Below are 54,315 nucleotides of genomic sequence, written 5' to 3' on the forward strand. Positions count from 1 at the left end.
TGCTGTCGAGGCCGAGGTCGAGCCGGTTGCCGAGCCGGTTGCCGTCGAGGTCGAGCCGGAGGCTGTCGAGCCTGAGGTCGAGGCCGAGCCGGTTGCTGTCGAGGCCGAGGTCGAGCCGGTTGCCGAGCCGGTTGCCGTCGAGGTCGAGCCGGAGGCTGTCGAGCCTGAGGTCGAGGCCGAGCCGGTTGCCGTTGAGCCTGAGGTCGAGGCCGAGCCGGTTGTCGAGCCGGTTGCCGTCGAGGTCGAGCCGGAGGCTGTCGAGCCCGAGGTCGAGGCCGAGGTCGAGCCGGTTGTCGAGCCTGAGGCTGAGCTGGCTGTCGAGCCGGTTGCCGAGGTCGAGGCTGAGCCGATCGTCGAGCCGGTTGCTGTCGAGGTCGAGGTCGAGGCCGAGCCGGAGGCCGTTGCGCCCGAGGTCGAGCCGGTCGTCGAGCCCGTTGCCGTCGAGGAGGCCGCCGCTCCGGTCGAGGTCGAGGCCGAGGTCGAGGCCGAGGCGCCCAAGAAGGCCCGTCGTCCGAAGAAGCCGGACCTCACCCCCGGTCGTCCCGTCACCGCCTACTCGGCCGCCGAGCTGACCGCGCTGGTGCGGTGGATCGACGGCGACGGTGCGGAGCGTACCGAGGACGAGCTGCTGCGGGCCGCGATGAAGGAGCTGGGCTTCGCCCGGCTCGGTCCCCGGATCAAGGAGGCGCTCGGCGGCGCCGTCGCCGAGGCCCGTAGCTGACCCTGGGCCGTGCCCGACCGTGCCCGTCCGAGCGACTCCCGCCCGGGCGGGCACGGTGCTGTCCGGGGCCGTCCGGGAGCGCGGCCGGCTACTCGCCGATGTCCTCGAACCACAACTCCGGCCGGGCCGCGACGAACCCGGTCATCAGCCGGACGCAGGCGGGGTCGTCCAGCACCGTGATCCCCACGCCGTGCTCGGCGAGCCACTCGTGGCCCCCGCGGAACGTCCTGGCCTCGCCGATCACCACCCGGCCGATCCCGAACTGCCGTACCAGCCCCGAGCAGTACCAGCAGGGCGAGAGCGTGGTCACCATCGTGGTCCGCCCGTAGCCGCGCAGCCGGCCGGCCGCGCGGAACGCGGCGGTCTCGGCGTGCATCGACGGGTCGCCGTCCTGGACCCGCCGGTTGTGGCCGCGCCCGAGCAGTTCGCCGTCCGCCCCGAACAGCGCGGCCCCGATCGGGATCCCGCCCTCGGCCAATCCGGCCCTGGCCTCCTCGACCGCCACCGCCAGCATCCGTTCGACATCCATCTGGGCCACCACCCTCTCCGCCCGGCCCCCGCACCTCATCATCGGCCACCGCGCCGGATCCGTAACCCCCGCCGCACCGTCCGTGAGACCGCCCGGGAAGGGCCGCGGCGGCCCCCGTAGGCTGCTGCTATGCGAGATTTTGCGGCGGGGGTCGGCTATCTGTTCCAGGGGCAGCGCTGGGTGGCGCGGCACGGCCGGTGGTGGGGGTTCGGGATGATTCCCGCGCTGATCACGCTGGTCGGGTACGTGGCGGCGCTGGCCGCGCTGGTGGTGTGGTCGGACGACGTGGCCGACTGGGCGACGCCGTTCGCGGACCACTGGAGCTCGCCGTGGCAGGGCGTGCTGCGCGGGCTGGTGGTGGCGGTGGTGCTGGCCGGGGGCGGGCTGCTGGCGCTGGTGACGTTCACCGCCGTCACGCTGCTGGTCGGGCAGCCGTTCTACGAGTCGCTCTGCGAGAAGGTGGACGACACCGAGGGCGGCGCCCCACCCGCGCCGCGCCTCGGGCTCTGGCGCGAGCTGGTGGTCTCCGCCCGGGACAGTCTCCAGGTGCTGCTCCGGGTGGTCGGCTTCGGCCTGCTGCTGTTCGTGGGCGGATTCATCCCGCTGGTGGGCCAGACCGTGGTGCCGGTGCTCGGGGTGTGCGTTTCCGGCTATTACCTGACCGCGGAACTCTCGGCGGTGGCGCTGCAGCGCCGGGGGATCGCCCAGCGGGAGCGGCTGCGGCTGCTGCGCGGGCGGCTGCCGCTCACCCTGGGCTTCGGCGTGGGCGTGACGCTGCTCTTCCTGGTGCCGTTCGTGACGGTGCTGGCGATGCCCGGGGCGGTGGCCGGCGCCACCCTGCTGGGGCGGGACCTGGCCCCGGTCACCGAGGAGCCGGAGCCTGAGCGGGAGCCGCAGGAACCGATCGACCTGTTCAAGGAATAGCACAGGGAATTCGAATGCATTCAGGTATTCGAATGGCCGGGTAATTTGACAGTGCGTCCGCCGGTGCACCATAAATTCATTCATGAGTGCACCGGCGCGCGCCGACGTCCAGTCCGGGACCGATCCGGGCGACCCGGAGTTCTGGCGGCTGCCGGCCGCCGACCGGGCCGCCGCCTTCGCCCGGCTGCGGGCACTCGACCGCCCGGCGGTCCTCACCGACCGCACCACCGGCAGGTCCTTCCACGCGCTCGTGCGGCACGCCGACGTGGTGGCGGCGAGCCGCACCCCGGAGGTGTTCCTCAGCGGCCCCGGCGTCACCACCCCGGAGCCGGCCCGCTGGGTGCGGGCCCTGTTCGGCGACTCGATGGTGAACCTGGACGACCCGCACCACGCCGACCTGCGCCGGATCGTCTCCCGGGCCTTCACCCCCCGGCTGATCACCCGGGTCGAGGAGGACATCCGGGCGGTGGCCGAGCGGATCGTGGACCAGGTGGTCGAGCGGCGCCCGGCGGACTTCGTCACCGCGGTCGCCGCCGAGCTGCCCTACCAGGTGATCTGCAACATGATGGGCATCCCCGGGCCGCAGCGCCGGGAGATCCTGGCCCAGATCAACCACGCCTCCGAGCACACCGGGGTGGCCCGCAGCCGGCTCCGGATCCCCGGGCGCGGCCTGCGCGCGCTGGCCAGGATGCAGGGTGTGATCGCCGCGCTCGGCCGCGAGCGCCGCCGCCGCCCGACCGACGACCTGATCTCCGCGCTGGTCACCGCGGACGTGGACGGCCGGCACCTCAACTCCCGCGAGCTGGGCGCCTTCTTCTCGCTGCTGCTGGTGGCCGGGGTGGAGACCACCCGCAACGCGCTCGCCCACGGCCTGCACCTGCTGACCCGGCACCCCGGGCAACGCGCCCTGCTGACCGAGGACTTCGACGCCCGGATCGGCGGTGCGGTCGAGGAGATCGTCCGTCACAGCACGCCGATCATCCAGTTCCGCCGCACGCTCGCCACCGACCACGAGCTGAACGGCGCCCCGCTCGCCCGGGGCGACAAGGTGGTGCTGTTCTTCGGCTCGGCCAACCGGGACGAGGCGGTCTTCACCGACCCGGACGCCTTCGACATCACCCGCTCGCCCAACCCGCACCTAGGCTTCGGCGGCGGCGGCCCGCACTTCTGCCTCGGCGCCTACCTGGCCCGGCAGGAGATGAAGGTGCTCTACCGGGAGCTGTTCACCCGCCTGCCCGACCTCCGCGCGGTCGGCGAGCCCGAGCTGATCCCGTCCAGCTTCGACCACCGGGTCAGGTCGCTGGGCTTCGCCTTCACACCGCCCGCCTGAGCGGCCACCCCCGCTTCGTACGGTTCGGCCGCGTCCCCTTGTCCGAACCGGTGCGCGCCGTCGCCCCGCGCCTCGTCCTACCGTTCCGGGACCACGTACGAGGAGAGGCGGCCCTGGTGCACCGTTCCGTTCACGACTGGCTCGTTCACGACTACCGCGAGGACGACCTGGCGGCGGTCGTCCACCTGATCGACACCACCGCCGGGCTCGGCCAGGAGTCGGTCTTCTCGCTGGCCGAGTGCATCACCGCGCTCACCTCCCGGCAGCCCGCCGTGGTCGCGGTCAGCCGGGGGGTGCCGATCGGCGCCGCGCTGGCCCACCTGGCCGGCGACCGAGCCTGGGTGATGCGGATCGCGATCGCCCCGGCCTGGCGCGGCCGCGGCCTGGCCAGCGCCCTGCTGCGCGAGCTGGAACGCCGGCTGGTGGCGCAGCACGTGCGCCGGATCGCGTACGTGCTGCCGGAGGAGGAGCTGCTCGGCGAGGGGCTGCGCAACGCCGGCTACAGCCGCCGCCCGGCGGTCGCCTACTTCGAGAAGTCCGAGCCGGCCGCCGGACCGGCCGCCAACCTGCTGGAGGAGCTCGGCGGGCGGGTGCTCCCGGGCGACCTCTGGGGGAAGGTCGCCGGAATGGAGGCGGAGAAGAACCTGATCGAGCGGCGGGTGGTGCTGCCGCTGGCCGAGCCCGAGCGGGCCGCCCGGCACGGGGTCCGGCCGCCGCGCGCGATCGCTCTGTTCGGGCCGCCCGGCACCGGCAAGACCACCTTCGCCCGGGCCGTCGCCTCCCGGCTCGGCTGGCCGTTCGTCGAGCTGCTGCCGTCCCGGCTGGCGGACGGGGGCAACCTCGCCGCCGCGCTGCGGGCGGCGTTCGCCCGGATCGCGCAGCTGGAGCGGGTGCTGGTGTTCATCGACGAGGTGGAGGAGATCGCCCCGGTCCGCACCGAGGGCGCCGCCGGCGGCATGCACGGGGTCACCAACGAGCTGCTCAAGCTGATCCCGGGCTTCCGCGAGGGCGAGGAGCGGCTGCTGGTCTGCGCGACCAACTCGATCCGCTCGCTCGACCCGGCCTTCCTGCGCCCGGGCCGTTTCGACTACCTGATCCCGATCGGTACCCCGGACGCCGCCGCCCGGGCCGCCATCTGGTCCCGCCACGCCGCGACCAGGGACGACGTCGACCTGTCCGCCCTGGTCCCGGCGAGCGAGCTGTTCACCCCGGCCGACATCGAGCACGCCGCCCGGATCGCCGCCCAGGCGGCCTTCGAACGCGACCTCGGCGACGGCGGTCCCGCCACGGACGGGGCCGGCACCGAGGACTACCTGGCCGCCGTCGCCCAGTGCCGGCCGACGGTCACCCCCGCCATGATTGAGGAGTTCACCGCCGACATCGGCTCGCACGCCCGGGTCTGAGCCGCGGCGTCACGCCCCCGGGTGGACCCCCACCGCGTCCCGGATCTGCTCGCCCAGCCCGCCGTCCCGCCGGGCGCAGTTCGCGCAGCAGAAGAACCGGCCGGAGACCTCGACCCCGTGCCCGACGATCCGCACCTGGCAGTACTCGCAGCGCGGCGCGAGCTTCTCCATCGCGCACTCGAAGCTGTCGAAGGTGTAGGTGTCCCCGCTCACCGTCTTGATCTCGAAGGACAGCCAGTAGTCGTTCTTGCACACCACACAGACGGCCATACCGCGATTCCTCTCCCGCGTTCCGGGCCCGGCCGCAGGCCGGCCGGCACCTTCCGAGTCTTCGGCCGCCGGCCGGACCCGGCAAATCGACCCGCCGCCGAACGGATACTGGAACACGAGGGGATCTACGGCCGAGGAGGCCCCGATGATCGTCCGAATCTGGGAGGCGCACGTCGCGCCCCGACACGCCGCCGGCTTCCGCGCGCAGCTCGCCGAGGAGGTGCTGCCGCAGATCCTGCGGACCGACGGCTGCGTGGGCGGTGAGCTGATGACGGCGGTGGTCGAGGGCGACCACCGGGTCCTGATGATCACCCGCTGGACCGACGAGGAGTCGCTGCTCGCCTACGCGGGGCCGATGTGGCGGATCCGCCCGGTGTGGGCCGAGGGCGAGCTGAACTACCTGGAGCACCCGCCCAAGGTGGCCCACTACCAGCCGTTCGGCGCCTGAGCGCGCGGCCGGGGCACCCGGCGGTCAGGGCCGGATCTGCGGGAACCCCTGATCGGCCTTCACCTGCTTCATGGTCAGGTGCGAGTTGACCTGCGCGATCCCCGGCAGCCCGGAGAGCATATCGGTGATGAACCGCTCGTACGCCGCGATGTCCGCGACCGCGATCCGCAACAGGTAGTCCGGGTCGCCGAACAGCCGGTGGGCCTCCACCACCTCGGGCAGCGCCGCGACCCGCTGCTCGAACTCGGCCACGGTCGCCCGGTCCTCGTGCCGCATCACGATCGACACGAAGGGCTGGAAGCCGCGCCCCAGCGCCGCGCCGTCCAGCAGCGCACGGTAGCCGCGGATCACCCCGTCCTGCTCCAGCTGCCGCACCCGCCGCAGGCACGGCGAGGGGGTGAGATCCACCCGGGAGGCCAGCTCGGCGTTGCTCAGCCGCCCGTCCTGCTGGAGCTCGTGGAGGATTCTGCGGTCGATTCGGTCCATGGCGCAATATTCTGCCGCAGTCGTGGCTCGGCACGCCCGAACCGGTCATCGGCTGCCAGCCCGATCCGGATACGTTCGGTCACCGAGGACGACCGTCACCAGGACGCGTCCGCGGACTCGGGGTGTCATGAACGCGCACGCGCTGCTGCTCTTCCTGGGGGTCGACCTGCTGCTGGTCTGCACCCCCGGCCCGGACTGGCTCTACATCGCCGCCAGAGGGCTCGGCCAGGGCCGCCGGGCGGCGCTGACCGCCGTCCTCGGCGTCTGCGCCGGGTACGCGGTGCACACCCTGCTCTCCACGGCCGGCCTGGCCGCCGCCCTGCGCGCGGTGCCGGCGGTGCTGCCGACGCTGCGCTGGGCCGGCGCCGCGTACCTGGCGATCCTCGCCGTCACCATGCTGCTCTCGCTGCGCCGCACCGACGGCGAGCTGCCCGCGGCCCGCCCCCAGCCGACCGCCACCGTGCTGCGGCAGTCCCTCACCACCGCGCTGCTCAACCCCAAGGGCCTGCTGCTCTACCTCTCCCTGGTGCCGCAGTTCGTGGAGCCCTCGGCCGGCCTGCCGATCGGCACCCAGGTGCTCGCCCTGGGCACCGTCAACGTGCTGTGCTGCGCGGTGGTCTACGGCCTGCTGGCGATCGCCGCCGGCCGGCTCGGCTCCTCGGTCGGCGGCACCCCGACGGCGGCCCGGCGGCTGTCCGCCGTCTCGGCGGTGCTGCTCCTGCTGGTCGCCGGGGTCACCGCGAGCGCCTGACCCGCGGCTCAGACCCCGGCCGGTAGGTCCTTGGCCAGCCCGCGGATCCGGAACGCGGTGACGACCTCCACCACACCCAGCACCACCAGGCCGCAGCCGGCCAGTAGGGCCAGCGCGGTGACGGAGTGGACCGGCCAGACCATCAGCAGGACGCCGGCCAGCACGTTCAGCAGACCGACGAAGATCTGCCAGCCGCGGGCCTGCATCCCCGGGTCGGAGCCGGCCGCGGCCACCAGGGTGATGCCGCGGAACAGCCAGCCGATCCCGATCCAGATGCCCAGTAGGGCGATCGACTGCACCGCGCTGCGGAAGCACAGCAGCCCGAGCAGCACGCACAGCGCGCCGCTGATGAAGGCCAGCACCCGCAGCGCGGTCTGGCCGTGCGTCCCGAAGGCGGCGAGCAGCTGGAACACGCCGATCACCACCAGGTAGATCCCGAACAGCACCCCCACCACCCACAGGGTCTGCTTCGGCCAGACGAAGATGATCACCCCGAGCGCGAGCGAGGCCAGGCCGGCCGCCAGCACCACCTGCCAGGCGGCCCGGGCCAGCCGCTGGAACGGACCGTCGATCGGGGGGTACGGCTCGGCCATCGTGCGACTCCTGACGGGCGGAGGTGAGGGGCCCTCCCACTCTCCCGGCCCGCCCGGGAGCCCGCGCGCGCCGTTCCGCCGTTCGGATGATCCGTCAGGACAGCTGATGATGGTCCGTCAGTCACCCGCCGGACAGCCGTTGATCCGTTCGGGCGACATAGGATCGGACGTTATGACGGATGAAGGGCAGGGGGACCCTCAGACCGAGCCGCCGGCGGGCCACTACATCGTCTGCGGCGGCAACGCACTGGCCCACCGGCTGATCGTGGAGCTGATCGAGCACTACGAGGTGCCGGTGGTCGCGCTGGTGCCGGACCGGACCAGGGACCACGGCCCGCGGATCGAGCAGCTGGCCGTGGTCGCCGAGGTGCTGGAGTACAGCACGGTCTCCGAGGAGGCGTTGCGCGCCGCCGGGGTGGACGTCGCGCGCGGGGTCGCCCTGATGGACGGCACCGACCAGGAGAACATCCACGCCGCGCTGACCGCCCGGGGCCGCAACCCCGGGATCCGGATCGTGCTGCGGATGTTCAACCTGCGCCTCGGCGAGCACATCGAGAAGCTGCTGCCCAACTGCGCGGCGCTGTCCGGTTCGGCCACCGCCGCGCCGGCCTTCGCCAACGGCGCGCTGGGGCGGCCCAACTCGGTCCAGGTCGGCGACCGCTACCTCTACGTGGCGTACGGCGAGGAGATCGAGGGCAACCAGATCTGCCTGGTCGCCGACCGGATCGACCGGCAGGACCTCGGCCGGCTCCGGCTGCTGCCGGACACCGGCGGCCGCGCGGCCGAGTTCATCGCGCTGGCCCGGCGGCTCGGCTCCGAGGGGCCGATCGAGCTCGGCCGGGCGGCCGCCCCGGAGGCGGCCGGGGCGGACCGCGGCGAGGTCGCCGTGCTGCAGGCGCTGACCAGCGAGCCGCCGGTCCGGATCCCGTGGTGGAAGCGGGCCCGCTGGTGGCTCCAGGACGTGCTGCGCTACTTCACCAGTGTCCGGCTCCGGCTGGTGCTGACCACCGCGCTGGTGGCGGTGCTGGTCGGCGGCTGGGTGATCTGGCACGACAACGGCAGCCTCGGCTGGGCGGCCTACCTGACGCTGCTCGACCTGGCCGGCGCGGCCCAGCCGGACCAGCCGGGCGCCGGCGCCCCGGGCGGGCCGTGGACGCGCCTGGCCCAGGTGGTGGTGACCTTCTGCGGGATCACCTTCGTGCCGGTGGCCACCGCCATCGTGGTGGACATGCTGGCCACCGGGCGGCGCGGGCTACCCAGGGCGCCGGGCTCCCGGACCAGGGACCACGTGGTGGTGGTCGGGCTCGGCAACGTCGGCACCCGGGTGGCCACGCTGGTGCACGCGACCGGGGTCCCGGTGGTCTGCATCGAGCGTGACCCGCAGGCCCGTGGCATCGCGGCCGTCCGGGCGCTCGGCCTGCCGGTCCTGGTCGGCGACGCCCCGCTGGAGAGCCAGCTGCGGCGGGCCCGGGTCCGGTACAGCCGGGCGCTGGTGGCCGTCACCACCGATGACGCGGCCAACCTGGAGGCCGCCCTGGAGGCCCGCGCGGTCCGCCCCGAGGTCCGCATCGTCGTTCGGCTGTTCGACGACGACTTCGCCCATCACGTCTACGCCACCCTGGGCAACGTGGCCTCCCGCTCGGTCTCCTACCTGTCCGCACCGGCCTTCGCGGCCGCGCTGATGGGCCGTGAGGTGCTGGGCACGCTCTCGGTCTACCGGCACGTGCTGCTGATCGCCGAGCTGACGGCGGCACCGGGCAGCGGACTGCTCGGCCGGGACACCCACGAGATCGAGGGTGCGGGCGGGGTCCGGGTGATCGCCGTCCGGCTGGCCCGGCGCCCGCAGGAGTACCAGTGGAACTTCGCCGACCGGGCCCGCCGGCTCGGACCGGGGGACCGGATCGTGGTGGCGGCCACCCGGAGCGGGCTGGCCCGGCTCAACACCCTCGAACCCGAGGGGAGTTGAGCCGGGCCGGCGGCGCCGGCCGGTTCAGCGGTGCTTGAAGGCGGGCGGGCGCTTCTCGGCGAAGGCCGCCATCCCCTCCTTCTGGTCGGCGGTGGCGAACGCGGCGTGGAACAGCCGGCGTTCGAACCGCACGCCCTCGGCGAGGGTGGTCTCGAAGGCGCGGTTGACGCTCTCCTTCATCATCACCGCGGCCGGGGTGGACATCGCGGCGACCGTCCCGGCCACCGCCAGCGCCTCGTCCAGCAGGTCGTTCGCCGGGACGATCCGGGACACCAGGCCGGCCCGCTCGGCCTCCTCGGCATCCATCATCCGGCCGGTCAGACACAGCTCCATCGCCTTGGCCTTGCCGATCGCCCTGGTCAGGCGCTGCGAGCCGCCGATGCCGGGGATCACCCCGAGCTTGATCTCCGGCTGCCCGAACTTCGCGGTGTCGGCGGCCAGCAGGATGTCGCAGAGCATCGCCAACTCGCAGCCGCCGCCCAGCGCGTAGCCCGCCACCGCGGCGATCACCGGCTTGCGCACCCGGCCCAGCTCGTCCCAGGGGCCCAGCCAGTCGTCCAGGTAGACCTCGGGGAAGTGGTTGTCCTGCATCTCCTTGATGTCGGCGCCGGCCGCGAAGGCCTTCTCCGAACCGGTGATCACCATGGCGCCGATCTCCGGATCCCGGTCGAACGCGCGGGCGGCGGCCACCACCTCGTTCATCAGCCGGGTGTTGAGCGCGTTGAGCGCCTTCGGCCGGTTGAGCGTGATCAGCCCGACCCGGTCCTTGCGCTCCACCAGGATCGTCTCGTACTCGGTCATCGTCGTTGACTCCCTCTGCGATGTGACGGTGGCTGTGACGGCACTCCACCCGCCCTGACCGTCCATACCTTCGCGGACACAGCGGGTGACGCGCCAGTCTCGACTGCTGAGACGGTGGTCACCCGATCCCGAGCGCTCCGGTCGGGGCCGGGGCGAAGAACCGGGCCACGTCGGCGGCGGTGACCTCGGCCAGCCGGGCCGGCCGCCAGTGCGGGTCGCGGTCCTTGTCCACCACCTGCGCCCGGATGCCCTCGACCAGGTCGTGGCCGTCCAGCGCGGCGCAGGAGATCCGGTACTCCTGCTCCAGGGTCTCGGCCAGCGCCCGATGGCCGCGGGCCCGGCGCAGCGCCGCCAGGGTCACCTTCAGCGCGGTCGGCGACTTGGACCGGATCTGCTCGGCGGCCTCCTTGGCCTCCGGCACCCCGCTGTCCTCCAGCCGGTCCAGGATCTGCGCCACCTCGTCGGCGGCGTAGCAGTGGTCGATCCACCCGCGCTGCGCCGCCAGCTCCGAGGCCGGTGCGGCGACGGCCCGGGCGGCGACCGCCTCGGCGGCGGGGCGGTGGGCCAGCTCGGCCAGCAGCGCGGGCAGCTCGGCGCTCGGCAGGTAGTGGTCGGCGAAGCCGCAGTGCAGCGCGTCCGCGGCGGTCATCGAGCCGGCCGTGAGCGCGAGGTGGGTGCCCAGCTCGCCCGGTGCGTGGGCCAGCAGGTGGCTGCCGCCGACGTCCGGGACCAGGCCGATCCTGGTCTCCGGCAGGGCGACGGCGGAGCGTTCGGTGACGATCCGCAGGCTGCCGTGCGCGGACACCCCGACGCCGCCGCCCATGGTGATGCCGTCCATCACCGCGACATAGGGCTTGGGGTAGCGGGAGATCAGCTCGTTCAGCAGGTACTCGTCCCGGAAGAACACCCGGAAGCCGTGGCCGCCCGCCTTGGCGTCGTCGTGCATCGCCCGGATGTCGGCCCCCGCGCACAGCCCGCGCTCCCCGGCGCCGGTCAGCACCACGGTGGCCACCGATCCGTCCTCGGCCCAGTCGTCCAGCGCCGCGCGCAGGGTGCGGAGCATCTCGTGGGTGAGCGAGTTGAGCGCCTTGGGCCGGTTCAGGGTGAGGCGGCCGGCCAGGCCGTCCCGCTCGACGAGCACATCCATGCCAGGTCCTCCGGGTCACGAGGGTCGGTGCCCCGGACAGCCTAGAGCGGGTTCGGACCCGAGCCGTGCACCCCCTGCCGGGGCTGCCCCGGTGCCCCCGGGAGTGCACGGCTCGGCGGTGACGTGCGCGCTACGGGATGATCCGGCCGTAGACCTCGCCGAAGCCGATCCGGGCGCCGTCGGGGCCCGGTGCGGTCGCGGTGATGGTGACCTGGTCGCCGTCCTCCAGGAAGGTGCGGGTGGTGCCGTCGGGGAGCTTGACCGGGTCCTCGCCGTTCCAGGTGAGCTCGATCAGGGCGCCGCGGCTCTCCTTCTCGGGGCCGCTGACGGTGCCGGAGGCGTAGAGGTCGCCGGTGCGCAGCGAGGCGCCGTTGACCGTCAGGTGGGCGAGCTGCTGGGCGGCCGTCCAGTACATCGAGGCGAACGGCGGCCGGGAGACCGGGTGGCCGTTGAGCGAGACCTCCAGGTCGAGGTCCAGTCCCCAGGGCTCGGCCGCGCGGTCGTCCAGGTACGCCAGCGGCTCCACGTCGCGGGCCGGCGGGGCGACCCGGGCGTGCTCCAGGGCGGCCAGCGGGACCACCCAGGGGGAGACCGAGGTGGCGAAGGACTTGCCGAGGAACGGGCCGAGCGGCACGTACTCCCAGGCCTGGATGTCCCGGGCGGACCAGTCGTTGAGCAGCAGCACGCCGAAGACGTGCTCCGCGAAGTCGGCCAGGGCCACCCGGCTGCCCAGCTCGGTCGGGGTGCCGACGACGAAGCCGACCTCGGCCTCGATGTCCAGCCGGCGGGACGGGCCGAAGGAGGGCAGCGGGTCGGCGGGCGCCTTGCGCTGGCCGTGCGGTCGGACCACCGGCGTGCCGGAGACGACCACCGTGCCGGCCCGGCCGTGGTAGCCGATCGGCAGGTGCTTCCAGTTGGGGGTGAGCGGCTCGGTGCCCGGGCGGAACAGCCGGCCCAGGTTGGTCGCGTGGTGCTCGGAGGCGTAGAAGTCGACGTAGTCGGCGACCTCGAACGGCAGGTGCAGCTCGACCTCGTCCAGCTGCACCAGGTTGGGGCTGACGGCCGGGCGGTGGGCCTCGTCCGTGAGCCACTCGGTGATCGAGGCCCGCACCGAGGTCCAGGTGGCGCGCCCGGCCGCCATCAGCGGGTTGAGGGTGTCCGCGTCCAGCAGGACGGAGGGCGCGCCGGCCGCCCGGGCGGTCGCGCCGAGGTCCAGGACCTGCTCGCCGATCCGGACGCCGATCCGCCGCCGGCCCGGCCGGTCGGGTGCGGTGAAGACGCCGTACGGCAGGTTGTGGACGCCGAACGGGGAGTCGGCCGGCACGGCGAGCCAGGTGGCGGGGGTCAACGGTCCTCCAGTGGTGCGGGTGGGGCGAGCAGGCCGAGCGCGGCCAGGTCGTCGAGCGGCTCGGCGACGCTGCAGGTGCCGAAGGCGGTGAACCGGCCGCGGACCAGTGTGACCTGGTCCTCCGTCAGGGCGCGAGCGGCCCGCGCCAGCACCTCGCCGGAGCGCTCGGCCAGCACCTCGGCGGCCGCCGCGGCGTCCTCGCCGGCCGCCGCGGCCAGCAGGACGTTCAGGAAGCCGTGGTGCTCGAAGCCGGTGGCCGGGTCGGTGTGCCGGACGGCGTGGTGCAGGCCGGCCGTGCATTTGTAGGGCAGCGAGCGCTCGGCGCAGGCGGCCTGGAAGGCCGCGAGTTCGGCCTCGGTGGGGAAGGCCCCGGCGGCCAGTCCGCCGGTCCGGAACTTGGCCCGGTACGGCGTGCCGGCCAGCAGGTCGAGCCCGGCCTCCAGCCCTTCGCCGCGCGGGAGTTCGACCGCGGCGGGGGCACCGGGGGGCAGCTGCGCATCGAGTGCGGCCAGCGCGGCGGGCAGGTCGGGGTCGGCGAGCTCCACGCCGGCCACGGTCAGCCCCTCGGCGGCCGCCAGCGCGGGTGCCAGCTGGGTGCTGCCGCCCGGCAGCACCAGGGCGACCCGCAGCGGCCCGGCCACCGCGGCCCGCAGCTCGGCCAGCCGGCCCGCCCCGCACAGGAACGGGCCGACCGCCTCGGCGTACCAGGCCGTGCGGTGCGCCGCGTGGGCGGGCACCGCCTCGGGCAGCGGCAGCTCTCCCGGCGGGAAGAGCGCGGCGTCGTCGAACAGCCCCCGGTAGAGGGCGGGGACGCTCACCGGCCCGGCCCGCGGCCGGACCAGGTCCAGGCGTAGCCCGGGTCCTCGCTCGCGGTGCCGGCCTCGCCCAGCTCCAGCGGGCGGAAGGTGTCCACCATCACCGCCAGCTCGTCGAAGAACTCGGCGCCGATCGAGCGCTCGTAGGCACCGGGCTGCGGCCCGTGGGTGTGCCCGCCGGGGTGCAGCGAGATCGAGCCCTGGGCGATGCCGGAGCCCTTGCGGGCCTCGTAGTCGCCGCCGCAGTAGAACATCACCTCGTCGCTGTCCACGTTGGCGTGGTAGTACGGCACCGGGATGGACAGCGGGTGGTAGTCCACCTTGCGCGGCACGAAGTTGCAGATCACGAAGTTGTGGCCCTCGAAGACCTGGTGGGCCGGCGGCGGCTGGTGGATCCGCCCGGTGATCGGTTCGAAGTCGGCGATGTTGAAGACGTACGGGTACAGGCAGCCGTCCCAGCCGACCACGTCGAACGGGTGGTGCGGCACGGTGTACCGGGTGCCCACCACGCCGTTGCTGCCGCGGTGCTTGACCAGCACGTCCACGTCCGTGCCCTCGACCAGCAGCGGCCCGACCGGCCCGCGCAGGTCCCGCTCGCAGTACGGCGCGTGCTCCAGCAGCTGGCCGAACCGGGAGAGGTAGCGCTTGGGCGGGGTGATGTGGCTGTTGGCCTCGATGCAGTACGCGCGCAGCGGCGCGTCCGGTGCCGGCACCCAGCGGTGGGTGGTGGCCCGGGGGATGATCACGTAGTCCCCCTGGCCGACCTCCAGGGTGCCGAACACCGTCTCCACGGTGGCCGAGCCGGACTCCACGTAGACGCACTCGTCGCCCAGCCCGTTGCGGTACAGCTCGCTGGGGGCGCCCGCCACCACGTAGCTGATCCGCACGTCGCCGTTGCCGAGCACCAGCCGGCGCCCGGCCACCGCGTCGGTGTCCTTCCACTCCTCGCCCTCGAACAGCGAGTGCAGCTTGAGGTGGCGGGGCACCAGCGGGAGGTTCGGGCTGGTGGACTGGTCCGGCAGCTCCCACGGGCGGGCGTCCACGATCGCCGAGGGGATGCCCCGGTGGTAGAGCAGCGAGGAGTCGGAGGAGAAGCCCTCCTCACCCATCAGCTCCTCGTAGTAGAGGCCCCCCTCGGGAGTGCGGTGCTGGGTGTGCCGCTTGGGCGGGATGCTGCCCAGCTGCCGGTAGTGCGCCATCGTGGAGTCTCCTCAGGGGCTCAGAGGTTGCCGCGCTTGTCCTGCTCGCGCTCGATGGACTCGAAGAGCGCCTTGAAGTTGCCCTTGCCGAAGCCCAGCGAACCATGCCGCTCGATGAACTCGAAGAACACCGTCGGCCGGTCGCCCTGCGGCTTGGTGAAGATCTGCAGCAGGTAGCCGTCCTCGTCGCGGTCGACCAGGATGCCGCGCTTCTTGAGCTCCTCGACCGGCACCCGGACCTTGCCGATCCGCTCGCGCAGCTCGGGGTCGTCGTAGTACGAGTCGGGGGTGGAGAGGAACTCCACGCCGCGCGAGCGCAGCACGTCCACGGTGGTCAGGATGTCGTTGGTGGCGAGCGCGAGGTGCTGGCAGCCGGGGCCGCCGTAGAACTCCAGGTACTCGTCGATCTGCGACTTCTTCTTGGCGATGGCGGGCTCGTTAAGCGGGAACTTCACCCGGTGGTTGCCGCTGGCGACCACCTTGCTCATCAGCGCGGAGTACTCGGTGGCGATGTCGTCGCCGACGAACTCCGCCATGTTCACGAAGCCCATGACCTTGTTGTAGAAGCCGACCCACTCGTTCATGTGGCCGAGCTCGACGTTGCCGACCGCGTGGTCGAGCGCCTGGAACAGGCGGCGGGGTGCGCCCTCGGGGCGCTCCACCTTGGTCTCGGCGACCACGTAGCCCGGCAGGTACGGGCCGGCGTAGCGGGAACGGTCGACCAGGGTGTGCCGGGTCTCGCCGTAGGTGGCGATGGCGGCGCGGCGCACGGTGCCGTTCTCGTCCGAGACGTCGTTGGGCTCCTCCAGGATCCGGGCGCCCTGGGCCCGGGCGTGCGCGATGCACTTGTCGACGTCCGGGACCTCGATCGCCAGGTCGACCACGCCGTCGCCGTGCCGGCGGTGGTGCTCCAGCAGCGGGCTGTCCGGGGCCACCCCGCCCTTGATCACGAACCGGCAGGAGCCGGAGCGCAGCACGTACGCCTTGCGGTCCCGGCGGCCGGTCTCGGGGCCGGAGTAGGCGACCAGGTCCATCCCGAAGACGACCTGGTAGAGCTGGGCCGTCAGGGTGGCGTTGCCGACGACGAAGACCACCGCGTCCTGGGCGATCACCGGGAAGGGGTCGTTGGCCGGGTTGTGCTCGACCAGGCCCACCAGGCGGCGCAGCTGCTCCGCGTCGAGGCCGGCCTCCAGCTCCTCGGGGGTGAGTTCAACGGCGTTGGCGGTCATCGGTGCTTCCTCCACGTCGAGGGGTCCGCGGCGCAGGGGTCGGCGCCATCGGTTGCGCTGAGCTTGCTCCTGGAGGGCTGGTTGGGCAACAGGTCGGGTTTTCACTGATCAATGTGTACAAGGTGAGCAGCGCCGGACCGCTTCTTCTGCTCAGATTGACCAGTCCTTCGGGGGGTCGGTCGGTGCTGGTGGGGCTCCCGGATCAATCCTCGAACGTGAAGTGCCGGGTGAACCACTCGGTGGCCAGCCGGGCCACGGCGGCCAGCGCGCCGGGCTCCTCGAACAGGTGGCCCGACCCGGGCACGACCAGCAGCGAGCTCTCGGCGCGCAGCTCGGCCCGGGCCAGCCGGTTGAGCTCCAGCACCCCGGTGTCCGCGCCGCCGACGATCAGCAGGGTGGGAGCGGTGACCTCGGCCAGCCGGGGTCCGGTCAGATCGGGCCGCCCGCCCCGGGAGACGATCGCGGCCGGTTCGGTGCCCGGCTCGGTCGAGGCCCAGAGCGCGGCGGCGGCGCCGGTGCTGGCACCGAAGTAGCCGACCGGCAGGCCGGTGCAGGCCGGGTCCGCCCGCAGCCGCCTGGTCACCTCGGCCAGCCGGGCGCCCAGCAGCGGCGGATCGAAGACCTTGTCCCGGTCCGGTTCCTCGGCCGTGGTGAGCAGGTCGAGCAGCAGGGTGCCGAGGCCGGCCCGGTTGAGCGAGGCGGCGACCGCGCGGTTGCGCGGGCTGTGCCGGCTGCTGCCGCTGCCGTGCGCGAACAGCACCACGCCGAGCGGGTGGTGAGGCACCAGCAGGTCGCCGGCCAGCCGGGCGTCCGGGAGGGTGTAGAGGACCTCCCGGACGGCGGGTTCGGCCGCGTGCCGCTCGCCGGCCTCGGCCAGGCAGTCCAGCACCTCGTCGTCGGTGGTCTGCTCGAAGTCCTGGTAGAACTGCCCGATCGCCCAGAACCGGGCCGGGGTGAAGGGGCAGACCAGCTCGTCGGCGGCCTCCTCCAGCCGCTCGGCCCAGTCCTGCGGCGCGACCGGCACCGCCAGCACCACCCGGGCGGCGCCCCGGGCCCGGACGATCCGGCAGGCGGCCAGCGCGGTCGAGCCGGTCGCCACCCCGTCGTCCACCACCACCACGGTGCGGCCGCGCAGCTGCACGCCCGGGCGGCCGCGCCGGTAGCGCCGGGCCCGGCGGGCCAGCTCGGTCCGCTCCTGCTGCTCGACCTCGGCGAGCTGCGCGGGGGAGACGCCCGCGCCGCGCATCACCCGTTCGTTCACCACCCGGGCACCGTCCTCGCCGATGGCGCCCATCCCCAGCTCCGGCTGGTCGGGCACGCCCAGCTTGCGGATCACGCAGATGTCCAGCGGGGCGCCGAGCGCCCTGGCCACCTCGGCGGCCACCGGCACCCCGCCCCGGGGCAGCGCCACGACCACCGGGTCGTCGGCGAGCAGGTGGGTGAGCTCGGCCGCCAGGCGGCGGCCGGCGTCCCTGCGGTCGGTGAAGTTCATGAAGCCGCCTCCTCCTCCACCGTACGACCCTCCCGCGGGTGCCTCCCGGCCGAGGCCGCCGGGCCGGGGGCCTCGGCCGGGGGCCGGGGGCCGCCGGCGCACGGTGGGTGGGTGCCGGGGCGCGGGCGGTGATCTTCGTCTGGCAGGCTACGAACCCCCTGGAGCATCGGAGGTAACCCCATGGCCGCGCTGTCCGTCCCCGGGCCCCTGGTCACCGTCGGCTGGCTCGCCGAGCACCTGGACCACCCGGGTCTGGTGGTGCTGGACGCGAGCGTGGGCGCCGCCGCGGGCGACGACCCGGGGATCCCCGGCGCCCGACGGTTCGACGTGGACGGCCCGCTGTCCGACCCGTCGAGCCCGCTGCCGCACACCATGCCGGGAGCCGAGCGGTTCACCCGGGAGCTGCGGGCGCTCGGGGTCGGCGGGCACAGCACCGTCGTGGCCTACGACCGCCTCGGGATCTACTCCGCCGCCCGCGCCTGGTGGATGCTGCGCGCGATGGGCTTCGACCGCGCCGCGGTGCTCGACGGGGGCCTGCCGGCCTGGACCGCCGCCGGGCTGCCGCCGGGCCGGGCCGCGGCCGGGCCGCCGCCCGCCGGCGACTTCACGGCCAGGCCGCGTCCTGGGCTGATCGTCGACAGTGCGGCGGTGGTGCGGGCACTCGCCGAGGACGGCACCGCGGTGCTCGACGCCCGCACCCGGGAGCGGTTCGCCGGGGAGGTCGAGGAGCCGAGGCCCGGGCTGCGGCGCGGCCACATGCCCGGCGCGCTCAACCTCCCGTTCGGCGACCTCCAGGACGCCGGCCGGATGCGCCCGGCCGCCGAGCTGCGGGCCCTGTTCGCCGACCTGGTCGGCGGGCGCGAGCGGCTGGTGGTCAGCTGCGGATCCGGGGTGACCGCCTGCGTCCTGGCGCTCGGCGCCGACCTGGCCGGCTACCGCGACCTGGCGGTGTACGACGGCTCCTGGAGCGAGTGGGGCCTGCCCTCCGCCCTGCCGGTTCAGACCGGCCCGGCGTCCCGGGGGTAGCTCCCCGACGCCCCCGGTGGTGGGTGGCCAGGGCCTCAGTGCGGGCCTTCGGCCGGGACGGCCCGGGGGCCCTCCACCAGCCGGACCGGGACCTCGCCGGCCGCCGCCCGGACCTGCCGGGCGAATGCGGGCGACTTCAGCGTCTCGGCCGTGGCGTGCACCAGGATCCCGGTGCCGTCCGCCGCCGGGGTGGCACCCAGCACCTCCAGGTGGATCCGGCCGTCCCCCTGGGCGGCCATCACCCGCTGCGCCGCCGCGAGTTCGTCCCTGGCGCTGTACCCGCACACGGTGACGTCCACCGGCACCCGGGCCGTCTCCGGGTGGGCCCGGCGGGCGGCCGCGACCAGCTGGCGGGCCCGGTCGGCGTCGGTCGCGTACAGCAGCACCCGGTTGCGGCCGCCGTCCAGGGACAGCGCCGACCAGGTGTCGGCGAACTCGCCGCGGCCCTGGTCCCCGAGCGCGGAGGCGGCGCCCCACAGGTCGGCCGGCGGTGCGGCGGTGTCGGCCGCGGGCGCGACGGCGGTGAGGGTGACGGCCCCGTGGTCGGGGGACGCACAGGCGGCTGTCACGGCGACGGCGGCGAGGGCCAGGGCGAGGGCGGCGGCGCGACGCTTCACGGCGGTGTCCTTCCGGAGCTGACGGGGTGACGGCCCTTGGACGGGCGCCGCGCGGTTCCGGTTCCGCGACCGGACCCCGGGGCCGCACCGCTCACAGGTCGACCCGCACCCCGATGCCCTGCTCCCGCGCGCGGTCGTGCACCACCCGGGCGGCCGCCACGTCGAGCGCGGCGTGGCCGGTGGACTTGAACACGGTCAGCTCGCCCGCCGAGCCGCGCCCGGAATGGTCCCCGGCGAGGACCGCCCCCAGCAGCGCGACCCGATCGCCCGGCACCCCCTGGACCTCGCCCGCCCCCGCCGGCATGTGGGCGAGCGAGGCGCTGGCCCCGGCCGAGCCGGACGCGGTGCGGCGGGCCCGGCCGGGCAGCTGAACCGGAGCAGCGCCCAACTGGCCGTCGACGCGCGCGCCCTGGCCGACGCCCGGGCCTCCGGCCTGACCGCCGTCACCATCACGCTCGGCTGCACCATGGGTGACCTGCCGCCGTACGAGCACACCCTGGACGAGATCGCGGTGTGGGACGGCATCATCCGCGACAACGCCGCGGACCTGGTCAAGGTCCGGACCGTCGAGGACGTCCACCGGGCCCGGCGGGACGGCCGGATCGGGATCGTCTACGGCTTCCAGAACGCCGTCGCCCTGGGCACGGACCTCGACCGGATCAGTACCTTCGCCGAATTGGGGGTACGCGTCGTCCAGCTCACCGACAACCAGGCCAACCATCTCGGCGACGGCTCGACGGCCCCGGAGAACCGCGGCCTGACCGCCTTCGGGCGCGAGGTGGTGGCGGGCCTGAACGAGCGCCGGGTGATCGTCGACCTCTCGCACAGCGGCGAGCGCACCTGCCGGGAGGCCACCGAGGCCGCCCGGCAGCCGGTCTCGATCAACCACACCGGCTGCCGGGCGCTGGCCGACCTGCCGCGCAACAAGACGGATGAGGAACTGCGCCTGGTCGCCTCCCGCGGCGGTTTCGTCGGCATCTACTTCATGCCGTTCCTGACCCTCTCCGGGCCACGCCCGCGCGGCGGAGGCGGTCGAGCTGCGCCGCAGCAGCGGCGTGGCGGCGGCGGGGGCGCGCGCCGACACCCTCCCGTTCGTCGAGGACCTGCGGGAGGTGGACCGGTTCCGGGAGCTGGTCCGGTTGTTGGAGCGGCGCGGCTTCGGATCGGAGCGGATCGAGAAGATCCTCGGCCGCAACGTCCTGGACCACGCCGCCCGGGTCTGGGCCGGCTAGCCGAGGTCTCCCGCGGGCGTGTCCGGGCAGTCGGTCGGGCCGTGCGAGGACACCCGGTAGAGCCCGCGCCGGTGCACGGTGGCATGCCAGGAGCAGTCCGAGCGGATGTCGCGCACGGCGACGAAGCCGCACGGCTGGTAGGAGCAGCGGCAGCCGGCGGGCCGCTCGTCGCTCTGCTCCTCCTCGTCGCGGCGCCGGTGCTCGTCGTCCCGGGTGAAGCAGTGGCCGTTGCCCTCGTGCCAGGCCAGCAGGTCCGCCTCGGCCCGGTCCGCGCCCGACCACCTGCCGGTCAGCTCGGGGACGTCCCGGCCCGGGCCGGGCAGCCACCGCCGGACCGCGGTGGCGACGTCGGCGGGGTCGGCGAACAGCTCGGACAGCCCCAGGCGGTAGGAGAAGTGCGGGATGATCAGCAGGCCGCTGTCCTCCTCCATCAGGTGCCAGCCCCGGTGGTGCTCCCAGCCGAGTTGGACCCAGTCGTGGTCGCTCCACCCCGACTCCTGGAAGTGGCCGGGCTCGAACGTGAAGCCGCAGTCCGAGTCCTCCGGCTCCGCGACGTCGAGGTTCCAGGCGCGGTGGGTGAGCTCCGTGCTCCAGCTGCGGCGCACCCCGAGGCCCTCGGCGGTCAGTGCGGCGTGCACGGCGGCCAGGTAGTGCGCGTGCGGCAGGTCGGACATGGTCGTTCCCCTCCCCGGTGCTCACCCGGATCTCCCGGGTGCTCGCCTCCACCGTAGCCCTGCCCGAGGGCCGGATGATCACGGGGGCGGCCCGCCCGCCGGCTACCCGTGCCGGGCGAAGTCCTCCAGCGAGACGGCGTAGGACCGGCGCTCGGCCAGGTACCGGACGCAGTAGGCGCGCGGGTACCAGCCGGGCTGCTGCCAGGCCTGCGGCTGCTTGACCGGGGCGCAGGCGGACGCCTGGTCCGCGTCCCGGGCGTCGCGCAGGGCGGCCAGCGAGACCATCGGCTCCAGGAAGCTGATCCGGGCGTCGTACGAGCCGTAGACGAAGGTCTTGGTGAACGGTGCGCCGTGCCACTCGGCCGAGGACGGGTCGGCCAGGTGGTTGCCCATGGCCGCCTCGGTGAGGTTCCGGTTCTGGTACCCCTGCGGGAGGTACTCGGGCGGGACGGCGCGGGTGGCGGTGGCGGCGTCCGCGCAGTTGATGACGCCCCGGCAGGGGCCGGGGCGGATGGCGTCCCGCTCGGCCTTCGACTGGAGGTAGAAGTGGTTGTCGAAGTGCGGTCGGTCGTAGGCGCCGGCGGGCGGGTGCCCCATCGGGTTCCAGTTCAGCAGGGCCCACTTCAGCGGCATCCCGGGGAGGTCCAGCACCGCGCGCGGCAGCGGCAGCACGTACTCGTGGTTGGCCACGCACTCGGTCATCGGGTCGATCGTGCCGTCCCCGTCGATGTCGAAGCAGTGGTGGCCGTCGGTCATCGCGGTCGGCAGGCCGTCCAGGGCGTGTTCGGAGTAGAGGATCCCGACGGCCAGCGGCCGGCCGCCGTCCAGCTGTCCGTACGTCCGCACCAGCCCCCGGCCCAGCCGCTGCGGCGTGCCGAGGGCGAGGCACGGGCGGTGCGCGGCGGCGCCGGCCCGGCAGCTGCCGAAGTCGGCGGGCGGGGCGGGCACCACCGGTGCGGCCGCGGCGGCCGGCAGCGTGCCGGCGGCCAGCGCGCCGACCGCCAGCGCCAGCCGGGCGGAGGCCAGGCGGAGTCTCGATGCCATGGGGGGTGCCTTTCGGGACGGTCCGGTCCGATCTGCCGTCGAGGGATCCCCCGAACACGGCCGGCGGGCTGCGCGTGTCCCCAAGAGTCACCCGGATGGCAGTGCCGGCCGGGTGCGGGCCGCCGGGGTGCCGGCGGGCCCGGGGTGCCAGGATCGGTGTCAGGAATTCGTCGATCGGCCGGGAGTGCTGCGCTGTGGGTGGACTGCGGGTTGTCGTCTTCGGGGCTTCGGGCATGGTCGGTCAGGGGGTGCTGCGCGAGTGCCTGCTGGACGAGCGGGTGGCGAGCGTGCTCGCGGTGGTGCGCTCGCCGCTCGGGCGCTCGCACCCCAAGCTGACCGAGCTGGCGGTCGGTGACTTCGCCGACCTGGCGCCGGTCGGTGACCGGTTCGACGGGCTGGACGCCTGCTTCTACTGCCTGGGCGTCTCCTCGGTGGGGCTGGACGAGCCGGCCTACACCCGGATCTCCTACGACTTCCCGCTGGCCGCGGCCCGCGAGCTGCTGGGCCGCAACCCCGGCCTGGTCTTCACCTACGTCACGGGTGAGGGCACCGACCGCACCGGGCGTTCGCGGGCGATGTGGGCCAGGGTCAAGGGCCGGGCCGAGAACGACCTGCTGGCGCTCGGCGGGGGCACCTACGTGTTCCGCCCCGGCTTCATCCAGCCGCTGCACGGTGCCAGCTCCCGCACCGGCTGGTACCGGGCCGGGTACGCGCTGACCAGGCCGATGCTGCCGGTGCTGCGGCGGTGCTTCCCGCGCTGGGTGACCACCACCGAGGCGGTGGGCCGGGCGATGCTCGCGGTGGCGCTGCACGGGGACGAGCAGCACGTGCTGCCCACCCGGGAGATCAACCGGCTCGCCGAGCGCTGAGCGACGGTCCGGGTGGGCGGGCCTCTTGACGAGTGCTTTGCTTTCACCCAATCATCATGGTCGCGTCAAGTTTTTCCCGGCGCCGCGCTCGCACCCCAACCGCGCGCGGCGGTCCGGCCCTGCGCTGTTCCGTCCTGCCCTGTTCCCGTTCTGCCCCACCGGAATCTGGAGCCCCCATGCCCGAGCCCGCTGTGCGGCGCGCGATACGGCGATCCCGTGTCCGCCGCTCCGCCGTGGCGGCCGCCGCCGTCACCGCCGCCGCCGTCGCCACCTTCCTCGTCCCGGGCGGTGCCTCCGCCAGCTCCACGGCCCGTCAGGCCGCGCTCGCCGCACCGGACATCCCGGTCGCGAACGTCAAGGCGCACCTCGCCCAGCTGCAGTCCATAGCGACCGCCAACGGCGGCAACCGGGCGCACGGCCGGGCCGGCTACAAGGCCTCCGCCGACTACGTGAAGGGCAAGCTGGACGCGGCGGGCTTCACCACCGTGCTGCAGTCCTACACCTACAACGGCGCCACCAGCTGGAACGTGATCGCGGACTGGCCGGGCGGCGACACCGCCCACACGGTCATGGTCGGCGCCCACCTGGACTCCGTCACCGCCGGCCCCGGCATCAACGACGACGGCTCCGGCTCGGCGGGCATCCTGGAGACCGCGCTGGCCGTCTCGCGGGCCGGCCTGCAGCCCACCAAGCACCTGCGCTTCGGCTGGTGGGGCACCGAGGAGGCCGGCATGGTCGGCTCCAAGAACTACGTCAACAGCGTGTCCAGCAGCGACCGTTCGAAGATCGAGGCGTACCTCAACTTCGACATGATCGGCTCGCCCAACCCGGGCTACTTCGTCTACGACGACAACGCCGCGCTGGACACGCTGTTCAAGAACTACTTCTCCGGCCTGGGTGTGGCCACCGAGCCGGAGACCGAGGGCGACGGCCGCTCGGACCACTCGCCGTTCAAGAACGCGGGCATCGCGGTCGGCGGGCTGTTCAGCGGGGCCGACTACATCAAGACCGCCGCCCAGGCCGCCAAGTGGGGCGGCACCTCCGGGCAGGCCTTCGACCGCTGCTACCACGCCTCCTGCGACACCTCGGCGAACATCGACGACACCGCGCTGGACCGGATGAGCGACGCCATCGCGTACGCGATCTGGACCCTCGGCGCCGGCGGCAGCACGCCGTCCCCCTCGCCGTCGCCGACCACCCCGGGCGGCAACGTCTTCGAGAACACCGCGGACGTCGCGATCCCGGACGCGGGCGCCGCCGTGACCTCCTCGGTCACCGTCTCCGGCCGGACCGGCAACGCGCCGGCCGCGCTCCAGGTCGGCGTGGACATCAAGCACACCTGGCGGGGTGACCTGGTGATCGACCTGGTCGCGCCGGACGGCACCGCCTACCGGCTGAAGAACTCCAGCAGCAACGACTCCGCCGACAACGTCGTCACCAGCTACACGGTGAACGCCTCCGCCGAGGTGGCCAACGGCACCTGGAAGCTGAAGGTCCAGGACGTCGCGGCGCAGGACACCGGCTACATCGACAGCTGGAAGCTCACCTTCTGACGCATCACCACGCACGAGGGCGGGGGCACCGGATCGACCGGTGCCCCCGCCCTGCGCCGTCCTTACGGCTGCATCTCGTACGCACCGCTCAGCGCCTCGACCTTGCTCCAGACCCGGGCCGCGCGCTCGGTGTCGGCCACCGGGCGGCGGACGTGGGCGAGCGCCCAGGCGGCCTGCTCCTCGCTGGTGGAGGCCTTGCCGTGCAGCTCGGTGGCGTGCGCGGAGAAGTCCCGCACCAGCGCGTCGAAGACCTGGTCCAGCACGTCCGCGCCGTCCTCGGACGCCGTCAGGCCGGTCAGCTCGGCCTGCTCCAGCACCAGCTGGCCGTAGACGACCAGCGCGAACAGCTGGCCGATCTCCAGCAGGAAGTCCAGGTCCTGCTGCTGCTCGGCGCTCGGTGCGTGCGAGAGCAGCAGCGCGCAGAAGCCGTCCGCCTGCTCGCGGAACCGGGCCACGTTCGGGACGTGCGCGTGCGCGTCGTAGGCGGTCCGCCAGTCGTGGAAGCGGATCGCGCCCAGGCCCCGGGCCGGGCCCTGGCGGAACAGGAACTCGTCGTCCGCGGCGTCCAGCCGGCTCGGCACCGGCGCGTACTCGGCCGGGTTGAACAGGTAGTTGCCCATGAACTTGAGGATCAGCGCCAGGTTGACGTGGACGGTGCCCTCCAGCTTCGGCAGGCCGCGGATGTCCTTGGCGGCCTTGTCGAAGTAGGTGTCCGCCTCGAAGCCCTTGGCCGCGATGACGTCCCACATCAGGTCGATGACCTTCTCGCCCTCGGTGGTGACCTTCATCTTGGTCATCGGGTTGAAGAGCAGGTAGCGGCGGTCCTCGGCGGAGGCGGTGCGGAAGTAGTCCACCGCCCGGTCGCTGAACAGCTTCATCGCGACCAGCCGGGCGTAGGCGTCGGTCAGCTCCCGGCGCACGTGCGGGAAGTCGGTGACCTTCCTGCCGTACAGCACCCGGTTGTGGGCGTGCGTCACGGCCTCGTACATGGCGTGCTCGCAGATGCCGACCGAGGCCGTGCACAGGTTGAACTTGCCGACGTTCACGGTGTTCAGCGCGGCGTCGAAGGCGGCCTTGCCGGTGTGCAGCACGTCCTCGGCCCGGACGGGGTACTCCTCCAGCCGGAACTCGCTGACGTACATCTGCGCGTTCACCACGTTCTTGACCAGGTGGTAGGCCTCGTGGCGGCTGTCGGCGGCGAAGAAGACGTAGCCCTCGGGGCCGTCCACGTCGGAGCGGCGGCCGAAGACCGAGACCAGGCCGGCCACGTTGCCGTTGCCGATGTAGTACTTGGAGCCGGTGGCGGTGAAGCCGCCCTCGCCGTCCGGGGTGAGGATCATGTCGGTCGAGTAGATGTCCGCGCCGTGGCTGCGCTCGGACAGGCCGAAGGCCATCACGTGGCCCTCGGCCAGCAGCTTGGCCGCACGGGCCCGGACGGCCTCGTTCTCGCTCTGCCAGACCGGGCCGAGACCCAGGATGGTGACCTGCCAGGTGTACCAGTAGCCGAGGCCGTAGAAGCCGAGGATCTCGTTCAGCTCGGCGTTGCGGGCGGTGTCCCAGCGCTTGCCGGAGTCGGCCGAGGACGGCGTCAGGAACTCCGCGAACAGCCCCTCCTTGGCGGCGAACTCGAGGAAGTCCGCGTACCAGGTGCGGTCGATGTAGCTGTCGATCAGCGACTTCTTGCCGCGCGACTCGAACCAGTCCACGGTGGCGCGGAGCAGCCGACGGGTCGGCTCGTCGAACTGCACGGGGTCGTAGCTGCGCGGGTTGAAGAGCATGGTGTCCGTCCCAGGGGGTTCGAGGGTCAGGGGTTCGAGGGCGGGGGCTGCGACGTCAGTGGTGCGGGCGCCGGCCGCCGAGGCGGTGCAGGGTGGCGAGCACGTCGTCCAGCCAGGCGAGGGTCATCCGTTCGTACTCGATGCCGCCGCGCAGCACCACGTGCTGAAGCTCCTGGCGGGCGTCCGGCGCGGAGCCGGCCGGGAAGTCCCGCTGCTCGCCGGCCAGGTAGCGGGCCAGCAGGGCGGCGTGCGACTCCCGGTGCCGTTCGACCTCGGAGATCAGCGCGGCGGGGTCGTCGAAGGCGGCGGCGCGGATCTTCACGGCCAGCTCGTGCCGGACGGTCTCCGGCTCGACCGGCTCGCGCAACCACCCGGAGAGCGCGGCCCGGCCGGGGTCGGCGGCCGAGTAGACCTTCTTGTCCGGCCGGCCGTCCTGGGCGACCTCTTCGGCGGCGATCCAGCCGTCCGCCTCCATCCGCCGCAGCACCCGGTAGATCTGCTGATGGGTGGCGGTCCAGAAGCGGCCGATCGACCGGTCGAACCGGCGTGCCAGCTCGTAGCCGGAGCCGGGCTGCTCCAGCAGCGAGACGAGGATCGCGTGCTCCAGTGCCATACCCGCATCCTGCTATGCAACGAGTTGCATAGGCAACGGGGCCGGCCCGGGTTGAGACGCAGCTCACCCGGAACCCTTGATAGGTAGATCATCGACATATGGCGACGGTGGGCCTATGCTCGCCCCATGACAGACCGTCAAGTCCAGGAGCCGACCCGGCTCGTACTCACCGCGCTGGCCGATGCCCCGCGGCACGGCTACGCGATCATCCAGGAGGTGCTGGCCATCTCCGAGGGCCGCACCCGACTGCGCACCGGCACCCTCTACACCGCGCTCGACCGGCTGCTCCAGCAGGGCCTGGTGCGGATCGAGGGCGAGCAGGTGGTCGGCGGACGGCTGCGCCGCACCTTCGCCCTCACCGAGCAGGGCAAGGAACTGCTGACCGAGGAGACCCGGCGGCTGCGGCTCGCCGTGCTGGAGGCCGAACGCCGCCTGGGCACCGCCCGGCTGCGCCCGAACGGAGCGAGCGCATGAGCGAGCGGCACACCCCGCAGGTCGGCCGGCTGCTGGTCGGCCTCTACCCGGCCCGCTACCGGGAACTCCACGGCGAGGACATCGCCGCCACCTTCGCCGAGGCCACCGAGGGCCTGGGCCGCCGCGAGCTGCTCCGCGAACGCCTCGACCTCGCCTCCCACGCGCTGCGGCTGCGGCTGCGGATCGGCCCGACCGATCCGGCCGGGCGGGTGCTCGCCGGGGCCGCACCGGTCGCGCTCGCCATAGCGGTGGGTGCCTGCCTGGCCTATCTGCTGCCGGGCCTGGGCGAGGTCGCCGACGCCTTCGCCGGCGCGAGCGCGCGGCCTCGGTGGGCCCTGGTCGTGGCGGGCCTGTTCGTGGCGTTCAGCGCGCCCTGGATCGTGACCCTGCTGTTCGCAGCGCTGGGCCGCTGGCGACCGGCCAGGAGGGTGGCCGTGCTGGCGATCTTCGTCGACTGCGCCCTGATGGTCGTGCTCGGGCAGACCTACGGGGTCGCCGGTGAGGCGCTGCGGCTGGCCGTGCTCGGCGCGCTGGTGCTGCTCGCCCCGCCGGACCTGGTGGATACCGGCCGGCGGGGGCGGTGGGAGGTCACCGCGGTCGCGCTCCTGGTCGGCCTGCCGCTGGCCGGGGCATCCCAGGGCGCGGCGGTCCTGATCGGCATCCCGATCCACTCGGTGCCGGCCCTGGCCGCCACCTGGGCGTTCGTGGTCGCGGCGGTGCTGCTGCTGTTGCACCTCTCGGCCCGCCGGCCCGACCGGCTCAGGGGAGCGGGCATCGCGCTCGGAGCGTCGCCCTGGTTGCTGCAGTACCTGCCCGCCGGTCCGCTGTCCGCGCTGATGATCCGGACGGGGACGGAGTTCCTGGTGCTCGTCGGCGGCGCCGTCATCCTCGGCGGGCTGGTCCGCCTGCTGCGGCGGACGCTCGGGACGGAGCCGGCCGAACCGGCCTGAGCCCGGCGGGCCCCGCCGACCGGCAGGATGGCGGCATGACCGAGGAAGCCGAGCTGCTCCGGTGGCGGATGCACGCCCAGTTCGCCGAGCGGCCCTCGGCGGTCGCGGAGATCGCCCGCCGCTGCGCCGGCGTCCAGGCCCAGGACGCCGGCGCCGTCCGGCTGGCGCTACGGGCCCGCGGGCTGACCGATCCGGCCGCGGTGCAGGCCGCGTACCGGGCCGGCGAGGTGGTCGCCAGCTGGCTGATGCGCGGCACCCTGCACCTGGTGCCGGCCGAGGAGGCCGCCGGACTGCTGGCGCTGTACCGGGAGCGGCTGCTGAGGGCTGGCGCCCGGCGCCGCCGGGAGCTGGGCCTGACCGAGGAGCTGTGCGCCCGGGCGCTGGCCGTCGCCCCCGGACTGCTGGATCCGCCGCCGAGCCGGGCGGAGCTGATCGCGCGGCTGCGCGAGCACGGCGTCCCGGTGGAGCCCACCGGGCAGGCGCCCGCGCACCTGACGGCCTTCCTCGCGGCGCACGGCGTGCTCTGCCGGGGTGCGGACGTGACGCCGCGCGAACCCGGGTACCGGCCGGTGCCGCCGGGCCGCGATCCGGCGGTCGGCGCTCCGGCGACCGGGAGGCCGGCGACCGGGAGGCCAGTGGTCGAGGAGGCGGTGGCCGCCGAGCTGGCCCGGCGCTACCTCGGCGCCTTCGGCCCGGCCGCCCCGGCGGACCTCGCGGCCTGGTCGGGGCTGCCGGTGGCGGTGGCGCGGCGGGCCTTCGCCGCGGTCGGCGCGACGGAGCTGCGGCCCGGGCTGTCCGCGCTGCCCGGATCGGTGCCGCCGCCCGCCGGCCCGCCGCTGGTGCGGCTGCTCGGCGGCTACGACAACTTCCTGCTGGGGTACCGCTCCCGGGAGCCGATGCTGGACGCGGTGTGGGCCCGGCGGATCAACGCCGGGGGCGGGGTGATCCGGCCCGCGCTGGTGGCGGACGGTCGGGTGCTCGGGACGTGGCGGAAGGCGCCCGGCGAGCTGCTGGTGGAGCCGTTCGAGCCGCTGCCGGAGGCCGTCCGGCCGGGCCTCGCGGCCGAGGTCGAGGCGGTCGGCGCCTTCCTGGCGGAGCCGCTGGCACTGCGGCTCGGGGACGCTGGATGAAATATCGGACATAAAGTGCGAATAAGTGTTATATCCGGCCAGGATCGGGTAGCAAAACGACGCCTGCCAAGTCCCGAGCGAGGAGGTGGTCCCGGTGTCGACCCATATGCCCATGGGCATGGAGCACCACCCGGACATCCTGGAATTGCGTGAGCACTACGAGCGGGCCGCGGCCACGCCGCGCGCCCAGGCCATCGAGGCACTGGCCCTGGTGACCGGTCTCTTCCTGGCGATCTCCCCGTGGGTGGTCGGATTCTCCGGCTTCTCCGCGCTGACCATCAGCAACCTGGTTCTCGGGTTGGCCTTCACCGTCCTGATGGCGGGCTACGGTTCCGCCTACGAGCGGACCCACGCGCGGGCGTGGGCCTGCCTGGCGATCGGCGCGTGGACCTGTCTCGCGCCCTGGTGGACGGTGGGCAGCGAGGCCGTCTTCCGGACGATCCTGACCAACCTGGTGGTGGGCGGTCTGATGATCTGCCTGTCGGTGGGAGCGATCTCCATGGCCGGCTCCCCGACGCGTCGCGGCGGCGGCAGCTGAGTGAGAGCACCCGGCCGGTGCGCGCCGTCGGGCGTCGCACCGGCCGCGGTCATGCCCGGCCCGCCCCGGGTGCTCAGGGCCGGGTCATCCGCAGCACGTCCAGCGCCCGGTCCAGCTCCTGCTCGGTCAGCGTGCCGTTCGCGACGTGGCCGCGCTCCAGGACCACCTGGCGGATCGTCTTGCGCTCGGCCAGCGCCTGCTTGGCGACCTTGGCGGCCTCCTCGTACCCGATGAACCGGTTGAGCGGCGTCACCACGGAGGGCGAGGACTCGGCGTACTCGCGGGCCCGCTCGGCGTTGGCGGTGATCCCGTCGACCGCCCGGTCGGCCAGCAGCCGGGCGCTGTTGGCCAGCAGCCGGATCGACTCCAGCACATTGCGCGCGATCACCGGCAGCATCACGTTGAGCTCGAAGTTGCCGCTCGCGCCGGCCACCGTGACGGTGGTGTCGTTGCCGATCACCTGGGCGGCCACCATCAGCACCACCTCCGGCAGCACCGGGTTGACCTTGCCCGGCATGATCGAGGAACCCGGCTGGAGGTCCGGCAGGTTGATCTCGCCCAGTCCGGTGCGCGGGCCGGAGCCCATCCAGCGCAGGTCGTTGGCGATCTTGGTGAAGCCGACCGCGACCGTGCGCAGCTGGCCGCTCAGCTCCACCAGGCCGTCCCGCGCGCCCTGCGCCTCGAAGTGGTCCCGGGCCTCGGTCAGCGGCAGCCCGGTGGTGCGGGCGAGTTCGGCGATGACGGCGGCGGCGAACCCGGGCGGGGTGTTGATCCCGGTGCCGACCGCCGTGCCGCCGAGCGGGAGTTCGGCGACCCGGGGGAGGGTGGCGGTCAGCCGCTCCACCCCGTAGCGCACCTGCGCGGCATAGCCGCCGAACTCCTGGCCCAGGGTGACCGGGGTGGCGTCCATCAGGTGGGTCCGGCCCGCCTTGACCACGTCGGCGAACTCGGCCGAGCGCCGCTCCAGCGCCGCCGCCAGGTGCTCCAGGGCCGGGATCAGCTCGCCGGTGACGGCGGCGGTCGCCGCGATGTGGATGGAGGACGGGAACACGTCGTTGGACGACTGGCTGGCGTTGACCTGGTCGTTGGGGTGCACCGGGCGGCCCAGCCGCTCGGCGGCCAGGGTGGCGATCACCTCGTTGGCGTTCATGTTGGACGAGGTGCCGGAGCCGGTCTGGAACACGTCGACCGGGAACTCGTCGTCCCAGTGCCCCTCCGCCACCTCGAACGCGGCCTGCTCGATCGCTCCCGCCGTCTCGCCGTCCAGCACGCCCAGTTCGGCGTTGACCCGGGCGGCGGCGGCCTTGATCCGGGCCAGCGCGGCGATGTGCGCGCGCTCCAGCCGCCGGCCGGAGACCGGGAAGTTCTCCACCGCCCGCTGGGTCTGCGCCTGCCACTTGGCGGCCGCCGGCACCCGCACCTCGCCCATCGAGTCGTGCTCGACCCTGAACCTGTCCTCAGCACCCATCGTGCGACACCTCCTGCTCTCCCGAGCCGCGCGGGCGGCCGCAATATTTCCGTTGCCCGGCTGCCGGTCGCCGTGGCCGGTCGGGCCGGTCGGCGGGGCAACCCACGGCCAGCGTCGCGGTGCGGGAGGATGGCGGGGTGAGCGACACACCGGAACTGACCGACCTGCCGGAACCGGCCGACGGACCGGAGCCGGTCCGCGCACCCGATCCGGCGCTCCGCTACGAGGAGATCGCGGCGGACTTGGCGCCGCACGGGGCCATCCGCGCCCAGATGTTCGGCATGCCCTGCCTGAAGGGCCAGGACGGCAAGGCCTTCCTCGGCCTGCACAGCGGCGAGCTGGTCTGCCGGCTGGGGCGCGACACCCCGGCCTTCGCCGAGGCGATGCACCTGCCCGGCGCGCACCTGTTCGACCCGGCCGGCGGGCGGCCGATGAAGGACTGGGTCTGCCTGCCGGTCGCCTCGGCCGGGCACTGGGACAACTTCGCCGATGCAGCACTTCGGGCCGCCCGCTGACGATCCGTCGAATCTTCACTCGAACGGATGAAGATCGGTGCGACCCCGGACGGCTCCGCCCGGCCGCTGCCTAGCCTCGGCCCGGACGTGGACGAGCTGAGACGGGGCGGACGATGGCAGCACGTGAACGCGGCACCGGATTGACCAGGCGCGCGGTGGTGGGCGGGGCCGCCCTCGGGGTGACCGGCTGGCTGCTCCACGGCACCCTCGGGCCGCAGAGCGCGAGCGCCGAAGTCCCGCTGCCGCCCGGGCTGCCCGCCGGGGTGACCCCGTACCGGGCCGAGTACCGCAACTGGTCCGGCGAGATCCGGGCCGACCAGCTGTGGACCTGCGCGCCCGAATCGCCCGAGCAGGTGGTGCAGCTGGCCGACTGGGCCCGGGCGAGCGGCTGGCGGCTGCGCGCCCAGGGCCACCGGCACACCTGGGCGCCGCTCACCGTCCCGGACGCCACCCCCGCCGCCGCGCGGGTGCTGCTGCTGGACACCACCCGGCACCTCACCGCGCTGACCCTGGTCGACGGCTCCACCGTCCGGGTCCGGACCGGCGCCGACATGGAGGCGCTGCTCGCCTTCCTCGCCGACCGCGGCCTCGGGATCGCGGCCTGCCCGGCCCCCGGCGAGCTGACCGTCGGCGGGGTGCTGGCCATCGGCGGCCACGGCACCGCCGTCCCGCCGGCCGGCGGGCAGCCGCTGCCGGGGTACGGCTACGGCACGGTCAGCAACCAGGTGGTCCGGTTCACCGCTGTGGTCCTGGACCCGGTGACCGACCGGTACGTGCTGCGCACCTTCGACCGCTCCGAGCCGGATGCGGCGGCCTTCCTGGTCCACCTCGGCCGGGCCTTCCTGACCGAGGTCGAGCTGCGGGTCGGCCCGGACCAGCGGCTGCGCTGCCTCAGCCGGCTGGACATCCCGGCCACCGAACTCCTCGCCCCGGCCGGCTCCGGCGGCCGCACCCTGGCGAGCCTGGTCGACGGGTCCGGGCGGGTCGAGGTGATCTGGTACGCCTTCACCGAGCAGCCCTGGGTCAAGGTCTGGAGCGCCGCACCGGCCCGCCCGATCGCCGCCCGCGAGGTGCGCGAGCCGTACAACTACCCGTTCTCGGACCGGATCCCGGAGCCGGTCGCCCGGCTGGCCGGCGATATCCTGGCCGGGGCGTGGGGGTCGGCCCCGCTGCTCGGACAGCTCCAGTACCTGGTCACCAAGATCGGGCTCACCGGCGACCTCACCGACCTGCTGCTCGGCGGCGGGCTGCTGCGCGACCTGCTGAGCGGGGACGCGCTGGTGCACCTGCTGGCCGGCGGGCTGCGCTCCGACCTGTGGGGCCCGTCCCGCACCCTGCTCCAGTACGTCCGCCCGAGCACCCTGCGGGTCACCGCCAACGGGTACGCGGTGCTCGCCCGGCGGGCCGACCTCCAGTGGGTGGTGGGCGAGTTCGCCGCGTACTACCGCTCGCTGCTGGCCCGCTACCAGGCGCGCGGCGAGTACCCGGTGAACGGCGGCGTGGAGATCCGGGTCACCGGCCTGGACGACCCGGCCGTCGTCGGGGTGAGCGGGGCCCGGGCACCGCTGCTCTCCGCGCTGCGGCCGCGCACCGACCGGCCGGACTGGGACACGGCGGTGTGGCTGGACGTCCTCACCCTCCCCGGCACGCCCGGGATGCACCGGTTCTGCCGGGAGTTGGAGCAGTACCTGCTGCGGACCTTCGACGGCACCCGGGCCGGGCTGCGGGTCGAGTGGTCCAAGGGCTGGGCCTACACCGACACTGCGGCCTGGGCCGAACCGGAGCTGCTCGACCGCACCGTCCCGGCCTCGCTCGGCGAGGCGGACGGCTGGGCCGAGGCGGTCTCGGTGCTCGACCGGCACGACCCGGCGCGGGTGTTCTCCAACGCCTTCCTGGACCGCCTGCTGCGCTGAACCCCCGGGGGCCCGTGGTCCGACCCGAAGGGGCGGGAGGTTGGGTGCCGTGTCCTCCGGTTCGCCCGGCCCCGTGCCCCCGGAGGTGAGCGGCCCAGGTCCGAGGGAACCCCAGGGCCTGTCCCGAAACCCCGCCTGCGCCGCGACAGCCGGTGCGCACTCCCGCTGCGCCGGGATCCGGTAGGAGAGGACTTCCACCTGGTACGCCGGGAGCACGCGGCGGACGCCGCAGGGCCGCCCTGCGGGCGACGGCGGGGGTTTGAAGACGGGCCCTAACTGTGCGCCGGTTCGGCCGCCGGGGTAGGTCGGTCGGCGGCGGGGGCGGTGGGGGTGGCCGGACGGGGCCGGAGCAGCAGGGCCACCAGGGCGGCCGTGCCGGCCAGCGCCGCGCTGCCGCAGCGCAGCGCGAGGTGCAGCCCCTCGACGAAGGCCGGCCCGTCGGTGCCCGGGCCGGCCGGGCCGGGCGGCAGCCGGCTGGCCAGGATCGCCCCGAGCACCACCACCCCGATCACCCCGCCCAGCTCGCGCAGGGTGTTGACGGTCGCCGACGCCATCCCGGCCCGGGCGGGTTCGACGCGCCGCATGACCGTGATCGACACCGGCGCGAAGGTCAGCCCCATGCCGAACCCCATCACCAGCAGTACCCAGAGGTACTGCGGGTAGCGGGCGTGCTCGCCGTACGCCGACAGGCCGGCGAGCGCGACCGCGCACAGCGTCAGCCCGGCCACCAGGGGCGGCCTGGGGCCGTACCGTGCCGTCAGCGCACCGGCCACCGGTGCCGCGGCTACGATCATCGCGGTCGACGGCAGCCCCGCGATCCCGGCGGCCGAGGGCGCCCAGCCCATCACGTCCTGCATGAGCAGCGGCAGGAAGAACACGGCGCCGAACATCCCGAAGCTCACCATGAATCCGGTGAGCATGGCGCCGCAGAGCACCGGATCCCGGAAGAGGCGCAGGTCGAGCATGGGTGTGGCGGTGCGGAGCTCGACCAGCAGGAAGACCGGCAGGAGCAGCGCGGCCAGGGCCAGGCAGCCCAGCACGGCGGGGGCGCGCCAGCCCTCGCCCGGTCCGTCGATCAGCGCGTGGACCAGGGCGCCCAGGCCCAGCGCGGAGAGCGCCTGGCCGGGCAGGTCGAGCCGCGGGACACCGGCGGTGAACTCCGGCAGTGCCCGCGCCGCCAGCAGCAGCCCGGCGACGCCGACCGGGACGTTGATCCAGAACACGCCGGACCAGCCGAACGCCTCGACCACCGGGCCGCCGAGCACCGGTCCGACCGCCAGGCCGAGGCCGGAGACGGCGGACCACAGGCCGACCGCGCGGGCCCGTTCCCGCTCGTCGGTGAAGACGTGCCGCAGGATCGACAGGCTGCCCGGGGTCAGCAGCGCCGCGCCGACCCCCTGGAGCATCCGCGCGGCCACCAGGGTGCCGGTCGACCAGGAGAGCCCGGCCGCCGCCGAGCCGGCCGTGAACAGTGCCAGGCCGACCAGGAAGATCCGCCGCCGGCCGTAGCGGTCGCCGAGCGTGCCGCCGGTGAGCAGCAGGGCGGCGTAGACCAGGCTGTAGCCCTCGACCACCCACTGCAGCCCGCCCACGCCGGTGTGCAGGTCACGGCCGATCCGCGGCAGTGCGTTGTTGACGATGACGTTGTCGAGCATCGCCATGAACATGGTGGCGCACAGGGTGGCGAGTACCAGCCTCTTGCGCCGAGGGGTCCACTCCTCCATCACTCTCCCTAACGGTGTTAGACGATATGGCGTGGCCAGAATGCCCCTAACGGTGTTAGATGGCAAGGGGATTTCCGAGCGGATCTCCCCGGGGCAGAGGAGTGGCCGGTGACGGAGGACGGGGCGGCGCAGCCGGGGCTGAGCCGCGAGACGATCGCGCAGGCCGCCCTGCGGGTGCTGGAGCGCGAAGGCATCGACGGGCTCTCGATGCGCAAGGTCGGCGCCGAGGTCGGGGTGCAGGCCGCCTCGCTGTACTGGCACGTGCGCAACAAGGAGCAGCTGCTGGACCTGCTCACCGACGCGCTGATGGCGGACGCCGTGCCACCGCCGCGCACGGGCCACTGGCGCGACCAGCTCCGCGCGTACTGCGAGCTCCACCGGCAGTACCTGCTCGGGAAGCGGGACGCGGCCAAGGTGGCGGCCGGCCGGCTGGCGCCCGGCCCGCACATCCTGCGGCTGATGGAGGACCAGCTCGGCCGCCTGCGCGAGGCCGGGTTCTCCGCCGCCGATGCCGCGCTGACCAGCCATCTGCTCGGCGTCTACGTCCAGGGCTTCGTGCTCCAGGAGCAGGCGCCGCTCTCGGCCACCGAGGCGATGGGGGCCGGCCGCCGGGCCGCCGCCACGGCGGTGGGGGACCAGTTCCGGGCCCTGCCCGAGGCCGAGTTCCCCCACCTCGTCGCGCTGGCCGGCGACCTCACCGAGCCGACCATGGACGACCGGTTCGCCTTCGGCCTCGAACGGCTCCTGGACGGACTGGCCGCCCTGCTGGAGCCCCCGACCGACCCCACCGAGGACAGGAACAGCACCCATGAGTGAGCGCACCTACCGGGTCATCGTCCGAGGCGTCTTCGCCGGCCTCGACGAGGGCCGGCGCGCCGCGCTGCTGGCGACCGCCGACCAGCACGACATCCTCACCGCCGCGTTCACCGACGAGGGCACGCTCATCTACGACCGGGCGCTGCGCACCTTCACCTTCCGCTGCGTGGTGCGGCAGGGCGCCGACGGCGACGAGGAGGCGGCGGTCACGCGCGCCTGCGAGCGGGCGGCCGCGACGCTGGCCGGGCGCGGGGCCGGCCACGGGCCGCTGCGCGGCAGCGCCACCAGCCTGGACGACATGAAGATCCGCCGGCCGCGGCGCTGAACGGCGGCCGACCGGGCGGGGGAGCGGGCGGGGGAGCGGCCCGCGCCTCCCACGGGCCTTCTCAGGCCAGCGACTTGTGGAAGAACGTGGTCGGGCGCAGCACTCCGGCCGGGTCGGCGGCGTAGTCCGGCACGCTCCCCAGCCTGGTCCACCCCGCGGAGTCGTACAGCCGCTCCGCGGGGCTGCCGCTCTGGGTGTCGAGCAACAGCAGGCCGACCCCGAGCGCGGGTGCCTGCCGCTCGGCGTGCCGGAGCAACTCCCGGCCCAGGCCCCGGCCGCGGGCCTCGCCGTGCACGATCAGCTTGGCCAGCTCGGCCCGGTGCCGGCTGTTCGGCATGGTGTTCAGCCGCAGCTGGACGGTGCCGAGCAGCCGCTCGCCGTCGCACGCCGCCCAGAGTGCGATCGAGCCGTCCGCGACGCCCGCGGCCAGGCCCCGCCACCAGTCCGCGGCCGCGCCCGGGTCGAGCGGGTGCAGGAAGCCCACCGAGGAACCGTGCGCCACCGCGTCGGTCAGCAACTCGCCGAGCCGGTCGGCGCTGTCCAGCAGTTCCGCGGCGCCGAGCCGGGTGATGACGGGCGCGCCGGTGTCGGTGGCGCCGGTGGGGCCGGGGCCGGTGGGGCCGGGCGCGCCGGGCACGGTGGGCATGTCGGGCTCCAATCGTCGGGCGACTGTGGGCATCATCTCGTACCGGCCGGTACCGGCAGCGCGGCATACTCGTCGCCGCGGCCCCACCCCGCCGCGCCGCCACCGTCCGAGGAGACCGCCATGGCCACCACCCCCGACCGCCTCGACCCGGCCGACCTGCTCGGCGTCGGGGAACTGCTCACCGACGAGGAGCGCCTGATCCGGGACACCGTGCGCAGGTTCACCGAGGACCGGATCCGCCCGGAGATCGGCGACTGGTTCGAGCGCGGCACCTTCCCGGTCCGTGAACTCGCCCCGGAGCTGGGCAAGTTGGGCGTGCTCGGGATGCACCTGGACGGTTACGGCTGCACCGGCTCCACCGCCACCGAGTACGGCGTGGCCTGTATGGAGCTGGAGGCGGCCGACTCCGGCCTGCGCAGCTTCGTCTCGGTGCAGGGCTCGCTGGCGATGCGCTCCATCCACGCCTTCGGCTCCGAGGAGCAGAAGCAGCAGTGGCTGCCCGAGCTGGCCGCCGGCCGGGCGATCGGCTGCTTCGGCCTGACCGAACCGGACTTCGGCTCCGACCCGGCCAACATGCGCACCCGGGCCCGCCGCCGGGGTGCGGACTGGGTGCTCTCCGGCACCAAGATGTGGATCACCAACGGCTCGGTCTCCGACGTGGCCGTGGTCTGGGCGCAGACCGAGGACGGCGTGCGCGGCTTCCTGGTGCCGCGCGGCGCCGCCGGTTTCACCGCCACCGACGTGCACGGCAAGCTCTCGCTGCGGGCCTCGGTCACCAGCGAGCTGTCCTTCGACGAGGTGCTGCTGCCCGCCGACGCGATGCTGCCCGGGGTGCGCGGCCTGCGCGGCCCGCTCTCCTCGCTGAACGAGGCCCGCTACGGCATCCTCTGGGGCACCGTCGGCGCGGCCCGCGACTGCTACACCGCGGCGCTGGACTACGCCAAGACCCGGATCCAGTTCGACCGGCCGATCGCCGGCTTCCAGCTCACCCAGCAGAAGCTGGTCGAGATGATGCTGGAGGTGGAGAAGGCCTACCTGGTGGCCGTGCGGATCGGCCGGCTGAAGGACGAGGGGCGCAGCCTGCCCGCGCACGTCAGCTTCGGCAAGCTCAACAACGTCCGCAGCGCGCTGGAGATCGCCCGCTCGGCCCGGACCGTCCTCGGGGCCAACGGTGTCACCACCGCGTACTCGCCGCTGCGGCACGCCAACAACCTGGAGTCGGTGCTGACCTACGAGGGCACCTCGGAGATCCACACCCTGGTCCTCGGCGAGGCGATCACCGGCGAGGCCGCCTACCGCTGACCGGTGCCGATGCCCGCCGACCCCCGCCGACCACTGCCGCCGACCCGGCCCGACCGGGAAACCCGCTGGTGGCGGGGGTGGGAGGCCCGATACGGTGCGGCGACCGGAAGGAGAGCCGCGCCCATGACCACCGACACCACCACCCTCTGGCGCCCCACCGGGTCCGCGGAGCTCGCGCTCGTCGAGGCCGCGGACCGGCGGTCCTGGCCGCCGAGGCTGCCGGACCAGCCGATCTTCTACCCGGTGCTGAACGAGGACTACGCGATCCGGATCGCCCGCGACTGGAACGTCCCGGCCTCCGGGGTCGGCTACGTCACCAGGTTCGAGGTCGACCGCGCCTTCCTGTCCCGGTACCCCGTCCGGCAGGCCGGGGGCCGGACGATCCTGGAGCTGTGGGTGCCCGCCGAGGAGCTGGCCGAGTTCAACCGGCACCTGGTGGGCCGGATCGAGGTGGTCCGCGCGTTCCGTCCCGGCGGGCCGCCGTCGGGGATGCGCTGCACCGCCGAGTGACGCACACGCCGCCCACGATCGGGGTGCCCGGGTTTCGCGGGATGCTCCGGGTGCGATAGGACGGGGCGTAACCGCCACCCGAAGGAGCCCCATGGCAGCCCCATCCGTCGATGCCGACGGGGACCGCACCACCGACACCGCCGGCATACCGACGACCGGCGCGCCGCCGGGGACGACCACCGTGGTCGTCCTCGGCGGCCTGGCCGCGCTGGGCCCGCTCACCCTCGACCTCTACATGCCGGCGCTGCCGGCCCTGCGGTCCGACCTGCACTCCACCGTGCCGGCCGCGCAGCTCACCCTGACCGCCTCGATGATCGGGCTGTCGCTCGGCCAGCTGCTGTTCGGCCCGCTCAGCGACCGGCTCGGCCGGCTGCGGCCGCTGGTGGTCGGCCTGGCCGTCTACACCGCCGCCACCGTGCTCTGCGCGCTCGCGCCGACGATGGAGGTGCTGATCGGCGCCCGGCTGGTGCAGGGCGTGGCGGGCTCGGCCGGGCTGGTGATCTCGCGGGCGATCGCCCGCGACCGCTACGAGGGGGTGGCGATGATCCGCTTCCTGGCCTCGCTGGGGGTGATCTCCGGGCTGGCCCCGATCCTGGCCCCGGTGCTCGGCGGCCAGCTGCTGCGGTTCACCTCCTGGCGCGGCACCTTCGTCGCGCTCTCCGTCCTCGGCGGGCTGCTCACCGTCGGCGCGCTGGTCGTGCTGCGCGAGACGCTGCCGCCGGAGCGCCGCCACGCCGGCGGCCTGGCCTCGACCTTCCGGGCCATCGGCGGCCTGCTGCGCGACACCCCGTTCCTCGGCTACGTGCTCACCAGCACCTTCGCCTTCGGCGCGCTGTTCGCCTACGTCGGCGGTTCCTCGGTGGTGCTGCAGGGCGTCTACCACGTCTCGCCGCAGACCTACAGCCTGATCTTCGCCACCAACTCGGTCGGCGTGGTCGCCTTCACCCAGCTCAACGGCCGGGTGCTGGCCGGGCGGTTCGGCCAGTCCGCGCTGATGCTGACGGGGCTGGGGATGGCCGCGCTGGCCGGGACGGCGCTGATCGCCTTCACCGCGGTCTGGGACGTCGGCCTGGCGGGCGTGTGGCCCGCGCTCTTCCTGCTGATGGCCGGCCAGGGCCTGATCCTCCCGAACTCGGCGGCCGGGGCGCTCACCATGGCCCCGCACGCGGCCGGCTCCGCCTCGGCCCTGCTCGGCACCAGCACCTTCCTGTGCGGCGCCGTGGTCGCCCCGCTGAGCAGCGCCGGCGGCCGGCCCTCGGCCGTCGCCCTGGGCGTCATCGTGCTCACCTGCGCCCTGCTGGCCGGGTCCGCCTACCTGCTGCTCTGCCGCCCCTGGGCCCGCGCCCGGCCCGCGGTCGCGGACGCCCCGGCGGTCTAGTACCGCTCGCCGGTCCAGTACCCGGGGCCCGCCGGTCCGCACCGTGGGCGGGTGCGGACCGGCGGGGGTCGGGCGGGTCAGGAGACGGTGAAGTCGTCCCCGTAGACGTTGCCCTGGCCGAACCAGCCGTGCAGGTACACGGTGACGGTGCCGGAGGCCCCGGTGGTGAAGGGGACGCTCAGCTTGGTCCAGCCGGTGCTGGAGGTCCAGGTGCTGGCCGTGGCCCCGCCGCTGACGCCGAGGAAGGCGTAGCTGCCCTGCACCCAGGCGCTCAGGGTGTACTTGGTGTTGGGCGCCAGCGTGACGCTCTGGCCGCACTCGCCGGTCTGGCTCGCGGTGGCCGCGACCTGCAGGGCCTTGCTGCCGGAGTGCACCGGGGTGGCGACCACGGCGCCGCCGCTCTGGCAGCTCCACGGGCTCAGGGTGCCGCTCTCCAGACCGCCGTTGACCAGCCCGGTGCCGCCCGTGCCGTTGACGGTCAGGGTGTAGGTGGCGGTGTGGCTGCCGCTGGGGGCGGTGCCGGTGACGGTGAGGGGGTAGCTGCCGGGGGTGGTGGCGGCGGTGCTGGTGATGTTCAGGGTGGCGCTGGCTCCGGCGGTGACGGAGGAGGCGCTGAGGGTGGCGCTGACGCCGGCGGGGGCGCCGGTGACGGCGAGGTTGACGGTCTGCGCGGAGCCGGCGGTGACGCCGGTGTTGATCGTCGTGGTGGCCGAACCACCGGGGTTGACCGCGCCGTTGGTGGGCGCCAGCCCCACCGAGAAGTCGTTGGCGGTCTGCCCGCCGCCGGTGAACGGCGCGAAGGTGTGTGAGAAGTCCCAGGTGCCCTGGCTGATGCCGGAGCAGCTGTCGGAGCCCGCGGTACCGACGCAGCCGCCGTTGTCGCGCTGGAGGGCCCAGAACGACAGGGTGTTGACGCCCTTGGCGACGGCCCAGTTGTAGACGTTGGTGGCGTCCGCCAGGGTGAAGGTCTCGGCCGGGCCGAAGTCGTCGATCCCGATCATCTCGATGATGCCGATCGAGGCCCACAGCTGCGCCGGGGTCTTGGTCGGGTAGAGCTTCGCCAGCTGGTTGTAGAGCCCGGTGGTGGCGGTCTTGGTGTCCTCGCCCATGGTGTGGGCGGCGTTGTCGTAGTAGTCGAAGGTCATCTGGTTGACCACGTCGATCCGTGCGTTGTTCTGCACGGCGTTCTTCAGCACCGCGAGCCCGCTGGCGGCCAGCCCGCTGGTGGTGGTGGGCAGCGTGTAGGAGAACTGGACGGAGCGCCCGTTGGCCGCGGCCCAGTCCTGGACCAGCTTGATCGCCTTGTTGCGGCGGTCGATGCCGGCCGTGTTGGTCAGCGAGTTGTCCTCGATGTCGAGGTCGATCCGGCTGATGTCGTAGGTGGTGACGACCTTCTCGAAGGCGGCGGCGATCGCGTTGACATCGGTGCAGCTGTCGGCGAGTTCGGTGCCGGTGTTGTCGGCGGTGTAGCCGCCGAAGGACGGGATGACGTCCCCGCCGTTCGCCCGGATGGTGGTGATCTCGCTGCCGAAGACGGTCGAGGCGACCGGCATCCCCGTGTCGCCGTTCCAGAGCGGTGCGCAGGAGCCCTTGGTGGCGGTCTGCAGGAAGGCCATGGTCAGGTACTTGGCACCGGACTGGGCCGCCAGGGTGGCCGGGTTCTCGCCGGTCCACGCCTCGAAGTACGGCGCGAAGACGTGCTGCGGCAGCGGGGTCGCCGCCTGGGCGGTGCCCCCGCCCAGGGCCAGCAGGCCCGCCGAGGCGGCCACGGTGGCACAGGTGGTCAGCAGAGCCTGGATCGATCTGTACAGGCGCATGAAAGCTCCAACAGACAGGAAGGATGGCCCGCCGGCCCGGACCTGGGCGCGGCGGTGGTCCGCCGCGGTGGGCGGCGGTTGCAGCTGGGGTGGTGCGGCGGTGCACGACAGCACAGCCGGCCGGTGGTCACACCCCCACGATGCGTCCCGGTCGGAAGACCAACGCCTATGGTTGGACTAGACCAGTCGTCTGTCAAGAGCCCTAACTGTTCGTCGGCGCACCTTCCGGTCGTCGGTTGCCGGTCGACGGAGCCCGTGCGGCGCCCCGTACGGCGCCGGGCCGGGCACCCGAAGGTGTCCGGCCCGGAACTGGTGCTGCGTGGTTCGGCTCAGCCGAGGTTGTTGGCCTTCAGCCAGTCCTTGGCGACCTTCGCCGGGTCCTCCTTGTCCACCGCGACCTTGGTCATCAGGGCCGTCAGCCCGGCGGTGTCCAGCTTGCCCGAGACGGCGTTCAGCGCGGCGGTCGTGGTGGCGTCCACGCCCGCCTTGTTGACCAGCGGCGTGACGTTCTGCGAGCTGAACACGTTCTTCGGGTCGGCCAGCGAGACCAGCTTGAACTGGACGATCCGCGGGTCGGTGGTGAACACGTTGCCGACCTGGATGCCGCTGTCCTTGAGGGCGTTGGCGGTGGTGTCGGCGGTCGGCTTCCACTCCTTGAAGGTCAGCCCGTAGGCGTCCTTGAACTGCTGCTCGCGGCGCGACTTGAACTCCGGCGGGCCGCCGATGGTGAACTCGCCAGCCTTGGCGGCCAGATCGGAGATGCTCTTGAGCTGGAACTTGTCCGCCGTCTCCTGGGTGACGGTGAGCGAGTCCTTGTCCTCGGCCGCGGCCGAGTCCAGTACGGCCAGCTCCGCGGGCAGCTTCTGCTGCAGCGCCGCGTTCACGTCCTGGGTGCCGGCGGCGGTGGCCTTCGGGTCCAGGTAGCCGAGCAGGGCGCCGTTGTACTCCGGCAGCACCGTCAGGTTGCCGCTCTGCAGCTGCCCGTACAGCACCTCGCGGCTGCCGATGTTGAACTTCTCCTCGACCTTGACGCCCTTGGCCTTGAGGGCCTGCGAGTAGATCGAGGCGAGCAGCACGTTCTCCGGGAAGTTGGCCGAGCCGACCACCACGGTCTTGCCGCCGGCCGCCGGGGCGCTGCCGCCGGCGGGGGCCGCCAGCGGGTCGCCGCCGCCGGAGGAGCTGCACGCGGCGGCGCCCAGCACGATCGCGGCGGCGGTGAGGGTTGTGACCAGACGGGACGTCATAGTGCTTCCTTGGTAGTCGTGACGGACCGCCGGGCGCGGGCGCCGGGCGGCAGGGAGAGTCGGATCAGGAGGGCGAAGACCAGCTGGGTGGCCACCGCGAGCAGCACCACCAGGAGGGCGCCGCCGAGGGTGGTGGGGAAGTTCCGGGTCGCCAGCCCGTCGATCACATACCTGCCGAGCCCGCCGAGCCCGACGTACGCGGCCACCGTCGCGGTGGCGATCACCTGGACGGCCGCCGTGCGCAGCCCCGCCAGCACGGTCGGCAGCGCGGCCGGCACGCACACCCCGAACAGCACCTGGCGGTGGGTCAGCCCGATGCCCCGGGCGGCGTCGCGGACCTCCGGGTCCGTCCCCGCGATGCCCTCCGCGGTGGCCACCAGCAGCGGAGGCGCGGCCAGGGCGACCAGCGGGATCAGCACGGCGAGGTCGTTGACGCCGGCCAGCAGCACGGCCAGCGTGACCAGGCCCAGGGTGGGCAGCGCCCGGGCGACCCCGGTGAGCGCGGTGACCACGAAGGTGCCCCGGCCGGTGTAGCCGATCAGCAGGCCGACCGGGACCGCCAGCACCGCGGCCAGCAGCAGCGCCTGGCCGGAGATCACCAGGTGCTCGGCGATCCGGTGGGTGATCGCGTCCGCGCCGCTGCGGTGGTCGGGGGCGGTGAAGAAGGTGCTGAGCCAGTTCAGCCAGTTCATCGGCCGGCCCCCGTCCGCCGGGCCGCCCAGGGGGCGAGCAGCCGCCGGGCCAGCAGCAGCACCAGATCGGTGACCAGCGCCAGCAGGGCCACCAGGACGATCCCGGCCACGATCGGGGTCGGGAAGGTCCGCTGGAAGCCGTCGATGAACAGGTACCCGAGGCCGCCCCGGCCGACCAGGGCGCCGACCGCGGCCAGCGAGATCGAGGCCACCGCCGCCACCCGCAGGCCGGCCGTCAGGAACGGCACCGCGGCCGGCAGCTCGACGGCGGTCAGCCGGTGCCACGGCCCGTACCCCATCGCGGTGGCCGCCTGCCGGACGGCCTCGGGCACCGCGCGCAGTCCGTCCACCGTGGTGGGCAGCAGCACGGCGATGGCGTAGCAGGTGAGCGGGATCATCACGGTGGCCCGGGTGGCGAGCCCCGTGTAGGGGATGAGGACCACGAAGACGGCCAGCGACGGCAGCGCGTAGACCACGTTGAACAGGCCGGACAGCGGTTGGTAGAGCTTGGGCCAGCGGGTGCAGGCCAGGCCCAGCGGGATGGCGATCAGGGCGCCGATCAGCACCGGGACCAGCGCGATCACGGCGTGGTCCAGGGTCAGGTCGGCCAGGTAGCGGAGGTGGTCGCCGATCCACTTCCAGCGGACCAGCGGTTCACCGTCCACGGGGGGCCGCCCGGTGCTCGGCCGACTCGTCCGCCTGGTCCTCGGTCGCCTCGGGCGCCTCGGCCTGCTGGGTGCCCCGCGCGGCGGGCGGCGTGGCGGGCGTGGCGGGCGCTGCCACGGGCGCCGCGGTGGCGGCCAGGATCGCCGCCCGGTCGGCGGTGCCGATCGCCCGGCCGCTGTCGTCCACCGCCACGGCCGCACCGGTGGGGGAGAGCACCGCCGCGTCCAGCGCGCTGCGCAGGGTGTCCCGGCCGGGGTGGAAGACGGGCGCCGGGTGCAGGGCGTCCGCGCCGGGAGCGCGCCAGCCGAGCGGGCGGCCGGCCTCGTCCAGGGCGAGCCGCCAGCCGTCGGGGCGGCCGCCCGGCGGGGCGTCCGGCGGGTCGAGCGGCACGGTGCCCGCCGGACGCAGCCCGAGCCCGCGCAGACCGCGCTCGCGGCCCAGGAAGGCCGCCACCTCCTCGTCCGCCGGGGCGGTCAGCAGGGTGTGCGGGTCGGCCAGTTGGGCGATCTCGCCGTGGCTGCGCAGCACCACCACCTGGTCGCCCAGGCGGACCGCCTCCTCGATGTCGTGGGTGACGAACAGCACCGTCTTGCCCAGCTCCGACTGCAGGCGCAGCAGCTCCTCCTGGAGCCCGGCCCGCACCACCGGGTCCACCGCGCTGAACGGCTCGTCCATCAGCAGCACCGGCGGGTCGGCCGCCAGCGCCCGGGCCACCCCGACCCGCTGCTGCTGGCCGCCGGACAGCTGGTACGGATAGCGGCCGCCGGCCGAGGCCGGCAGCCCGACCAGCTCCAGCAGCTCGGCCGCCCGGGCCCGGGCCCGCTTGCGGTCCCAGCCGAGCAGCCGCGGCACGGTGGCGATGTTGTCCAGCACCCGGCGGTGCGGGAAGAGCCCGGCCTGCTGGATCACGTACCCGATGCCGCGGCGCAGCTTGGCCGCGTCCTGCTCGGCCACGTCGACCCCGTCCAGCAGGACGCGCCCGGAGGTCGGCTCGACCATCCGGTTGACCATCCGCAGGATCGTGGTCTTCCCGCAGCCGGACGGGCCGACCAGCACGGTTATTCGCCCGGCGGGGACGTCGAGGTCAAGGCCTCCGACGGCGACCGTGCCGTCGGGGTGGCGCTTGGCTGCGCCGTCGAATCTGATCACAGGGTTTGGTCCTAGCGGTGGTCGTACGGTGGAACGGAACGGAGGGTGGGCCGGTCGCGGGCGGACGGATTGACGCGGTGTCGTATCGAACAGCTGTCGAATCTATCCCGCCCGCCCGGTTGCCCGCCCCGCGTTCAGCGCAAACCCTGGTCCGAGTGGCGGGTCGGCAGGCCGGCCGCGGCCCAGGCGACGAAGCCGCCGTCCAGGTCGGTGGCGCGGTGCAGGCCCAGCTGGCGCAGGCTCGCGGCGGCCAGACTCGACGCGTACCCCTCCGAGCAGACCACGATCACCTCCAGCTCGCTGCCGGTGGCCTCGGGGATGCGGTGACTGCCCGTCGGATCGAGCCGCCATTCCAGCACGTTGCGCTCGATGATCAGCGCGTCGGGGATCTCACCCTCCCGGGCACGCTGTGCGGCCGGACGGATGTCCACCAGCAGCGCGCCGCGCCCGGCCGCCTGCCGGGCCTCCTGCGGCCCCGGCCGGTGCACCCCCTCCCGGGCGCGCTCCACCAGGACGTCCACCGCGCTCACCACTGCTCCGGTCCTTCCACCGCGGTACGGATCAGGCCGCCGGCCCGCAGCTCGTACCTGGACATCTCGCTCAGCGGCGGCGAGTAGGCGTGGATCGTCACCGCCGGGCCGCTGCCGGTGTTGCGCACGTCGTGCAGGTACTCCGGCCCGAACGAGCGCTCGGTGCCGGGGCCGAGGTGGCGGATCAGCAGCCCCTCCTGCGGGCCGGCCAGCGACAGCTCCTCCAGCTCGCCGAGCGCCACCGTGAACGCGCCGCGTGAGCCGCCGTGGTCGTGGAAGCCGGTGGACTGCCCCGGCAGCCAGCTGATCAGCCAGACCTCGTGGTCCGGCCCCGCCGCCAGCCGCTCGTACCAGCGGTCGGTACTGGCCAGCCGGACCCGGTGGATCCAGTCCTCGGGCTGCTCCACCAGCTCGCGGACGATCGCCCGCAGGGCGTTCGGGGACAGTGGCCGCGGCGCGGGCGCGGGTGGCGCTTCAAGGCTCACAACACTCATCGGAAGTCCTCAGGGAGGCCGAAGGGGACGGCGGCGCCCCGGCGCGGGAACGAGCGCGGGCACCGACCGGAAGGGCGGGAGGCGTTTCAGCGGAACAGGACCCCGGACGACGACACGGGGTGGGGACCAACCGTCAGCGGGCACACATGTCGCTCGCCTGACGTCGCAGGTCGACGTGCAGGCGGCAGACCAGAGCGGTGCCGGGCTTCATGCGCCGAATCGTTCACGACAACCCCCCACCGAGTCAAGCCACGTCCACCCCCCGAACCACCCCCGTCCCCCATCCGGACGGCAACCCGGTGGTGCCGGCGACCTCGCGCAGCGCGGCCACCCGCTGCCGGATCAGCGCCACCTGGTCGGCCAGCCCGCTCCGGCCGCGACCCACCAGGGCCGAGAGCTGGCCGTCGTGCAGCCGGTAGCGCAGGGTGTCCGCGGCGATGTAGACACCCGGTCGCACCGCCGAGACGGCCATCAGCAGTGCCGTGTCGTCCATGCCCCACAGCGCGGGCCAGCCGCCGAACTCCAGCAGCACCGCGCGCCGCCACATCACTCCGGCCGGATGCAGCGGTACCGAGTAGGTGGCGGGCTCGGTGCGCCAGAGCCGGTAGACCTCGCCGGGGGCGAGCAGGCCGGGCCGCAGCTGCGACGGGACGGATCGCAGGGACCCGTCGGGCAGCAGGTCACGGGCGTCACCCGCGGCGAAGGCCGCCTCGGGGTGCCTCAGCAGCGTGTCGGCCAGTGCGGACAGCGCGTCCGGCTCCAACTCGTCGTCGGAGTCGAGGTTCTGCACCAGCGCGCCGCGGCACCGGGCGAGCCCCCGGTTGCGCGCCTCGGCGGGGCCGTAGCCGCCGGGCCGGTCGGCCCCGCCGACGGTCAGGCGTCCGGCCGCTCGCGTGCGGTCCAGCGGTTCGGGGAGGGCGGGGATCGGTCCGTCGAACTGGAGCACCCACTCCCAGTCGGTGCGGCGCTGGGCCGTCAAGGAGGCGAGTGCGGCGGGCAGCGTGCCGACCCGGTTGCTCCGGCACGCGGTGAGGACGGAGATCGAGGGGCCCGTCCCGGCCCGCTGGTCGCGCATGGTTCCCCCGGTCGGCGGTCGACCCGGGGAGTCTATGTTCGAATCCGCCCCGCCGGTACGCGGGTTCGGCGCCGGCGGTGGAAGCCTGCGAACCGGCCCCGGACGACCGTAGACCTGCCCCCGGGGAAGGGCAGGTCTACGGTGGTTCGAGGGTTTGGCCGGGGTTCGGTGGCCGGGGGGTTCAGTTGTCCTCGGTGGCGTTCTGGTCGGCTGCTGCGGCTGCGCTTTCGGCGCCGTCCAGTTTCTGCTGGAGGGCGTCCAGTTGGGCCTGGTCGAGGGTGGTGGGGGTGGTGGGTTGTGGGGTGGCGGCGGGGTGCGGGCCGCAGGCGGTGAGGAGGAGGAGGGCGGCCGCGGCGGCGAGGGCTGCGCGGGCCGGGGCGGTGCGGCGGGTCACTTGCCGGCGGCGGAGGGCTGGGTGCTGCACCAGGTGGCCACCGACTTGAGGTCGTTCTGCCGGGTCTGCAGGGTGGTGAGCAGGCTCTTGCGGTAGGTCAGCCGGTCGTTCAGGTAGGTCTGGATCTCGGTGTGGCCGGCCGTCTTCGCGTTGGTCACCCGCTGCTCCAGGCGGGCCACCGAGCCGACCACGCCGGCGTCGCCGTTGAGGCGCTCCAGGGCCTTGGTGACCCGCTCCTCGGTCTTCGGCAGCCGCTTGCAGATCGCCTTGGAGCCGTCGCCCGTGGGCGTCGCGGCGGCGTCGGCGGGGGCGGCGGCCAGCAGGACACCCGCCAGGGCGAGCGCGGCTGCCGCGGCAGCGGCCTTTCGGTTCACGGGCACGGCGGTCTCCTCCGGTTCGCGGGCATCGGTCTGCACCGACCGGTCAGGAGCGTAGGTGCCGTTCTTGTGGAATCCCTGTGGAAGCCCGCGCCGGGCCGCGCCTCAGCCGGAGAGCCAGTCCCGCCGGGCCGGCAACCCCGCCCCCGGCCCGTCCGCCCCGCCCGCCCCGGGCAGCGGCAGCCGTACGGTGAAGCGGCAGCCGCGCCCGCCCGGGCCGTCGTCGATGGAGACGGTGCCCCGGTGCAGCGCGGCCTGCTGCGCGACCAGGGTGAGGCCGAGGCCGGAGCCGGGGCTGTCCTGGCGTCGGTGGAAGCGGTGGAAGACGGCGGCGCGGTCGGCGGCCGGGATGCCGGGGCCGGCGTCGTCGACGGTGAGTTCGGCCCAGCCGTCGGTGGCCCGCAGCCGGACCAGGATGTCGGCCGCGCCGTCGCTGCCGCGGCCGTGCAGGCTGGCGTTGGCCAGCAGGTTGGCCAGCATGATCCGCAGCCCGGCCTCCCAGCCGAACACCCGCAGCCTGGACGGGAGTTCGGTGCGGATCACCGCGTTCGCCCGGCGCCGTCCGGCGTCCGCCACCTCCGCGTCGACCAGCTCGGCCAGGTCGGTGGAGCTGAACGCCGAGACGTCCACCAGGTCGCCGCGGGCCAGCGTGTGCAGGGCGGTGAGCAGTTCCAGCAGCCGGGCGTGGTCCTGCTGGAGCTCCTGCACCACCTCGGCCCGCTCGCCGCGCGGCAGTTCGGGGTGGCCGGCCAGCACGTCCAGGTTGGTACGCATGCTCATCAGCGGGGTGCGCAGCTCGTGCGAGGCGGCCGAGGAGAACGACCGGGCGGTGTCCAGGGCCTGCGCGGTACGGGCCGCCTGGTCGTCGTAGCGGGAGAGCACCAGGCCGATGGCGGAGGCGAGTTCGTCCACCTCGGCGGTGCCGGTGCGGCCGTGCGCGAAGGCCGCCGCGCCCGCACCCGGGTCGAGCGCGGCCGCCCGCCGGCTGAGCCGCCGCAGCGAGGCGGTGCCGCGCTCGGCGACGGCCAGTGCGATCGCCCCGGAGACCGGCGCGGAGGCCAGCGCGATCAGCAGGACCCGCCGCCGGACCGCCGCCAGCTGCGGGTCGTCGCTGTTGGACGGTACGACCAGCCAGAGGGTGCCCGGCGCCGCGCCGTCGATCCGCACCGTCAGCACCCGCCAGACCCGGCCGCCGCCGCGCACCGTGACCGGCCCGCCGGCCCGGGTGGGCAGCCGGACCGCGTCGCCCGGTTGCGGGCCCATCGCGACCAGCACCTCGCCGTCCTGGCTGGCGACCCGGACGCCGGAGTCCAGCGCGTCGTTGATCACCTTGCGCTGCTGGTTCTGCTCGGCCTTCGGCTTGCCCCGGCGGTCGGCGGCGAGCAGGGTCCGCACGCTCGGCAGTACGGCGGCCGCCCGGTCGGTGAGCGCGGCGTCCTCCTGGTGGTGCAGGTCCCGGTTGACCAGCGGGAGCAGCAGCAGGCCGAAGGCGGTCACCAGCAACGGCACCAGGACGGTCACCCAGAGCGCGATCCGGGTGGACAGCCGGATGCCGGGCCGCCTCACGGCCGGCTCCGGTCCTCGGGCGTCCGGCCGTCCGCCGGCAGCCGCAGCACGAAGCCGACCCCGCGGACGGTGTGGACGATCCTGGGCCGGCCGCCCTCCTCCAGCTTGCGGCGAAGGTAGCTGACGAAGGTGTCCACCGCGTCGGTGCGCACCTCGAAGTCGTAGCCCCAGACCCGGTCCAGCAGCTGGTCCCGGCTGAGCACGATGCCGGCGTTCCGGGCGAACTGGGTGAGCAGCTCGAACTCGCGTCGGGTGAGCCGCAGTTCGCTGTCCTCCCAGCTGGCCTGCCGGGTCGCCGGCTCGATCGTGAGCGGGCCGACCCGCAGCCGGCCGGCCGGCTGGGCGGGGCGGCGGCGCAGCAGCGCGTGCAGCCGCAGCACCAGCTCCTCCAGCGCGAACGGCTTGACCAGGTAGTCGTCCGCGCCCGCCTGGAGCCCGGCCACCCGGTCGGCCAGCTCGTCGAGGGCGGAGAGCATCAGCACCGGGGTGTCGTCCCGGGCGGCGCGCAGGGTGCGGCAGACGTCGGTGCCGCTGAGGCCGGGCATCGAGACGTCCAGGACCAGCACGTCGGCCTGTTGCTCACCGAGCATGCGCAGGGCGGACCGGCCGTCCTCGGCGAGCAGCACGGTGAAGCCGCTCAGTCGCAGCCCGCGTTCCAGTGAGCGCCGGATGGCGGCGTCGTCGTCCACCACCAGGACCCGGCCGGCCGTCGCGTTCCCGTCCATCGGGGCCTCCTCCCGTCCGGGCCAGACCCTCTCACGCCGAGGTGCCGGGCCGTCCTCCGGGTGGCGGTCCTCCTGGCGGCGGGTGCAACCGGGCGGGCCGTCAGGGCGTCCTGGTCGGTGAGGCGGACGCGGTTCGCTCCGTCCGACGAAGGGCAGGACAGAGGGTATGGGCATTCTCAGCTGGATCATCCTCGGCCTGGTCGCCGGGGCCGTCGCCAAGTTCCTGCTGCCCGGTAAGGACCCGGGCGGCGTCATCGTGACCACGCTGATCGGCATCGCAGGTTCGTTCGTGGGCGGCTGGCTGTCGTCCAAGATCCTGGACAAGCCGATCTCCAAGAACTTCTTCGACCTGCCCACCTGGGGCTCGGCGATCGTCGGCGCCCTGGTGCTGCTGATCGCCTACCGGATCGTCTTCGGCCGCTCGCGCGACTGACCGGCCCCCGGGGCCGACCTCCGGAGGCCGGGTCCGCGGCAGGCAGCCGCGGGCCCGGCCTTCGGCGTCGCCGGGGGAGCGGGTGGTGCGGCGGCGTCCGCCACTCCCCAGGATCGGGGCCGATCGCCGAACCGGGAGTGCGCGTGCCGTTGGAGCCGGACCTGTCGCCGGAGCCCGGTGCGAGCGTGGAAGCGGACTTGAGGGACGCCGAACTCGCCGCTCGGCTGGCCGACTTGGGCAACGAGCGCTTCCTGCGGGCCGTCGTCCGCGACCCGGTACGGTTCCACCACCGCAGTACCGAGTGCCTGACCGGACGGCCCACCGCGGCGCCGGAGGTGACCGAGCCGACGTCCAGCCTGCCCGCCGACGAACGCCTGCCCGAGCGCTGGACCCTGGCCGACATCCAGCGCCTCAAGGGCTGCCCCGAAGCCCGGCTGCTGGACATCATCGGTGCCGTCACCTGTGACGGCGTACGTCTGCGAGCCGACCGCGTGATCGACCTGGCCGGGCTCTGCGCGGTCAGGACGGTGAGCGGCGACTGGTACCTCGGTGACCTGATCTCCGAGGCCGGGGGCGTGGACTCCTGGGAGAAGTGCGGTCCGGACCTCGGTGTCGCCCTGCGGTCCCTGTGAACCACCGCCGGCCGCCGGGGCAGGCTGGCGTCAGGCGCTCCTGAGGCCGTTCAGCAGGAGGGTCCAGAGCGCCTCGAAGTCGGCCTCGGCCTGCGGCCGGGCCCACTCGGCGGCGTGCGCCGGGTCGTGGAAGTGGGCCGTGGCCTGGAAGAGCGCGCGGGCGGCGGTCCGCACGTGGGTGGGGCGGAAGGCGCCTTGGTGGATACCGTCCTGGATGATCTCCGCGAGCTGGCCGATCAGCGTCTCGATGTGGGCCTCGACGGTGTCGCTCAGCTCGCCGACCAGCGTCATGTAGGTCGCGAACAGCTCCGGGTCCTCCAGCGCCTTGGCCCGCTTCGCCGCGAACAGGGTGGCCAGCCAGCGGTGCAGCCGCTCGGTCGCCGGGCCGCGCTCGGCGGTGATCGCCGCCAGGCTGTGGTGCGCGCGGTCCAGCCAGCGCTGGGTGACGGCCTCGCGGAGCGCGGCCTTGCTCGGGAAGTGCCGGTAGACGCTGCCGTGGCTGACCCCGAGCGTACGGGCGATGTCGACCACGGTGGCCTTGGCCGGACCGAACCGCCGCAGCACGTCCTCCGCCGCGCCCAGGATCTGCTCGGGGGTGAGGGTGCTGTCGGTGGTCACGGCGGGTACGTCCTAACGTGCGGTCTGCCCCTGCGCTCTGCCCGTGCGGGCTTCGCGTGCGGGTGCGGCGGGCGGCGGCGGGGGTGGTTCAGCGCTCGCTGTCCAGGTGCGCCATCTGTGCCGCAGCGTACCGGTCCCCGGCGGCGGACCCGGCGGGGACGGCGGCCTCGATCGCCGTCAGGTCGGCCCCGGACAGCTCGACCCGCAGCGAGCCGAGCGCCTCGGCCAGCCTGTCCCGCCGGCGGGCGCCGACCAGCGGCACCACGTCGGCGCCGCGCGAGGCGACCCAGGCGATCGCGACCTGGGCGACCGTGGCGCCCTTGGCCTCGGCGATCGCGCGCAGCGCCTCGACCAGCCGGAGGTTGTGGGTGAGGTTGTCGCCCTGGAAGCGGGGGCTGTGGCCGCGGAAGTCGCTGCGGTCGATCTCGAGGCCGCTCTGCCAGTGGCCGCTGAGCAGCCCGCGGGAGAGCACCCCGTACGCGGTGATGCCGATGCCCAGCTCGCGGGCGGTGGGCAGGATCTCGGCCTCCAGGCTGCGGGAGATCAGCGAGTACTCGATCTGCAGGTCGCTGATCGGGTGCACCGCGGCGGCGCGGCGCAGGGTCTCGGGGCCGACCTCGGAGAGGCCGATGTGGCGGACGTAACCGGCCTGCACCAGGTCGGCGATGGCGCCGACGGTCTCCTCGATCGGGACGTTCGGGTCCAGCCGGGCGGGGCGGTAGACGTCGATGTGGTCGGTGCGCAGGCGGCGCAGGGTGTAGGCGAGCGCCGACTTGGTGGCGGCGGGGCGTGTGTCGTAGCCGAGCCAGCTGCCGTCCGGGCCACGCTGGGCGCCGAACTTGACGCTGATCTCGACCCGGTCGCGGTCGCGGCCGCGCAAGGCCTCGTGCAGCAGCAGCTCGTTGTGGCCCATGCCGTAGAAGTCGCCGGTGTCGAGCAGGGTGATGCCCGCGTCGAGGGCGGCGTGGACGGTGGCGATGGACTCGGCCTCGTCGGCCGGGCCGTACATGTCCGACATGCCCATCAGGCCGAGGCCGAGGACGGAGGTGGTGAGGCCGGTGCGGCCGAGGGCGGTCCGGGGGGTGGTGGCGGGGGTGACCGGGGTGGTGGGGGTGGCCATGAGGGGCTCCTGGGGCTGCCGAAGGTGGGGATGGGGCTGACTGATGACAACTATGGCATGTGGACTGACAGATTTCAATATCTGTCAGTCGATACCCCAAGGCTGCGGGCCGGCCCCCACCCCACCCTGACCGGTACCAAGAGCCGACCCAACCTCACCCATCAGGCGTGGAGTCAGGCCCCGTGCAGGCGCTTCGCGATGCCGCCGGGCCGGGGGAGGTGGAAGGTGGAAGCGGG

Annotated in this window: 57 protein-coding genes and 1 pseudogene; 24 read left to right on the plus strand and 34 right to left on the minus strand. The window is 73.9% G+C overall.

Features of this window, described 5'->3' with window-relative positions; all coding sequences use genetic code 11:
• The coding region (locus tag AB0K43_RS00140) for a hypothetical protein (protein ID WP_363634273.1) at positions 1-721 on the plus strand (721 nt) is incomplete at its 5' end.
• Between the two features lie 88 nt (positions 722-809).
• Here AB0K43_RS00140 and AB0K43_RS00145 read toward each other — a convergent pair.
• Entirely contained in the window at positions 810-1,250 is a 441-nt protein-coding gene (locus AB0K43_RS00145; protein ID WP_363634673.1) for a nucleoside deaminase, read from the minus strand.
• A 129-nt stretch (positions 1,251-1,379) separates the two neighbouring features.
• On the opposite strand from AB0K43_RS00145, the gene AB0K43_RS00150 reads away from it, so the two are divergent.
• The 3 genes from AB0K43_RS00150 to AB0K43_RS00160 all read left to right on the plus strand — a co-directional run bounded on the left by AB0K43_RS00150 (position 1,380) and on the right by AB0K43_RS00160 (position 4,907).
• Entirely contained in the window at positions 1,380-2,174 is a 795-nt protein-coding gene (locus AB0K43_RS00150) for an EI24 domain-containing protein (protein ID WP_363634274.1), read from the plus strand.
• A gap of 82 nt (positions 2,175-2,256) precedes the next feature.
• Positions 2,257-3,504, plus strand: a complete 1,248-nt coding sequence (locus AB0K43_RS00155) for a cytochrome P450 (RefSeq protein WP_363634275.1) — start codon at positions 2,257-2,259, stop codon at positions 3,502-3,504.
• A 116-nt stretch (positions 3,505-3,620) separates the two neighbouring features.
• Positions 3,621-4,907 carry a bifunctional GNAT family N-acetyltransferase/ATP-binding protein gene (locus AB0K43_RS00160; RefSeq protein WP_363634276.1) on the plus strand — a complete coding sequence of 429 codons (1,287 nt, stop codon included), beginning with the start codon at positions 3,621-3,623 and terminating at the stop codon, positions 4,905-4,907.
• A 9-nt stretch (positions 4,908-4,916) separates the two neighbouring features.
• Here the strand turns inward: AB0K43_RS00160 and AB0K43_RS00165 are convergent, their stop codons facing one another.
• A complete protein-coding gene (locus AB0K43_RS00165; protein ID WP_363634277.1) occupies positions 4,917-5,177 on the minus strand; it encodes a Prokaryotic metallothionein in 261 nt (86 codons plus the stop codon).
• 145 nt (positions 5,178-5,322) lie between these two features.
• Between AB0K43_RS00165 and AB0K43_RS00170 the strand changes: the two genes are divergently transcribed.
• Positions 5,323-5,625, plus strand: coding sequence for an antibiotic biosynthesis monooxygenase (locus AB0K43_RS00170; RefSeq protein ID WP_350635596.1), 303 nt, complete (start codon positions 5,323-5,325; stop codon positions 5,623-5,625).
• Positions 5,626-5,649: 24 nt separating this feature from the next.
• Here the strand turns inward: AB0K43_RS00170 and AB0K43_RS00175 are convergent, their stop codons facing one another.
• On the minus strand, positions 5,650-6,111 hold the full coding sequence (locus AB0K43_RS00175) for an Lrp/AsnC family transcriptional regulator (RefSeq protein WP_363634278.1): 462 nt from the start codon (positions 6,109-6,111) through the stop codon (positions 5,650-5,652).
• Positions 6,112-6,238: 127 nt separating this feature from the next.
• Here AB0K43_RS00175 and AB0K43_RS00180 point away from each other — a divergent pair, with 127 nt between their 5' ends.
• On the plus strand, positions 6,239-6,862 hold the full coding sequence (locus AB0K43_RS00180) for a LysE family translocator (protein WP_363634279.1): 624 nt from the start codon (positions 6,239-6,241) through the stop codon (positions 6,860-6,862).
• Between the two features lie 8 nt (positions 6,863-6,870).
• Here the strand turns inward: AB0K43_RS00180 and AB0K43_RS00185 are convergent, their stop codons facing one another.
• Positions 6,871-7,455, minus strand: coding sequence for a DUF308 domain-containing protein (locus AB0K43_RS00185; RefSeq protein WP_363634280.1), 585 nt, complete (start codon positions 7,453-7,455; stop codon positions 6,871-6,873).
• A 172-nt stretch (positions 7,456-7,627) separates the two neighbouring features.
• Here AB0K43_RS00185 and AB0K43_RS00190 point away from each other — a divergent pair, with 172 nt between their 5' ends.
• On the plus strand, positions 7,628-9,421 hold the full coding sequence (locus AB0K43_RS00190) for an NAD-binding protein (protein ID WP_363634281.1): 1,794 nt from the start codon (positions 7,628-7,630) through the stop codon (positions 9,419-9,421).
• Positions 9,422-9,445: 24 nt separating this feature from the next.
• Here AB0K43_RS00190 and AB0K43_RS00195 read toward each other — a convergent pair whose 3' ends face one another.
• From AB0K43_RS00195 to AB0K43_RS00225, 7 genes are all read right to left on the minus strand, one after another.
• Positions 9,446-10,222, minus strand: a complete 777-nt coding sequence (locus tag AB0K43_RS00195; RefSeq protein WP_363634282.1) for an enoyl-CoA hydratase — start codon at positions 10,220-10,222, stop codon at positions 9,446-9,448.
• A gap of 118 nt (positions 10,223-10,340) precedes the next feature.
• Positions 10,341-11,369, minus strand: a complete 1,029-nt coding sequence (locus tag AB0K43_RS00200; RefSeq protein ID WP_363634283.1) for an enoyl-CoA hydratase/isomerase family protein — start codon at positions 11,367-11,369, stop codon at positions 10,341-10,343.
• A gap of 130 nt (positions 11,370-11,499) precedes the next feature.
• Complete coding sequence (gene fahA, locus AB0K43_RS00205; RefSeq protein ID WP_363634284.1) at positions 11,500-12,717, minus strand: fumarylacetoacetase; 1,218 nt, start codon at positions 12,715-12,717, stop codon at positions 11,500-11,502.
• Positions 12,714-13,535, minus strand: coding sequence for a hypothetical protein (locus AB0K43_RS00210; RefSeq protein ID WP_363634285.1), 822 nt, complete (start codon positions 13,533-13,535; stop codon positions 12,714-12,716). The genes fahA and AB0K43_RS00210 overlap by 4 nt, the downstream gene beginning before the upstream one ends.
• On the minus strand, positions 13,532-14,731 hold the full coding sequence (locus AB0K43_RS00215; protein ID WP_363634286.1) for a homogentisate 1,2-dioxygenase: 1,200 nt from the start codon (positions 14,729-14,731) through the stop codon (positions 13,532-13,534). Before AB0K43_RS00215 ends, AB0K43_RS00210 begins: the two co-directional genes overlap by 4 nt.
• A gap of 20 nt (positions 14,732-14,751) precedes the next feature.
• The gene (hppD, locus tag AB0K43_RS00220; RefSeq protein ID WP_363634287.1) at positions 14,752-15,960 is read right to left on the minus strand and encodes a 4-hydroxyphenylpyruvate dioxygenase; all 1,209 of its coding nucleotides are present in this window, start codon (positions 15,958-15,960) and stop codon (positions 14,752-14,754) included.
• A gap of 202 nt (positions 15,961-16,162) precedes the next feature.
• On the minus strand, positions 16,163-17,452 hold the full coding sequence (locus AB0K43_RS00225; protein ID WP_363634288.1) for a phosphoribosyltransferase: 1,290 nt from the start codon (positions 17,450-17,452) through the stop codon (positions 16,163-16,165).
• Between the two features lie 180 nt (positions 17,453-17,632).
• Between AB0K43_RS00225 and AB0K43_RS00230 the strand changes: the two genes are divergently transcribed.
• Positions 17,633-18,478 (plus strand): sulfurtransferase, encoded by an 846-nt coding sequence (locus AB0K43_RS00230; RefSeq protein ID WP_363634289.1) that lies wholly within the window; start codon positions 17,633-17,635, stop codon positions 18,476-18,478.
• Between the two features lie 35 nt (positions 18,479-18,513).
• On the opposite strand, the gene AB0K43_RS00235 is transcribed toward AB0K43_RS00230, so the two are convergent.
• The gene (locus AB0K43_RS00235) at positions 18,514-19,095 is read right to left on the minus strand and encodes a hypothetical protein (RefSeq protein ID WP_363634290.1); all 582 of its coding nucleotides are present in this window, start codon (positions 19,093-19,095) and stop codon (positions 18,514-18,516) included.
• 91 nt (positions 19,096-19,186) lie between these two features.
• Positions 19,187-19,399, minus strand: coding sequence for a hypothetical protein (locus tag AB0K43_RS00240; protein ID WP_363634675.1), 213 nt, complete (start codon positions 19,397-19,399; stop codon positions 19,187-19,189).
• On the opposite strand from AB0K43_RS00240, the pseudogene AB0K43_RS00245 reads away from it, so the two are divergent.
• Positions 19,319-20,032: pseudogene (locus AB0K43_RS00245) on the plus strand (membrane dipeptidase); the annotation flags it as partial. The gene AB0K43_RS00240 and the pseudogene AB0K43_RS00245 sit on opposite strands and share 81 nt — an antisense overlap.
• 291 nt (positions 20,033-20,323) lie before the next feature.
• Here the strand turns inward: AB0K43_RS00245 and AB0K43_RS00250 are convergent.
• Together AB0K43_RS00250 and AB0K43_RS00255 are read right to left on the minus strand one after the other, a co-directional pair.
• On the minus strand, positions 20,324-21,001 hold the full coding sequence (locus tag AB0K43_RS00250) for a hypothetical protein (protein WP_363634291.1): 678 nt from the start codon (positions 20,999-21,001) through the stop codon (positions 20,324-20,326).
• A 102-nt stretch (positions 21,002-21,103) separates the two neighbouring features.
• Positions 21,104-22,045 (minus strand): hypothetical protein, encoded by a 942-nt coding sequence (locus AB0K43_RS00255; protein WP_363634292.1) that lies wholly within the window; start codon positions 22,043-22,045, stop codon positions 21,104-21,106.
• A 233-nt stretch (positions 22,046-22,278) separates the two neighbouring features.
• Between AB0K43_RS00255 and AB0K43_RS00260 the strand changes: the two genes are divergently transcribed.
• Together AB0K43_RS00260 and AB0K43_RS00265 are read left to right on the plus strand one after the other, a co-directional pair.
• Positions 22,279-22,914 (plus strand): epimerase, encoded by a 636-nt coding sequence (locus AB0K43_RS00260; RefSeq protein ID WP_363634293.1) that lies wholly within the window; start codon positions 22,279-22,281, stop codon positions 22,912-22,914.
• 203 nt (positions 22,915-23,117) lie between these two features.
• Positions 23,118-24,467, plus strand: a complete 1,350-nt coding sequence (locus AB0K43_RS00265) for a M28 family metallopeptidase (RefSeq protein ID WP_363634677.1) — start codon at positions 23,118-23,120, stop codon at positions 24,465-24,467.
• Positions 24,468-24,529: 62 nt separating this feature from the next.
• On the opposite strand, the gene AB0K43_RS00270 is transcribed toward AB0K43_RS00265, so the two are convergent.
• Positions 24,530-26,245, minus strand: coding sequence for an acyl-CoA dehydrogenase family protein (locus AB0K43_RS00270; protein ID WP_363634294.1), 1,716 nt, complete (start codon positions 26,243-26,245; stop codon positions 24,530-24,532).
• 55 nt (positions 26,246-26,300) lie between these two features.
• A complete protein-coding gene (locus AB0K43_RS00275) occupies positions 26,301-26,858 on the minus strand; it encodes a PadR family transcriptional regulator (protein WP_363634295.1) in 558 nt (185 codons plus the stop codon).
• Positions 26,859-26,984: 126 nt separating this feature from the next.
• On the opposite strand from AB0K43_RS00275, the gene AB0K43_RS00280 reads away from it, so the two are divergent.
• The 4 genes from AB0K43_RS00280 (at position 26,985) to AB0K43_RS00295 (ending at position 29,950) form a co-directional block, all read left to right on the plus strand.
• Positions 26,985-27,332, plus strand: a complete 348-nt coding sequence (locus AB0K43_RS00280) for a PadR family transcriptional regulator (RefSeq protein WP_363634296.1) — start codon at positions 26,985-26,987, stop codon at positions 27,330-27,332.
• Positions 27,329-28,282, plus strand: coding sequence for a hypothetical protein (locus AB0K43_RS00285; RefSeq protein WP_363634297.1), 954 nt, complete (start codon positions 27,329-27,331; stop codon positions 28,280-28,282). The genes AB0K43_RS00280 and AB0K43_RS00285 overlap by 4 nt, the downstream gene beginning before the upstream one ends.
• Before the next feature lie 35 nt (positions 28,283-28,317).
• Positions 28,318-29,412 carry a winged helix DNA-binding domain-containing protein gene (locus tag AB0K43_RS00290; RefSeq protein WP_363634298.1) on the plus strand — a complete coding sequence of 365 codons (1,095 nt, stop codon included), beginning with the start codon at positions 28,318-28,320 and terminating at the stop codon, positions 29,410-29,412.
• 94 nt (positions 29,413-29,506) lie between these two features.
• Positions 29,507-29,950, plus strand: coding sequence for an SPW repeat protein (locus AB0K43_RS00295; protein ID WP_363634299.1), 444 nt, complete (start codon positions 29,507-29,509; stop codon positions 29,948-29,950).
• A gap of 73 nt (positions 29,951-30,023) precedes the next feature.
• On the opposite strand, the gene AB0K43_RS00300 is transcribed toward AB0K43_RS00295, so the two are convergent.
• Positions 30,024-31,418, minus strand: a complete 1,395-nt coding sequence (locus tag AB0K43_RS00300; protein ID WP_363634300.1) for a class II fumarate hydratase — start codon at positions 31,416-31,418, stop codon at positions 30,024-30,026.
• A gap of 137 nt (positions 31,419-31,555) precedes the next feature.
• Between AB0K43_RS00300 and AB0K43_RS00305 the strand changes: the two genes are divergently transcribed.
• Positions 31,556-31,933, plus strand: coding sequence for a hypothetical protein (locus AB0K43_RS00305; RefSeq protein WP_363634301.1), 378 nt, complete (start codon positions 31,556-31,558; stop codon positions 31,931-31,933).
• Between the two features lie 113 nt (positions 31,934-32,046).
• Entirely contained in the window at positions 32,047-33,846 is a 1,800-nt protein-coding gene (locus AB0K43_RS00310; protein WP_363634302.1) for a cholesterol oxidase substrate-binding domain-containing protein, read from the plus strand.
• Between the two features lie 272 nt (positions 33,847-34,118).
• Here AB0K43_RS00310 and AB0K43_RS00315 read toward each other — a convergent pair whose 3' ends face one another.
• A complete protein-coding gene (locus AB0K43_RS00315) occupies positions 34,119-35,570 on the minus strand; it encodes an MFS transporter (RefSeq protein ID WP_363634303.1) in 1,452 nt (483 codons plus the stop codon).
• A gap of 108 nt (positions 35,571-35,678) precedes the next feature.
• Between AB0K43_RS00315 and AB0K43_RS00320 the strand changes: the two genes are divergently transcribed.
• On the plus strand, positions 35,679-36,386 hold the full coding sequence (locus AB0K43_RS00320; RefSeq protein WP_363634304.1) for a TetR/AcrR family transcriptional regulator C-terminal domain-containing protein: 708 nt from the start codon (positions 35,679-35,681) through the stop codon (positions 36,384-36,386).
• Positions 36,379-36,711: a DUF6204 family protein gene (locus AB0K43_RS00325; RefSeq protein WP_363634305.1), complete on the plus strand. Its 333-nt coding sequence runs from the start codon at positions 36,379-36,381 to the stop codon at positions 36,709-36,711. The genes AB0K43_RS00320 and AB0K43_RS00325 overlap by 8 nt, the downstream gene beginning before the upstream one ends.
• Positions 36,712-36,772: 61 nt before the next feature.
• On the opposite strand, the gene AB0K43_RS00330 is transcribed toward AB0K43_RS00325, so the two are convergent.
• The gene (locus AB0K43_RS00330) at positions 36,773-37,357 is read right to left on the minus strand and encodes a GNAT family N-acetyltransferase (RefSeq protein ID WP_363634306.1); all 585 of its coding nucleotides are present in this window, start codon (positions 37,355-37,357) and stop codon (positions 36,773-36,775) included.
• A gap of 120 nt (positions 37,358-37,477) precedes the next feature.
• Here AB0K43_RS00330 and AB0K43_RS00335 point away from each other — a divergent pair, with 120 nt between their 5' ends.
• The 3 genes from AB0K43_RS00335 to AB0K43_RS00345 all read left to right on the plus strand — a co-directional run bounded on the left by AB0K43_RS00335 (position 37,478) and on the right by AB0K43_RS00345 (position 40,547).
• A complete protein-coding gene (locus tag AB0K43_RS00335; RefSeq protein WP_363634307.1) occupies positions 37,478-38,659 on the plus strand; it encodes an acyl-CoA dehydrogenase family protein in 1,182 nt (393 codons plus the stop codon).
• Positions 38,660-38,782: 123 nt separating this feature from the next.
• Complete coding sequence (locus AB0K43_RS00340; RefSeq protein ID WP_363634308.1) at positions 38,783-39,169, plus strand: ADP-ribosylation/crystallin J1; 387 nt, start codon at positions 38,783-38,785, stop codon at positions 39,167-39,169.
• Positions 39,170-39,260: 91 nt separating this feature from the next.
• Positions 39,261-40,547 (plus strand): multidrug effflux MFS transporter, encoded by a 1,287-nt coding sequence (locus AB0K43_RS00345; RefSeq protein ID WP_363634309.1) that lies wholly within the window; start codon positions 39,261-39,263, stop codon positions 40,545-40,547.
• 77 nt (positions 40,548-40,624) lie between these two features.
• Here the strand turns inward: AB0K43_RS00345 and AB0K43_RS00350 are convergent, their stop codons facing one another.
• From AB0K43_RS00350 to AB0K43_RS00405, 12 genes are all read right to left on the minus strand, one after another.
• Positions 40,625-42,364: a glycosyl hydrolase family 18 protein gene (locus AB0K43_RS00350; protein WP_363634310.1), complete on the minus strand. Its 1,740-nt coding sequence runs from the start codon at positions 42,362-42,364 to the stop codon at positions 40,625-40,627.
• 329 nt (positions 42,365-42,693) lie between these two features.
• Positions 42,694-43,608, minus strand: coding sequence for an ABC transporter substrate-binding protein (locus AB0K43_RS00355; protein WP_363634311.1), 915 nt, complete (start codon positions 43,606-43,608; stop codon positions 42,694-42,696).
• A complete protein-coding gene (locus AB0K43_RS00360; RefSeq protein ID WP_363634312.1) occupies positions 43,605-44,300 on the minus strand; it encodes an ABC transporter permease subunit in 696 nt (231 codons plus the stop codon). The genes AB0K43_RS00355 and AB0K43_RS00360 overlap by 4 nt, the downstream gene beginning before the upstream one ends.
• Positions 44,297-44,965: an ABC transporter permease gene (locus AB0K43_RS00365; protein WP_363634313.1), complete on the minus strand. Its 669-nt coding sequence runs from the start codon at positions 44,963-44,965 to the stop codon at positions 44,297-44,299. The genes AB0K43_RS00360 and AB0K43_RS00365 overlap by 4 nt, the downstream gene beginning before the upstream one ends.
• Positions 44,955-46,115 carry an ATP-binding cassette domain-containing protein gene (locus AB0K43_RS00370; RefSeq protein WP_363634314.1) on the minus strand — a complete coding sequence of 387 codons (1,161 nt, stop codon included), beginning with the start codon at positions 46,113-46,115 and terminating at the stop codon, positions 44,955-44,957. Before AB0K43_RS00370 ends, AB0K43_RS00365 begins: the two co-directional genes overlap by 11 nt.
• A gap of 134 nt (positions 46,116-46,249) precedes the next feature.
• Complete coding sequence (locus tag AB0K43_RS00375; protein ID WP_363634315.1) at positions 46,250-46,648, minus strand: rhodanese-like domain-containing protein; 399 nt, start codon at positions 46,646-46,648, stop codon at positions 46,250-46,252.
• Entirely contained in the window at positions 46,642-47,139 is a 498-nt protein-coding gene (locus AB0K43_RS00380) for a cysteine dioxygenase family protein (protein ID WP_363634316.1), read from the minus strand. The genes AB0K43_RS00375 and AB0K43_RS00380 overlap by 7 nt, the downstream gene beginning before the upstream one ends.
• 244 nt (positions 47,140-47,383) lie before the next feature.
• A complete protein-coding gene (locus AB0K43_RS00385) occupies positions 47,384-48,214 on the minus strand; it encodes a glycosyltransferase (protein ID WP_363634317.1) in 831 nt (276 codons plus the stop codon).
• Positions 48,215-48,395: 181 nt separating this feature from the next.
• On the minus strand, positions 48,396-48,608 hold the full coding sequence (locus AB0K43_RS00390; protein WP_363634318.1) for a hypothetical protein: 213 nt from the start codon (positions 48,606-48,608) through the stop codon (positions 48,396-48,398).
• Positions 48,605-48,988, minus strand: coding sequence for a hypothetical protein (locus AB0K43_RS00395; RefSeq protein ID WP_363634319.1), 384 nt, complete (start codon positions 48,986-48,988; stop codon positions 48,605-48,607). Before AB0K43_RS00395 ends, AB0K43_RS00390 begins: the two co-directional genes overlap by 4 nt.
• A gap of 102 nt (positions 48,989-49,090) precedes the next feature.
• Positions 49,091-50,551 carry a HAMP domain-containing sensor histidine kinase gene (locus AB0K43_RS00400; protein WP_363634320.1) on the minus strand — a complete coding sequence of 487 codons (1,461 nt, stop codon included), beginning with the start codon at positions 50,549-50,551 and terminating at the stop codon, positions 49,091-49,093.
• Entirely contained in the window at positions 50,548-51,276 is a 729-nt protein-coding gene (locus AB0K43_RS00405; RefSeq protein ID WP_363634321.1) for a response regulator transcription factor, read from the minus strand. Before AB0K43_RS00405 ends, AB0K43_RS00400 begins: the two co-directional genes overlap by 4 nt.
• Positions 51,277-51,442: 166 nt before the next feature.
• On the opposite strand from AB0K43_RS00405, the gene AB0K43_RS00410 reads away from it, so the two are divergent.
• Both AB0K43_RS00410 and AB0K43_RS00415 read left to right on the plus strand, forming a co-directional pair.
• The gene (locus tag AB0K43_RS00410) at positions 51,443-51,709 is read left to right on the plus strand and encodes a GlsB/YeaQ/YmgE family stress response membrane protein (protein WP_363634322.1); all 267 of its coding nucleotides are present in this window, start codon (positions 51,443-51,445) and stop codon (positions 51,707-51,709) included.
• Positions 51,710-51,852: 143 nt separating this feature from the next.
• Positions 51,853-52,341, plus strand: coding sequence for a hypothetical protein (locus AB0K43_RS00415; protein ID WP_363634323.1), 489 nt, complete (start codon positions 51,853-51,855; stop codon positions 52,339-52,341).
• A 30-nt stretch (positions 52,342-52,371) separates the two neighbouring features.
• Here AB0K43_RS00415 and AB0K43_RS00420 read toward each other — a convergent pair whose 3' ends face one another.
• On the minus strand, positions 52,372-52,959 hold the full coding sequence (locus AB0K43_RS00420; RefSeq protein ID WP_363634324.1) for a TetR family transcriptional regulator: 588 nt from the start codon (positions 52,957-52,959) through the stop codon (positions 52,372-52,374).
• An 88-nt stretch (positions 52,960-53,047) separates the two neighbouring features.
• Positions 53,048-54,079 carry an aldo/keto reductase gene (locus AB0K43_RS00425; protein ID WP_363634325.1) on the minus strand — a complete coding sequence of 344 codons (1,032 nt, stop codon included), beginning with the start codon at positions 54,077-54,079 and terminating at the stop codon, positions 53,048-53,050.
• Positions 54,080-54,315: the final 236 nt, after the last annotated feature.

Source organism: Kitasatospora sp. NPDC049258 (genome assembly GCF_040678895.1).
GTDB lineage: Bacteria > Actinomycetota > Actinomycetes > Streptomycetales > Streptomycetaceae > Kitasatospora.

Coding starts and splice junctions, on each gene's coding strand:
- AB0K43_RS00285 (WP_363634297.1), top strand. CDS start 27,329: ATGAGCGAGCGGCACACCCCGCAGGTCGGCCGGCTGCTGGTCGGCCTC.
- AB0K43_RS00180 (WP_363634279.1), top strand. CDS start 6,239: ATGAACGCGCACGCGCTGCTGCTCTTCCTGGGGGTCGACCTGCTGCTG.
- AB0K43_RS00215 (WP_363634286.1), bottom strand. CDS start 14,731: ATGGCGCACTACCGGCAGCTGGGCAGCATCCCGCCCAAGCGGCACACC.
- AB0K43_RS00405 (WP_363634321.1), bottom strand. CDS start 51,276: ATGGACGGGAACGCGACGGCCGGCCGGGTCCTGGTGGTGGACGACGAC.
- AB0K43_RS00290 (WP_363634298.1), top strand. CDS start 28,318: ATGACCGAGGAAGCCGAGCTGCTCCGGTGGCGGATGCACGCCCAGTTC.
- AB0K43_RS00250 (WP_363634291.1), bottom strand. CDS start 21,001: ATGTCCGACCTGCCGCACGCGCACTACCTGGCCGCCGTGCACGCCGCA.
- AB0K43_RS00335 (WP_363634307.1), top strand. CDS start 37,478: ATGGCCACCACCCCCGACCGCCTCGACCCGGCCGACCTGCTCGGCGTC.
- AB0K43_RS00155 (WP_363634275.1), top strand. CDS start 2,257: ATGAGTGCACCGGCGCGCGCCGACGTCCAGTCCGGGACCGATCCGGGC.
- AB0K43_RS00360 (WP_363634312.1), bottom strand. CDS start 44,300: ATGAACTGGCTGAACTGGCTCAGCACCTTCTTCACCGCCCCCGACCAC.
- AB0K43_RS00355 (WP_363634311.1), bottom strand. CDS start 43,608: ATGACGTCCCGTCTGGTCACAACCCTCACCGCCGCCGCGATCGTGCTG.
- AB0K43_RS00200 (WP_363634283.1), bottom strand. CDS start 11,369: ATGGATGTGCTCGTCGAGCGGGACGGCCTGGCCGGCCGCCTCACCCTG.
- AB0K43_RS00310 (WP_363634302.1), top strand. CDS start 32,047: ATGGCAGCACGTGAACGCGGCACCGGATTGACCAGGCGCGCGGTGGTG.
- AB0K43_RS00385 (WP_363634317.1), bottom strand. CDS start 48,214: ATGCGCGACCAGCGGGCCGGGACGGGCCCCTCGATCTCCGTCCTCACC.
- AB0K43_RS00175 (WP_363634278.1), bottom strand. CDS start 6,111: ATGGACCGAATCGACCGCAGAATCCTCCACGAGCTCCAGCAGGACGGG.
- AB0K43_RS00255 (WP_363634292.1), bottom strand. CDS start 22,045: ATGGCATCGAGACTCCGCCTGGCCTCCGCCCGGCTGGCGCTGGCGGTC.
- AB0K43_RS00325 (WP_363634305.1), top strand. CDS start 36,379: ATGAGTGAGCGCACCTACCGGGTCATCGTCCGAGGCGTCTTCGCCGGC.
- AB0K43_RS00410 (WP_363634322.1), top strand. CDS start 51,443: ATGGGCATTCTCAGCTGGATCATCCTCGGCCTGGTCGCCGGGGCCGTC.
- AB0K43_RS00185 (WP_363634280.1), bottom strand. CDS start 7,455: ATGGCCGAGCCGTACCCCCCGATCGACGGTCCGTTCCAGCGGCTGGCC.
- AB0K43_RS00380 (WP_363634316.1), bottom strand. CDS start 47,139: ATGAGTGTTGTGAGCCTTGAAGCGCCACCCGCGCCCGCGCCGCGGCCA.
- AB0K43_RS00330 (WP_363634306.1), bottom strand. CDS start 37,357: ATGCCCACCGTGCCCGGCGCGCCCGGCCCCACCGGCCCCGGCCCCACC.
- AB0K43_RS00300 (WP_363634300.1), bottom strand. CDS start 31,418: ATGGGTGCTGAGGACAGGTTCAGGGTCGAGCACGACTCGATGGGCGAG.
- AB0K43_RS00350 (WP_363634310.1), bottom strand. CDS start 42,364: ATGCGCCTGTACAGATCGATCCAGGCTCTGCTGACCACCTGTGCCACC.
- AB0K43_RS00230 (WP_363634289.1), top strand. CDS start 17,633: ATGGCCGCGCTGTCCGTCCCCGGGCCCCTGGTCACCGTCGGCTGGCTC.
- AB0K43_RS00425 (WP_363634325.1), bottom strand. CDS start 54,079: ATGGCCACCCCCACCACCCCGGTCACCCCCGCCACCACCCCCCGGACC.
- AB0K43_RS00145 (WP_363634673.1), bottom strand. CDS start 1,250: ATGGATGTCGAACGGATGCTGGCGGTGGCGGTCGAGGAGGCCAGGGCC.
- AB0K43_RS00345 (WP_363634309.1), top strand. CDS start 39,261: ATGGCAGCCCCATCCGTCGATGCCGACGGGGACCGCACCACCGACACC.
- hppD (WP_363634287.1), bottom strand. CDS start 15,960: ATGACCGCCAACGCCGTTGAACTCACCCCCGAGGAGCTGGAGGCCGGC.
- AB0K43_RS00275 (WP_363634295.1), bottom strand. CDS start 26,858: ATGGCACTGGAGCACGCGATCCTCGTCTCGCTGCTGGAGCAGCCCGGC.
- AB0K43_RS00240 (WP_363634675.1), bottom strand. CDS start 19,399: ATGCCGGCGGGGGCGGGCGAGGTCCAGGGGGTGCCGGGCGATCGGGTC.
- AB0K43_RS00270 (WP_363634294.1), bottom strand. CDS start 26,245: ATGCTCTTCAACCCGCGCAGCTACGACCCCGTGCAGTTCGACGAGCCG.
- AB0K43_RS00190 (WP_363634281.1), top strand. CDS start 7,628: ATGACGGATGAAGGGCAGGGGGACCCTCAGACCGAGCCGCCGGCGGGC.
- AB0K43_RS00280 (WP_363634296.1), top strand. CDS start 26,985: ATGACAGACCGTCAAGTCCAGGAGCCGACCCGGCTCGTACTCACCGCG.
- AB0K43_RS00260 (WP_363634293.1), top strand. CDS start 22,279: ATGGTCGGTCAGGGGGTGCTGCGCGAGTGCCTGCTGGACGAGCGGGTG.
- AB0K43_RS00225 (WP_363634288.1), bottom strand. CDS start 17,452: ATGAACTTCACCGACCGCAGGGACGCCGGCCGCCGCCTGGCGGCCGAG.
- AB0K43_RS00340 (WP_363634308.1), top strand. CDS start 38,783: ATGACCACCGACACCACCACCCTCTGGCGCCCCACCGGGTCCGCGGAG.
- AB0K43_RS00165 (WP_363634277.1), bottom strand. CDS start 5,177: ATGGCCGTCTGTGTGGTGTGCAAGAACGACTACTGGCTGTCCTTCGAG.
- AB0K43_RS00150 (WP_363634274.1), top strand. CDS start 1,380: ATGCGAGATTTTGCGGCGGGGGTCGGCTATCTGTTCCAGGGGCAGCGC.
- AB0K43_RS00195 (WP_363634282.1), bottom strand. CDS start 10,222: ATGACCGAGTACGAGACGATCCTGGTGGAGCGCAAGGACCGGGTCGGG.
- AB0K43_RS00315 (WP_363634303.1), bottom strand. CDS start 35,570: ATGGAGGAGTGGACCCCTCGGCGCAAGAGGCTGGTACTCGCCACCCTG.
- AB0K43_RS00170 (WP_350635596.1), top strand. CDS start 5,323: ATGATCGTCCGAATCTGGGAGGCGCACGTCGCGCCCCGACACGCCGCC.